Here is a 57671-nt window from a genome sequence, read left to right on the forward strand (position 1 = left end):
CGTCCCCGGTTTCTACAGAGCGATCGGACGGCAAGGGATACGGCGCAGGCGATGGCAGAGGTCTCGGCTAGTTTCCGCCGGCTTGTTTGCAGCACGCACTCACGCAAGCCGCGCCTTGCATCGCGCAGCGAAATAGCCGCGCCTCTGCCATTCTCCGCCTCATCGGCCCTTGCTTTTGCTTCGCGCGCTGGCCTGCGAACCCGTTCCAAAGCCTTCGAGTTCGTCGTATGGAAACTTGCGGATTCACTGCGCACTCGTTCTGCATCAGCTACGTCGACATGCTTTCTTGTCGGCCATGCTGCATGTCGAGCGCATACTTCTGCAGGAGAGATCAAGACGCGCAGTAGACGCTCCTTCCCTTTTCGGAGCATAGAGCGGCAAGGACGTTGCGGAACGTCGATCAATTATGGCGCGAGATCAGGATGAGAGCGAGTCTCACCTTGATCGCCGCCGCCCAGATCAAGCCACGCGCAGGCTGAGGTCGGAGGTGGGGCGTTCTCGCCGTTGCCCCGTCCGGTCTGCCAGTTTGATTTCGCACGGAGGCCGGTTGAACGCACTTTGCCGGGTCGTTCGCTCGGGGATTCTCCTCCCCTTACTTCTGTTTTGGATCCTCTTTCTCTCGCGAGCCCCGTCGCCTGCGTCGTCCAAGGCGGCCAGCCGCGCCTGCGCATCGGCCTCTCGATTTCCCCAGCCGAGAATGATCTCAATTCATTAAGTCAGCAGGGTCAGCGGGCGACGCGATAACGCATTCGCCTCGATACCGACCTAGGCGCCATTATCCGCGTGCCTCGAGCTTACAGGAGCGGTCATGATCGGTCCGCGGTCAACCGGCATAGAGCGCGGCTAAAGCATACGATGCCCTGCTCCGAACGGAATCAGCAACAACGTAGAGCGAACCGGAAGGCGGTGCGCAGAATCCCACGTCGAAGCCGCGACGGGCTGATGGATACCGAAGACGAGCTCGTTGCAAATGAACGATTTGCGCCTTGCCGGCACGAAAATTGCTGTCCTGAGCCTCGAGCGTGCTGGTCAGAGCGATGTACGGAGATCGACAATGCCTCTCGTGTCGAGCGTCATGGAATGTCCAATTCTATTCGAAAAACGTGAGTTCTCTCTCCGCCCCGCGGCCAGAAGCATCACCAGAGGGCCTTCAATCGCTCATCATGCCGAGATCTTGAAGCCCGGGAGGACGGGTGAGCTGACCACAGCAGGCAAGGATACAGGCTGCCAATTCGCACCCGCAAACTCGACAATGCGGTACGGCATGGTTTTCGTGAACTACCGGCCCGTGCACGCAACACGATGGAGAGCCAGATGAATCGGCCGACTGTTACGGAAGTCAATCTCCATGACTTACGAATCACCGATCCGCTCTTTGGAAAATACCAGCAATTGGTGAGGGAGGTGACGATTCCCCGTCAGTGGGAGGCGCTGAACGATCGTATTCCCGAACTCGCACCGAGCCATGCGATAGCAAACCTCCGGATCGCAGCAAACCGAGCAAGTGGCGAATTCTACGGCCGGGTTTTTCAGGACAGTGATGTGGCAAAATGGCTGGAAGCAGTCGCCTGGTCGTTGTGCACCACACCCGATCCGGAACTGGAGAAAACAGCCGATGACCTGATCGAGCTGATGGAGGCCGCCCAATGCGGCGACGGCTATCTGAACACTTATTTCATCGTGAAGGCGCCTGGGAAACGATGGACCAACTTAACCGAATGTCACGAGCTTTACTGCGCCGGCCACTTGATTGAAGCGGGCATCGCTTTCTTTCAAGCGACAGGTAAACGGCGCCTGCTGGACGTCGTTTGCAGGCTCGCTGACCACATCTGCTTGGTTTTTGGCCCGGAGCGCGATCGTTTACACGGCTATGATGGCCACCCGGAAATCGAACTTGCATTGACACGCCTCTATGAAGTGACGTTGGAGCCGCGATATCTCACGCTAGCTAACTATTTCGTGGAGCAACGCGGCACGGAGCCGCACTTCTATGACCTAGAATATGAGAAGCGATCCCGCGATCGGAAAGCACACGACAAGTCCTGGATGGTCAGACGCAAAGACTATGGCCAGGCGCACCTGCCGGTCACCGAACAGCGAACTGCAACAGGTCATGCGGTTCGGTTTGTATACCTCATGACTGGGGTTGCCCATCTGGCGCGTCTGCTCCAGAACGAGCAACAACGCCAAGCTTGCCTGCGGCTATGGCAAAACATGGCACAGCGGCAGATCTATATCACCGGCGGCATTGGTTCGCAAAGCGCGGGCGAAGCCTTCAGCAGCGACTACGATCTGCCGAACGATACTGCGTACGCCGAAAGCTGCGCGTCGATCGGCCTGATGATGTTTGCCCGCCGGATGCTGGAGATGGAGGCGGACAGTCACTATGCCGATGTGATGGAGCGTGCTCTCTATAACGCAGTTTTGGGCAGTATCGCCTTGGATGGACGGCATTTTTTCTATGCCAATCCACTCGAAGTTCATCCCAAAACGCTCAGGTCCAATTACAGCTACAGTCATATCTCGCCGGTACGACAGGGCTGGTTCGGCTGCGCCTGCTGTCCGCCGAACATCGCGCGCCTTTTCACATCAGTTGGTCATTACATCTACACGCCACGCTCCGAGGCGCTCTATGTCAATCTCTACATTGGCAACAGCGTGGCATTCGCGATTGGAGAGCATACGCTACGATTGCGCATGAGCGGGAACTATCCCTGGGAGGATCGGGTGGAGATTACCGTGGAATCGGAGCAGCCAATCACACACACGCTCGCGCTGCGCCTGCCGGAATGGTGCAGCGCGCCGGAGGTCAAGCTGAACGGCGAACCGGTCAATTGCGAGCCGCGCAACGGCTATTTGCACATTCACCGCACCTGGCGGCGCGGCGATTGCTGCAAATTGCAACTGCCCATGAAAGCACGCCGCGTATATGGTCATCCAGGACTTCGCCACTTGGCCGGCAAAGTGGCTATTCAGCGTGGCCCCCTGATTTATTGTCTGGAAGAAGCCGACAACGGGCCGGAGCTGCATAATGTTTGGCTGGATGCAGACAGCCGGTTTTCGCTCGTTGAAGGCAAGGATCTTTTTGCCGGCAAGATTTTGTTGCAGGCTGAGGGCTTTCGTTTGCGACACACGCTCTCTGAAGAAGCTCCGCTTTATCAATACGACAAAGTGCCTGGAAAGCGGCAACCGCAACGTTTGACATTCATTCCGTGGTTCAGCCGAGCCAACCGCAGCGAAGGCGAAATGCGCATCTGGATTAATGAGTGGTGACTGACGCCATGATCGGCCCTATTTGACAGCATCTCGGACGGAAAGAAAGGCACAAGCATCTGGAAGTACGTGAGCCAGGTCGAGGAAGGCGAGACGGCCAACGACCTCTACACGTTCGCTCATCCGTCCCCGGCATCGGCCCGGGCGCGCATCAGCTGCCGCGAGTCCGAGCAAGCCGCTCGCGAAGCGCGCCCTCCAGAGCGCCGTAGCGAGCGAGCGGCTTCCCGAAGCACAGATGCTCGATTTCAGCCCCAAACATACCCCGGCTCGTCGATCGGCCTCCCCCATTCTGGCAGATCGCTACCGTCCGATCCGCATCACCGGCCTCAATCGCTCTTGCCTGGCTGCTGTCCAAGGCCCCGACGCCGCGTCATTCCAAGCGCGACCAAGGTAGAGCAACTGAGAGCGAACGTCCGGAGTGCAGAAATTGTCCTCACTCGAGAAGAACTCGCTGCTCTTGAGCAAATCAACTAGGCGCGACACCCGAGCACCCTCCTTGCCGGAGCGCTGGACCTGCAGCCGGTGCATTCGTAGAAGAACCTGTACGCATCGGTAGGCGCCGTCTCTTCTTGCGCGGCGGCACAATACGGACAGGTGACGGTCGATTGAAGAAGCATGGATGAGTCTTAGGACGCGATGGTCGTTATTTCGTGACCGGCTTGGCCGTCGTAGCGGTCCAGGATGGCGCGCAAGTCATCCAACTCCAGGACAAGCTTACAAATCTTTTTGGCGGACGTCCCACCGAAATTATCTGCCATGAGGTCAACAACTACGGCTCGCGAGGAACTCTCAACCATCCCCACTGTCATTCGGCATGCAAAATTTGAACGCCGATTGACACCCACCTCTTCGTGGAAACGAAGCCAGCGTCCAGATACGTAACAGGACACGGAGTTATCATAGTAAAAAACGGCCTGACCACGCTCTGTCACATCAATTCCCGCTATTGGCCACCGCCAAGATTTCACCAGGCATTCGCGGGCGGGAGCTTGGGATCAAGCTCCTCCTGCTCCAGCCACTTGGCGTCATCACGCCTAAGGTAGGCGACGAGATCGGACATAGCAGACGGCATGGTGCCAGTCGGCAGCCTAGTACGATCAGCCGGCTGCTTGCTGCCTAGCCTATCGGCCAAGTCTACCGACATAAGATGAGGCTTCAGTTCCCGCGCTATCGCACGCTCTATGGTACGGAAGATCCAGGTCCCGTCGGGATCGATGTCTGACCAATGAAAGAATGGAATGTCCGCAGGGAGTGCCGTCGCAATCGTTTTTAGCGCGCTCTGGGTCGCAAGCGACGGATATCCACCCACATAGATGGTGACGCCGACGCAATGAGGATCCGCCTCCATGATGTGGCGACTGAAGCTCGCGAAATTCTCGACCGTGAGCACGTATTCTGGCCGCTCGCGAAACCGCAGACGCTCAGCCTCTGCAGGCGGTATACCGAAATACCTGGGCGCTGCGGCTGACAATTCGGCTACATCGAAATCGAGACGCCCTGACAACAGCATTGGGGGCGCGAACTTCTCAAGCCCCAAAGTCCGGAGGGCATCCCGCGGACGCGCGGCCGGCGGGACTTCGACCAGCCCGCTCAAGAGCCGTACAACCGGACCCTCGAGCCGTTCAAGGGCCTTACTATCGCCGGCGAAGCGCCGTGAAAAGGTTCGGTAGTCGAGGCCGACGTGACGTTGCTCAAAGATTGCCTTTGCCATGACAAAGGCCGGCCTTAGGCGATCTGCGTCGTCGAGCGAGAACCCTTGCCATTCCCGGCCGCGCGACCAAGCTGACCGAAGAGCGTCCAGCGACGTCTCGAATTGGACTGCCAGTTCGAGTCCCTCTAGCAGGCGGCCCGTCGCTGCCTCCATGAGCTCTCCGACCGGCCGCCGTCCGAGCAGTTCGTACAACAGCGGGGGGCTCTCTAGCCTAGCGTGCTTGATCTGCTCACTTTTGAGCCCCCGCTCCCTGGTTATGCGGATTCCGCCGCGTCGTTCCGCATCGCGGAGCTCCCTGACGAACTTGTCCATCTGAGCGACATCGATAAACCCGTCATAGTCAGGATAGGCGATCGGGCTTTCGGCGCCGCCTTCATAACGGTCTAGAAGATCCGACATCAGCAAGCGGGCGTCAGTGAATTGCCTTGGCATCCTATTCCGCGGCCATCTTCTTGAGCTCATCATCCGACATGCGATCGGGATCCATCGCTTGTAGCTCCTTGCGAGCACGCTCCTTGAGCTCGGCCACCGTGACCCGAGCGCTCTCACCAATTCGGTCTACCTCGACCACAGTATCGATATGCTCGAGAACTGCGATTCTCTTCTCATTGGGTGCCGCGATGATGATCTGGAGCCCAAGCTTCTTGTAAAAGCTCATCATTTGCCGTTGATTTTTGCCGTCCATCTTGGAAAACGCTTCGTCGAAAATCGCTACCGACATCCCTGATGGACGCCCTGCTCCGGACTTGCCGCTTCCGTAAACCGACGCGAGCGACGCTCCGATAGCTACATAAATCGGCACCTGTTGCTCGGCACCGGACCCGGTACCCCGCCGCGTCTCCCACCGGGTGGTCCGGCCGGTGACGATGTCCTGCATGTGGATCTCGAACGTGAAGAAGTTGCGATAGTCCTCGAAGAGACCGAAATCCTTATCTGGATCCTCAAGCAGCGCCTCGATCTCGCGCAAGGTATCGCGATGAGGAAAGTCTTCCGGGACCTCATTCCCCTTGAACAACATGTCGAGCGCCTCCGGTGACGTCTTGCTGATCTCAACGACCTTCAAAATCGGTTGAAACTCGGCCAGGCGCGCGTGGTGAAACGAATACCGCTCATTGTGGAACGGGTGATCGGCTAGACCAAAGTTCATCGCAGAGAGCTCGCGCTCCATTTTGCTGATGCGAGACGTTAAGGCGTTGATGAATTCGCCCCGCAACAAGGTCTTCGCTTTGTCGGCCGCTTCAGCAGCCTGTCGTTCATACCGGCGCAGCTCATTCTCTTCCATTTCCTGGATCAACGTCTCCATCCAGGGCCGCACCTCTTGCAGAGGCTCGCTCTCGGTGCCCACCTGCGACACGACACCGAACTCGTCAAAATAGTCTTTGAGCGCTTTTCGAACCCGTCGTTCAATCTTGAACCTATCATCGTCTGCCGCCGCCAGTGCTTTCGATGCCTCGGAGGCGATCATCCTATGCCTATCCAGGACCGCCCGCGTCGAAAGGTCGGCGAACCGAGACCCATAGGCCGCACGACCGGAAATACGGTTGTAGAGTTTTCGGTACTGCCCGTACGAAGCCCAAGCGATCTTTGCTCCCAGCTCCGAACCCGAAGTACCCTCTCCAGATTCGATGGTGTGCATAGCAATATCGGCCGCTCTTGTATGCTTGCGATGAGCTTCCTCCTGAAGGGCTCTCTGTCCTGCACGATGACGCTTCAATTCCAACTGGGCTTGCCGCTTTTGCTTCAACCCGCCATCACCAGCGCCGTCGAGCGCGGCGATCCGTTGCTCGAATTCGTTCCGCTCTCGGGCAGACTTCTCAAAGTCTTCGACGATTGCCTTGAAGGAAGGCAACTTGTCGTCGAATATCCTTCCGAGTTGGACGTATGCGGCGTCAGCCAGCTTGGCTGCACCATCAGACTTTGTATGCGCATCCGAAAGCTGCTCGGCCTTCTTCTTGAGGTCATGAAACGCTTGCGCCTGTGCCGCCTTGCCGATCTTGAAGTCCGACGGCTCGGCCGCACGATGCGTCCTTACTAAGCCATCGTCGTAGAGACCGTCCTTCATAATCGCCCGCCCCGGTTCATTGAACTGGGCGATCGTATCCGCCAGGCGCACCGTGCCATGCCTTCGGACTATAAATGCGATGGCATCCCGATCGTCGGACTTGAAAAGTGCTGGAAACGTTCCAGCACGCGGCCCTGGCCCGTTCGGGTCGAGCTTGTTCAGGCTTACCAGCGAAGCACGCCGAAAGTCCCGACGCCCTTCTTTGAAAAGAGCCGTGGCCCGAGCGATGTCTGGCCGATCTACGAGAACCGCCTCCCGGTCTCGGCCCAAGAGACCTTCCGCCGCGGCGGTCCAAGAGACATCCGACAGTTCAATGAGGTTACACAGCACGCGGGGCGACATCCCGGCCTGCCGCAATTTGAGACACAAGCGCTCCGTGTCTTCATGCAAATAGATCGAGCTTCCACCACCCGAATGTTGACGAATCCGATCCTCAAGCAACCGAGCTCGTTCCTTTTCGTCTTCGGCCTTCCGGATCAGATCGCGGCGCGCCTGATCCACCTTCATCATCAGCGTCCGATCCGCAGCAAGAAGTCGCGTTTCCGCATCCAGCAAGCTTCCGACGGGCAGCTCAATCGAAACGCCCGTCGCGGCTCGGGTCAGCCCGGAAATCAACGGAATGAACTCGTCGAAGCCAAACTCACTCATGGCACTCAGTGCCTGCAGGGAACGGACGGACTCTAGCCTTCTCTCGAACTCGATTGTCGCACGCTGTCCGGCCTGCAAGGAGGACGTCAGCGATTGAGCGAGGGAACTCCGGCCGCTCTTGGCATCATGCTCGGAGATTGCGATGTCCAGTCTTCTGATTTCGGTCTCGATCGCGCCCAAGCCTTGATCGATAGAATCCATCTCCGCCTTGGCCGCATCGCGCTTGGCCGCCTCCTCCGTGAACTTCCTGACTTCTGCCAGATAAGCGGTACGTGCTCCAAGCCAATTGGCGCGTTTCAATATCCATTGTTCCAGAGACTTGCGCTCGTGAGAGTCGGCTAGTTCGACAAGAATGGCTCTCAGTTCGATCAGCGCCTCCAGCTTTTCGCGCATGGTGCGGATCGTATCGTTGATTTTTCGGTAGGTCCGGATTGATTCGCGAAGCTCGCCCACTTTCATATTATTTTTTTCGAGAATGTAGTTGCGTACAAACTCGGTGGCGGTCTGATCGTGATCCAGAGTCATCGCGTTCACGACGGCCTTTTGAAGCGAATTTGCGTTCTGCTCTCCTACGACGGACGCGTGAGGAACCAGTTTTCGCATATATTCTCGGACATAATCGATCGCCTTGTCGCGGTGATTGACGAAATTCTCTTGCCCGACAGCTGAGACGATCCGGCCGCGAACATCGTCCCATTCTGCCGCAAATCGCTTGCCTTCCCTCACTTCGACGAAGTCCTGCGCCTTCAAAATCTTACCGGTAACAACGAAGCGACCGAGCACGGTCTCGTTGGTCTCCGACCGCCTGGCCTCTATCGCCATTCCGATGCTCACCGGAGGCCGTTTGCCTTCAGTGTCGACAAACCCGAGACAAATATAGGTGCGAGCTTGCTCTCTCTTGCGTTCGTCCTCGCCTAAGGCGCCGAGGCAGTAGTCCACAATGGTTCGCTTGGAGGCACTCCGGCTTTTTCCCTTGTCCCCCGCGACTGCGTTGAGCCGCTGAATGTTCTTGTTCCCGCCGGTCAGCACCACTTGGGCCATGTCGAGAATGGTCGACTTGCCAGACCTGTTCTCGCCAAACACGCCGGTATGGCCTGTTAAATCGAAATCCTCGACATCGAACAGGTGCCACTGGACCATGGACACGTGACGTAATTCCATCACGGCTCGTCTCCGTCCACCGCTTGTGACGCACTCACCTCTTGAGATCGAACGTACCGCTCGATCCGTTGCAGGGCATCCGAGCCGCTGATCAACTTAATCATCGGACGGATCGCTACCTCGAAGTCCTGCGCCTCGTTGTCGAACTCACCGACATCGACGAGGCTCCTTTGGGACGCCTCTTTCAAAATCTCTCGGAAACGGCTCAAAGAGATCGAGCTCGAGCCGTTCGGCTGAACCATGTCCTTGTAGCGATCGAATAGATTATTCAGCGTCGTGACGACTATCGCACGATCTTCGACCGCACCGACGTTCACCTCATCTTGCCAGTGGGCGGCTAACACCAGAATGACGACCGTCTCATCGAGCTTCATTCGCGGCAGCGGCACCTCTTCGCCAACAGCGGTGATGCCTGCCCACTGGGCCTCGGTGTCACGGTGCACGCGATACCCGCAACTATCAAAGAACTCGTCGATCACCGACCGGAAGCGACCATCCATGATGACGTTGAAGATCGCGCCGGTTCGCGGATCGCCGGCGAACAGGAACTGCCGCCTCAACAGGAAGTGCACCGCCTTCCTAAGGTCAGCTGCCTTTTCGGCGCCCAAACTGCGCTCGATCGCATCGAACTCACTGAGCATGGCGGCGCCCTCCAACGGTATGGCGCCGGACGATGAAATTGGAGCAGCGCAACCAATCACTATCATGAGGCGGCGAATCCGGAGCGAACTCGAGCTCGAAGTGAAGGCCAACCTCCGGCGGAATTTCGTTGGTCAAGGCAAACCTGCGTGCGGCATCAAATGCAAGGAAATCGTCAACCGTCTCGAGCGCCATAAAGCGCGCTTCTCTCGTCCCCGCGACAGGCACCTGGGACTCGAGAAAGCGTTGAACTTCCTTGGGACCGGGCGCAATTCTCTCGATGTATTGCCTGCGCAACTTCTTTCGAAGTTCGTAGAGAGGATCGTCGGGCCAACCGGCCAACGGCTTCAGTTCGATTGGTTTGCGCGGCACGCGGCTCGGGGCGTGATGGAACTCTGACCACGGCGACCGGAGCGGCTCGAGGCTCCATTCGACGGTAGCGTTGGAGTGGCGCCCTCGCGCGATGAGGTCGTCGAGGCGGCGCACCAGATCCCCTGCCCGCCCTACCAGGCCGTGGGTTCCTCGCTCCGCGTATTTAATGGTGTTGCGGACGCGCGCCTCCAGCTGGCGGCGGAAGGTCTCGATCCTCTCAAACATTTCGCCGATATGACCGAACGTGCTTTCGATCGCTAGCAGATCACCCTCAACGTCGAGGCTCGCCTCCGACATCGATGGCGAAACGCCCGCGGTCACGTACTCCTCTGACAGTACCTGCATCGTCGCGGGTGTATGAGCGATCCTTCTTGCCAGATCGACAATGGCGTCCCTGAACCGGTACGGGTGATTGAACGTCAGGATCGATTGAAAGTCGCGCAGCAGAAGTTGCTCGACGAACTCCTCGAAGAAGGCTTCGAGCCGATCACCGACCGTCTTGGATTCCATCACAGTCCGTCGGATTCTCTTCAGGTCCGAAAGGATAGCCCGAAGACTCTTGGTGAACTGATCGACCTGGTTGCGTGCTTCACGAAGAGCCAGGGCGACCTCACGTTGCTTCGGGTCAACAATCTGCGGATTGAGCTTTTCCACTGCCTCGAGGTTCACGCGGACAGTCACTATGAGCCCGCCAAACCTTTGTGAGACGTCCTTATTCAAGCTTGCCAGACGCTGGATCACCAACAGCGGTCCCATCGACATGTCGACAGTAACGCGAAGGCCGTACTCCTCCTCTTCGAGCCAGCCCCATGAGATAAGCCTCTGATACACTTGGCGGGCGATCAGCAGAGCCCGATCTGCCTGTTCCGTCTTCGTAGCTGCAGCACGTTTAATCCGCCTGCGTCCCGCAGAAATGACCTCCGGCAACGGATCGCCGAAGTCGTCGTTCTCGTTCCAAAGCGACGGATTGGCCCGCATGACGTCGTAGACGGCATGCGTGACTTCCTGCGGGGTCGGGAACGCGGGAGCGCCAGTGAAAAAACGTTCGTACAGATCCAGCAAAACGAGCGAATACAGGTGCTTGTGGCCCCGCGAAAAGGCCAAAAACGCATCGTCATGAAGGTATCTAAATAACAACGCTTCGCCCCCAAGCGGCCGGTTAGGCCTGAAGGCCCCACCTACCCAGCTAAACCCCGTTCCCTTTCCGTTCATGCTAGAACGACAAGCAGCGGTTGTCCATCGGCCTAAGACCAATCGCCCACGGCGTCCGGCGGAAGAAACCGCGCCTGATCGTCGCGGTTCAGCTCTGCAACCGCTTAGGGGCCAATGGAGGACGGCTATTTTCGCACACGGTTTGAGCAGCTTAACGGTGGATCCGCGCCTGTCATTGATAAGAATTTCGTGCTAGTGGTTCTCTATACTCTAGGAGATTCATTGAAAGTATTTTGCCATGCCCTGGCGAGCGATGGAGCCCGACCATCTTCCCGGAGTTCGCGGTATCGCAGATCGCGTCCACCTGAACTACCCTGAGGATGAGGCCGTTTTCTCCGAACGGCTGGAGCTGTACCCTGAGGGATGTTTCGTGCTCGAGCGCGCGCGGGACGGCTTGGCCGGCTACATCATCAGCCATCCTTGGCATTTCAAGAAGCCTCCCGCGCTGAATGTCCTTTTGGGCGCGGTCGCCGAGCCCGCTTCCACCTACTATATTCATGACATCGCGCTGCTGCCGGAGGCACGCAGCAATGGTTCGGCTTCCGAAGCCGTGCTCAAGCTGGTCAGGCACGCGAAAAAGGCGCGGTTTCCCAACCTCTCGCTGGTGGCGGTCAACAATTCAGTGAAGTTCTGGGAGGGACACGCTTTCCGAACGCTGGACGACGCGGATTTGAACGAGAAGCTCGCAAGCTATGATGCGCGGGCAAAGTATATGGTTCTTGAACTGACGTGATATCTCCGCAGCTAGTTTACGTGGGCCGAGCTCGCCGAGTTCACCGACCTGCGCTGGATCACCATCGAGACCCAGCCGCAGCACTATCCGTTCTAGGAAAGCTTGCAAGGGCCTAAGCCCACCAGAAAAGAGGTTAAGAGCTCTCAACCCCTCACGGTACGGGAAGCAACCCTCGGTGTGCTTCGCGCTTTCGGCGCCGGGGTTACCAAATAGGCTGAACTCGAGCGCCGTCCGGCCGCTTTGCGCAACACCTACTATGCGCGCCGCTTCGCCGACCCGCTGGAGCTATTTGCGCCCGCGCCCGAGATCGAGCTCCCGCAATCGGCTACATTGCCAAGCAGTAGCTTTCTCGGCTCCTTTGGCGACCCGGGCCTCGATCCGAGGCCGCATGACGATCCGGGCTGCCTCCTCGACGAGTTCGGCGTTGTTCGAAGCAAGCCCGCCCTTGGCAATATAGAGGTTGTCTTGCAGGCCCACCCGCACATGGCCGCTTGCTAGTTGATTGGCGACGCAACTCGCGGCCGTTGCTTTATAAATTTCAAGTGATCCGAGGGCCCTTATTGTCGCGAATGTCGGTCTTCTCACAGTGCAGGCTGGAGAGGTGCGCGCTCATATGGACTGCAAAATGGTGCAGAGCCCTGCCGGCCGGGCTTCTGTGAAACCGGTTACTGCGCAACTGCACAAACATAGAGCCGGGCAAAGCCTTCAGGGATACCCGGAACGGCCCTGAATTGGTTAATGATGCCCAGCTCCGGCAGGCCGAGCACGAGCTGTTTACTTGTCCATTGGACCTGCAGCTGACCAGTTTCAACGACACTGCCTGCTAGCGCGGCCTTAAGGTTTCAAATAAGGACTTGAAGGTTTACGACCGTCTGGTTTTCCAATCACGACATGACCGGCAGGCCAAATCGAAAAGTTGCGCCAGGCATTTGCTTGCGGTCGATTGATAAGCACCCTCCGTGAGCTTCCACGATCGAACGACAGATCGCGAGACCCATGCCAAGCCCGCTCGATTTGGTGGTGAAAAACGGATCTAAGATCCGTGCACCAACATCCTCACCGATCCCGACGCCGCAATCAGTTACGCTTAGCTCCACGCGCCCCATATCGTCCCTGGATGACTGAACCACCAGTTCGCGCGTCCTGTCATTAACTGCTTGCATGGCCTCGATCCCATTCATCACCAGATTTATGATCACCTGTTGCAGCTGAACTCGGTCTCCGAGGATCGTGGGAAGTGCCGGCGCCAACTCGGTTCGCAAAGTCACCTGGTGATTCACCAGCTCACGTGTCAGCAGCGCGATGGCCTCGTTGATGACGTCATTGATATCGAGCGGCACCATCTCGATATCACCCTTCTTCGCAAGTGTGCGGACCCTGCGGATGACCTCGCTTGCCCGTATAGCGTCATCGACGATCCACCCCAGCGATGTGCGCGCGGCGGACACATCGGGAGTTTCGCGCTCAATCCAGCCGAGGCAGGCATCGGCGTTGTTGACAATGGCCGCGAGCGGCTGGTTTACTTCGTGGGCGATGGAGGCTGTTAGTTCTCCCAGCGTTGTCACGCGCGTCACATGTGCAAGATCCGCCTGTGCCTTCCGCAGTTCTTGTTCGGCCTGATCTGCTCGTATGTTCGCGGTAATGTCGCTGCTGACGCCACGGTAACCGAGAAAGTTGCCGCTTACATCAAAAAACGGCTTGCCACTCGTCCGGACGTAGATCGCAGATCCGCTGCTGTTCACGGCGCGATAAATCAGATCGCGAAATGGAAGGTGTGCATCTAGCATGGCCCGATGCTGCTGCCATTTCTCGGGTTCTTCTTCGACGTCGCATGCAATGTCCCAGCGATGCAGGCCGAGATGCCCTGTGGCCAAGTCGCCCGCGGCGCTGGCGTGTTCTGAAATGAGGGTGACCACGTGGTCTGGCCCGGTCTCCCAGAGCCAGTCGGAAGCAGTTTCGGCATAGTCACGAAAGCGCTGCTCGCTCTCACGTAGCGCAGCAAGAGTGTTTTCCAACCGTTCCCTAGCTGCGTGTTGCTCGGTGACATCCATATGCGTTCCGATGAGTTCGACGGTCGAGCCGTCGCTTCCCACCACAGCGTGCGCAACTGAGTGTATGTGCCTTATCGTGCCATCGGGAAGACGGATCCGGAAATCGTATTCGAAATTCCCCTTTTTCTGTTCGATAGCCTGACGCTGCACTGCCTGCTGCAGCGGCAAGTCGTCTGGATGGATGCGCGCCCGGATGGCCTCAAGCGACACGGGCTCGTCCGGATCAAAGCCAAAGAGACGACTGACTTCGGCGGAGCGATATGCAAAGCAGCGACGATGACAGTCCCAAGACCAAGTGCCTGTGCGACTGAGCTTCTGCGCCTCGGCCAGATATGCTTCACTACGACGCAGTTGCTGTTCCGTCTGCTTTGCTGCCGTAATGTCCGTCGCCGCCCCGACAAATTCCATATCACCAGACGCGGTTCTCGTGGCACGTGCCAGCGCGTGAATGTGCTTTACCGACCCATCTGGCATTAGCAGTCGGTATTCGTGCTCGAAATCCTCGCCTCGAGAAGCTCGATCCAGGGTCTCTTGGACCGAAGCTCTATCTTCTGGATGGGTGCGATCAAGGACGTGCTGCGGCGTCGGTTTCACTTCCGGATCGTACTGGAAAATCCGAAAATTCTCCTTCGACCAAAAGACCTCACCAGCGAGGTTCCAGCCGAAGCTGCCGGTGCGGCTCAATTCCTGTGCCTGGGCCAAATGGGCTTCGCTCCGCTGCAGAGCAAGTTCGGTTCGCTTTTGCTCGGTGACATCTTCGCAGGCGATGAGGACGAGTGGCTTGTCGTTGGCCCCCAGCATGGCCTTGGCGCTTTCGCGCACCCACAGCACCGAGCCGTCTTTTCTGACCTTCTGGATGTCCCAGGTACGCAATTGGCCGATATCTGTAAGACACTCCCCGATGCATTTGCGGACGACCTCATGATCGTCTTCCAGAAAAACTTTCAGCACGGGCAGGCCAACTAGTTCTGCAGGCGTATAGCCGAGTTGAGTCGCGCCGAAAGTATTGACGTTAAGAACCGCACCAGCTTCATCGACCATGAAGTACATAGCCGGATTATGCTCAAAGATTGCGCGCCACAGCTTCTCGCGCTCATGCACATCGGCCGCGCTGTGCCGTAACTTGGCTGCCACCTCTCGCGCAGCTTCCATTTCGCGGCGGACTTTTCCGATCAGGTGCGTTCCGACAATTGAGGCAGTAAAGAAAGCGACAACCACCAAAAGGTCTTTGTGGTCATCGATCCGGAGACTGAACGTGGGCGGCGTGAACACGTAGGCTAAAGCAGCGACGGAGACGATGGAAAGCGCCAATGATGCGATGAAGCTGCCCATCAGCGAAAACAACAAGATCACCACCAGGCAAGCGAACGCCATGGCTGCGAACGGGCTATGAATGTACAAAGAAGCCTGCGTCACCACCGCTAGCGTAATACTACCGAAGACAAACTGCGTCGCTGAACGTCCCAACGTGGCGAGCTGGTTAAACATGCTTGCAGCCTTCTGGCGCATCTGGCTAGAGAGAGAAAGATTATCAATCAGACCAAAATACAGCAATTTATTCGACTCCAACAGGCGCTCCTGAGCGGTTTGGAGTCGGCTGCCGAACTGAGCACAGCCGAAGAATGGCGTATTACATACGTTGGTATAGTTGTCTTAAACACTAATATCGAACGCTCATATCGGAAATTAAACCTTGGTCTCGCGCTTTGGCGCTTTTCTCCTCGATGTCAAAAGCCGCCCAGCCCCGATTGCCGTGGAGCCGGCAGAGAGCTCGAATCCAGTTTCAATAGAGATCGTGCCCCGTGGCGTGGTTTAGCTGAGTTTCAGTCACCACGGTTCGCTGGCCGCTCGATGAAGTATTGAACTGACCTCTCTCATGTCTCCTTACCGCCCAAATCCGGTGAACGGCTCAGGGATCAACCAACAAGGCGCCCTCGCGCGAAGGCCGCTACCTCTTCGATCGAGGTCATGCCTTCATCGAGCATCGGCGCAAACAATTGCCAGGAGTGGCACATGCCGTCCCAGACCTTCAGCTCAGCAAAGACGCCGGCCTGACGGAGACGCTCAGCGAGTTGCACACTATCATCGCGCAGCAGCTCCCACGATCCGACGTGAATCAAGGTCGCCGGTAGCTTGGACAGGTCACCATTCAGCGGCGCAAGATAAGGCGACGTTGGAACGCTGCCGCCGAAATAGGCATGCTTGAACAGCTCGAGCAGTTGCGGAGTCAGCAGGGGGGCGTCGGTGGCGGAGAGGAACGACTCGCTCTGTCCGCTGAAGTCGAGCGCCGGCGACATCACAGCCAAGGCACTCGGAATGGGCAGCCCTTCGTCGCGGGCACGCATCGCAGTCGATATTGTGAGGTTCCCGCCCGCCGAGTCGCCGGACAGGCAAATTGCGGACGGCGCGAAGCCCTGCTCCAGCGCCCATTTGTATACGGCGAGCGCATCGTCATGGGCGGCGGGCGCTGGATGTTCGGGCGCGAGACGATAGTCCGCAGCAAGGACGGCAACGCCGGAGACACGCGCGAGATTAGCGGCGACGACCCGGTGCGAGCGTGACGAGCCAAAGAAAAAGCCGCCGCCGTGGAAATGGACAATCAAGCACTTGTCGTTCGAGTCAGGATAGTGGATCAGGTCGCCACCGACAGGACCCGACGATACCCGTTTGATAATGGCGCCGTCTGGGATCGGCGTCTGCGCATTGATTTCCTCGAACCATGCGCGCATGTCCGGCGGGCTGCCATTGCCTGGCGGCGGGAATTGCGCACTCGTCCGCAAAATCGCTGCGAGCTGCTGCTTGGACATGTTTCCTCCTTTGAAGATGAGCGGAATGCCGGTGGATCGGTCTGTTGCCATTTTTCCTGAAGGCGAATGAGGCGCCAGGCTCGGCATCTCGCCCGCCGGAAGTGATCTTTCGTTCAGTCCATTCGCACGATCGGTTTGATTACGGCGCCGCTCTCGGAATCGAAGATCGCAGAATTGATCTCATCGAGGGTGTAGAACTTGACGAGCTTGTCGAACGGGAAACGACCGCTTCGGTAGAGATCGATCAGCTCCGGGATGAAGACTGCAGGATCGGAGTCACCCTCGACGATACCGATCAGGCGGCGGCCACCGCTCATGAAATGCGTCTCGTTGAGCACGATCTCCGCATCCGGCCCAGACGCGCCGAGAATGCCGCAGGTGCCGCGCGGGCCAAGGCTCTCCACCGCGTTGCGGATCACCGCGGGCTGGCCGGTCGTGTCGAGCGCGAAATTCAGTCCCGAGCCGGTGATCTGCATGATCGCTTCGACCGGGTTGTTTTGGCGCGGATCGATCACATGGGTGGCCCCAAGTGATCTGGCGATCTCGAGCCTTGCCGTGTTGATATCTACCGCAATGATGGTGCTTGCACCTATGACGTTGGCCGCCATCAGCGCCGACAATCCGACCGATCCGGATCCGTACACCACGAAGGATTGCCCGGCGGTAACCTTCAGAGCGTTCATCACCGCACCAGCGCCGGTCTGCACGCCGCAAGCGAGCGGCCCGAGCAGTTCGAGCGGGACTTCGGACGTGACCTTCACCACATTGACCTCGTGGCAAAGCGCATGCGTTGCGAACGACGACTGGCCGAAGAAATTGCCATTTATTCGAGCGCCGCCCGCCGACAACGCGCTCGATCCATCCGCGCGCGTCGCGAAGAAGTTGCGCGGGAAGAATTCATGGCAGTAGCTTGCAGCGTGATCCTTGCAGCTCGGGCACCTGCCACAGGAATTGAAGGTCATTACGACGTGGTCGCCGGGCTGCACCTTGGTGATCGCATCCCCCACCGCTTCGACGACGCCAGCTCCTTCGTGACCGAGCACGACCGGCAACGGCGTCGGCAGCATGCCGTCGCGGACGACCAGGTCAGTGTGACAGACCCCCGTGGCTTTGACCTTGACGAGGATCTCGTCGGGGCGCGGGGGTTCGAGCTCAATTGTTTCAAGCTTGAGCGGCGCGCCCGTGTCGCGGGCCACGGCGGCACGAATCTTCATGCCTAATCTCCAAAAGTCAGGTGGTTTGAGGCGCAAGCTTCCGGCACGCAAGCGCCGGAAGCTGTGTGGTATCTGCGAACGGGCTCAAAACGGATACGGCGTCGCCTGAGGCTTCTCCGAGGTCCACGTCCACTGTGTGAACTCTTCCCAGATCGCCGGACCGCTGAGCCGGCTGCCATTGCCGGAACGGCCGCGCCCGCCGAACGGAGCGAAGGGCCCGCCGTTGACCGTCTGGTCGTTGATGTGGAGCTGGCCGACCTCAAGGCGATCGCCCACGGCGCGCGCCCGCGCGATCGAACCGGAAATCACGCCGGCCGCCAGGCCATAGTCGGAACGGTTGGCGAGCTCGACGGCTTCATCGTCGTTAGCGAAACTGACGAGGCAGGCAACGGGGCCAAAAATCTCCTCCTCGAATGCGCGCATACCTGGCTTCACGCCGGCCAGCACGGTCGCTTGGTAATATCGCCCCTCGTGGCCGCCGCCGGCCATCAGCCGCGCGCCTTTCGCCACCGCATCATCGACGATTGCTTGGATCTTCGCGACTTGTGCGTCGCTGATGATGGGGCCAAGCGCAACTTGGCTGGACGACGGATCGCCGGCGGGCAGATGTCGGGCCTTCGCGGCGATCTTCGTCGCCAGCGCATCGGCGATGTTTGCATGCGCGAGCACGAGGCCAGTCGACATGCAGATCTGTCCCTGATGCAGGAACGCACCCCAGGCAGCATTGGAGGCTGCGACGTCAACATCGGCATCGTCGAGAACGATCAGCGAATTCTTGCCGCCGAGTTCGAGTTGCACCTTCTTGAGATGACGACCTGCAACCTCGCCAACCTTGCTGCCGCCCTCGGCGGACCCTGTGAAGGAGATCATCGCGATGTTGGGATCGGCGCACATCGCCTCACCTGCCGCCGCCCCGCCGGGCACTACCTGCAGCACTCCCTTGGGCAGGCCCGCATCCTCGAAGACGCGCGCGATGATGATACCGCCTGATACCGCAGTGCGGGGATCAGGCTTGTGGACGACAGCGTTACCCACCGCGAGCGCTGCGGCGATGGCCCGGATGGAGAGCACCAGCGGGAAGTTGAATGGCGAGATCACGCCAACTACGCCATGAGGCACGCGCTTGGCCGTGTTGGATCGTCCATGCTCCACCGACGGCAGCAGGATGCCATTCGGCTCAACCGCAACCGCAGCCGCATGCCGCACGAACCCTGCACCGTGCTCGATCTCGATCGCAGCCTTGGGCTTGGTCGAACCGCTCTCGCGCATGATCCAGCCGATCAGCTCTTCGCCGTTCTGCTCGAGCAGATCGGCCGCTTTATTGAGGATTGCTGCGCGCTCCTGCGGCAGTCTCAAAGCCCATGCCAGCTGGGCCTGGCGCGCCTCGCGCGCGGCCTTCGCGATGTCCTTGGGATCGGCGATGCCGACCGAACCCAGCACCGCGCGCGTCGCCAGGTCATTGATGTCCATGACGCCGCCGTCGGTGACGCTCCACTCGCCCAAGAACGCCTTGCCGCGCCAGCGGTCGATGGCAATGAAATCGCGCGCCTGCATATTCATGGATCGTTTCTCCCCCCGCTTCGCGCGGAATAATTAATCGTGCGGCCGTTGCGACCGCGGCTTGCCGGGAGAAAGAGGGCAAGGGCCGCCCCGCGCGCGGCGGCCTATGGCGCGCCGCTCTGCTGGTAGGAGACCGTAAGCCGGTCCTCTTGCTTCGCTTCCTCCCGCGAACGGCTCAGCAATGAGCAAGGTCGATGCCAGCCAACCCAGGCGGCTCCAACGGATTAGCGAGTTCGTTTAATTTTCCAATTATACCAGGTACTTATCTCTCTTATCGCCCTACACGATTGCTCTTGGCCCAAGGGTCTTCCATCCTCGAAAATTATGAAATAATGAAAATCTGGTCGAGCCATTCACTATTTCATGAACACAAAGGCGCCTCATGAGGAGGGATGAAACCCGGATTTCACTGGCGGAAGCATCCCGCCGCGCAGCGCGGATTCTCACTCGCGGCGCCAGCAGCGAGCTCGAGACCGGCGCTGCGCCGACGTTCGATGATCTCGCCGAGTCGCTTCATTTCGCGCTCGGCGACGGTCGCATCTGGCTCAACGATCAGCGCATGGTGCTGATGCAGTCACAGGTGCTCGGGCGCCTGCGCACTGAGATCATCGACGCGTTCGGGGTCGAGACCGCGAAGGCGCTGTTCATGCGCGTGGGTTACATGCAAGGCATGCGCGACGCCGAGTTGGTCCAGAAGCGCTTTCCGAACGAGGATCTCACTCACGCGCTCGCGGCCGGGCCGCGCGTGCACACGCTGGAGGGCTTCGTCAAGGTGACGACGCAGCATTTCGAGTTTGACAGCGACAAGTGCACATATTTCGGTGAATTCCTGTGGGAGGACTCCACGGAAGCCGCCGAGCACCTTGCGAGCTATGGCCTCGCCAGCGAACCGGTCTGCTGGCTTCAGATCGGTTACCCCTCCGGCTACACCACCAAGCTGTGCGGCTGGCCCGTCATCTTCCGCGAGGTCGAATGCGTCGGCATGGGCGCGCCACGTTGCGTGGTAGTCGGCCAGCACGCCGAGGCATGGGGCGAAGACGCGCCGGAGCGCAACTATTTCGGCTTGGAATGGAAGAGCCGCTCGATGCACGCGATCGGAAAGGTCCCCGTCGCAGCAGACCAAAGCCCCGCCGCCGCACGCGATGACAGCACAGTCGCGGTCGGCGTCTCGGCGGCGTTCGTCCGCACCCGCCGTCAGCTCGAACGCGTCGCCACGACCGACGCCACCGTGCTCTTTGTTGGCGAATCGGGGGTCGGCAAGGAGCTGTTCTCCAGTCAGTTGCACGCCATGAGCCGGCGCAGCAGCGGTCCGTTCGTAGCGATCAACTGCGCGGCTATCCCGGAGCAGCTCGTCGAGTCAGAATTATTCGGCGTGGAGAAAGGCGCCTATACCGGAGCCATCGCCTCGCGCGCCGGCTATTTCGAACGCGCCTCTGGGGGCACGTTGTTTCTCGACGAGATCGCGTCGCTGACCTATTCGGCCCAGGGCAAGCTGCTGCGGGCGCTGCAGGAGCGCAAGATCGAACGAGTCGGCGGCACGAAGACTATCTCGCTCGACGTTCGTGTGGTGGCGGCATCCAACGTCGATCTGACCGCCGAGGTCGCGGCCGGCCGCTTCCGGCAGGATCTATATTTCCGGCTATGCGTGTTTCCGATTGCGATTCCGCCGCTGAGGGAGCGGCGCGACGACATCCCACTGTTGATGGCGCATTTTCTCGGTATTTATTGCACGCGCCACGGCCGGCAGCTTATCGGCTTCAGCCGTCGCGCCACTGAGGCGCTACTCAAATACGATTATCCGGGCAACATCCGCGAACTGCAGAACCTGGTTGAGCGCGGCGTCGTCTATGCCGACGACGGCAGCACCATAGACATCGGTCATCTGTTCAGCGCATCGGAGCTGCTGCCGCCATTCTCAATCCAGCTCACAAGTGAGGGACGACTGGGACGCACGCCGTTATTTGGAGTGGATCCACCTTCAGCCCAAGGCAACAACACCGTTTCGGTCAACGGAGGCGGATCGTTGCCGGACGGCTCGTTTGCAGAAATGGAGGCCGCCGCCTATCGCTCCGCGCTGGTCCAAGCAGACGGTAACGTATCGGCCGCCGCGCGCCTTTTGAAGATCAGCAGACCAAAACTCGACTATAGACTTCGCCGTCTTGGCATAAAGCCATAGCGTTCCATTCTTCCACTCGCATCAGTGGAACGCGCTTTTTTAGTTGGTATCGAATTGTGGTGTTCCTGTTTCGCGAAGCCGATCCCATTGAAGAACCTGGTTGTTCGCAATGATAATCCAGGAACTTTCAAAGGAGGCACATTAGCCTTGCTCCTCTCCTTTTCACTGCAGGCGATAGGCCATGATCGGCCTCTCCAAGAGCCAGGCATCACGACCGCGCGATGAGTTCGACGACAAGCTGAAGTCTCGAGCGACTACTCGAAGCGCGAGGCTAACCGTGGATTAACAGCTACCTACGTGAAGGTACGCCAGAATGGGCTTTTCACGGGTTCGGTCATTATAGCCGTCAGTTACCGCGACATAAATGTTGAGCGCGGCTCGTCCGCCGGGAAAGTACCGCGAGCTTTATGACTTTTACGAACCGAGCCGTGTAGCGTCTCGACCTCCTTTTTGGGCGCATGCTCGGCCCGAAAGGTACCCGAGATCGACGAGCTTTCATCGAGCCGTGAGTTCCCAAATGATCCGGACGTGCCCATCTGGAATCGAGGGTCGGAAAATATGCATATCTCTGACGCGCAGCTCACTCTCATCAATCAAATTAAGGACTCGGCCGACATCTCCCTGATCAGAGAAAAGCACATACATCACGCCGTTATCATTTAGGTGGAGGTGCGCACCCTTCAGCGCCGAGGCCATGACATTGTGCTCTTCATCGAAGCAAGAGCGCTCCAGGTCATCTTTCGCTTTACGATTCCAATAGGGGGCGGCAAAGAGAATGATGTCGAATTTTTCTCCAGACTGCAGCCCAGAATAGGTGTCGCTATAGCGCACCTCGGCTTTGTCCGAGTAGCCTAATCGCTCGATGTTTATCTTCGTCGTGAGAACGGCTTGCGGATTTATGTCGAGAGCCACGAGACAGCCTGCACCGGCACGGAGGGCTGCAAGCCCCAGCACACCTGATCCGCATCCCAGATCGAGGACTGTCGCACCAGGTTCGATGTGCCACTTCGACATCAAGGCGTCCGGACCGTGACTTAGGCGCGGTGACAGAACGCCAGGCAGGACGTGTAAGGGCAGGCCGCTTACTTCCACGTCGTGCGGGCGTTCGCATAATCGCAGTTCAGCTATCATTGCATCTACGTCCGTCGTTTGGCGCCGTACAGATACGGCGATCGGGGCATTCATCTAACTCTCCATCTCTTGGCGAAAACAACATCGCGAGTCGTCGGACCCGATCCGGCTATCAGTCCGGTCTGGGCGAACTGCTCCAGCGGCCCGCAGGCAAGCTGGGAAACCGGGTAGGCGGACTCATGGTGCTCTCCCTCAACCGACTGGCAACGATAGCGCGGCTGTTCCCGAGCCTGTTCTCTCGCACATGGACACACGGCTTTAGCCAGCATCTGTCTTACACGTCTGAATGCACTGCCATACTCGGTGTTGCTACCTCCCAATAGCAATGACCGTGCCAAGAACGCCAACCGCAGCAAGCTCATGATGACGCTTTGCGGCATGCCGGCACTGGCTCGCCGGGCACCGTGATTTGCCTAGTCCAGTGGTAGCTATGCCGAGGGCCATACATGGAATCGTCTTCTTGCCCGCACGACACAGCCCGAAGTCCTCTCCCGGCGTAACGTTGGCCGACGTCCGGTGGTCAAAGGCTCGGCGCCATATCTCTCCCCAGCAAGATGGATTTTACCGTAGACATGCGCTCATTCTTAGCGGGAAGATGCGGTTGGACCGCCAATTGTTCACCAAGTTTCGTCCACAGCATGCCATCGCACCACACATGCTCAACGCCTCCCCACTGGCAAGCCGCTGCGACATTCGGGAGAACCCACGCCCACGGTGGTTAGCACTCGTGTTGCAAAGCAGTGGAATACCGGTCAGTTTTTCATATTCGACGAGAAGCTTGGCGACTTTGTGCTGAGACGTTCTGGAAATGGTCTGCAATCGCGCCGTTCCGTCCAGATGTACAACGGCGGGTACCTTGTCCCGCCACTCTGCTCGTGTCTGATGATCGAAGAGCATGTAAGGATCCGACGTTCCAGGACTGAAAATGTCCGGGGCACGATCTTCCAAGCATATCGGAGCCACCGGCCGGAAGTGTTCGCGAAGTTTGATGTCGTTGAGATGATCCTTCATTCGCGGCGACGTCGCGGCTGCGAGAATGCTTCTGCTGCCCAGTGCTCGAGGCCCAAGCTCGGCGCGGTCGGCAAGGAAAATGACCGGCTTGTTGCCGGCGAGAATGGCCGCAAGTTCACTCATGCTACACGGCGCTGCGTCCCATTCGGGCGGCACGTCGCTCGGCTTCAGGGCCGGACCACTATAGACTGACCATCGTAGCGGCACGAAGCCTTTGTCCGCCGCCATAGCACAGCAAGCGGCACCGATTGCTGATCCACTGTCATTCGGAAAGGGCGGCACCCAGACAGCATCGAAGAGGCCGGCAGCACGTAGTGCACTGTTCCATTTGATATTGAGAGCACAGCCACCTGTTATACACAAGTTGCGAGCCGGCAAATGCGAATGCCGCTGCAAAGCAAGCGCCATTTCGCGCACGAGCAGACGTTCATGGAAAGAATGAAACGATGCAAGCACATCTTCGCAAGCCTTGGACTTTAACCGCAGCGCGCTGGCATCGACGTACTCATGCACAGCTTCAAGCGCTGACTCCGGAGTGTCAGGACGGGTAAGCGCCGTATTGGTCCCAAAGTGTTCCTCGTAGAGTTCCTGAAACACCGTGACGATGTTTTCATCAACCGAGCCGAGCGCGATGTAGGCCATCAACTTGCCGGCAACGCCGAGGTCCCAATTGGTGCGGCTCGCCTGCTTATATGGTCCGAAGTGATAGCCCGCGGCAGCATAGGCGTGGCCAATCATTGGGAACAGGCATTCGACGAACCGGGCTCCGCGGCGTTCTACATAATAAAGACGTGGAAAGGTGCCACCGTCCCACACAAGACAGAACGCGGGTTGCCCGGCTTCCGCAAAGGGGCTGGTGCAGTATGCGGCGGCCACATGGCCCGTGACATGCGGATAGCTTTTGTAAGGGAAGGACCTGCCGTCCAGCATCAGGCCAGTGCCGTCACGCGACGTTAGCAGGCCATCGGCGCGACTTTCAATATACGGCGCACCTTTGAGATTGAGTGGCGTCGCCCCACTGAGGACCTGCAACTGCGACTCTCCCTCTCCCCACCAGCCGTCAAGGACGAAGTGATCAACATCCGACACATCCAGCCCCTGCTCCGCCAAGGCCACGACAACTGCATCGAGATTGTCAATGGCTTGATATCGCGGATTGTTGTTTCGCTTCTCCTGCTCGACACAAAAGACAAGCTGTCCGTCCTCGATAAGAGCGATTGATCCGTCATGCGTCAGCTTGATACCGCAGATGCGCATAGTGTCTCCATGTTTGGACCCTAACGATTCGATTGATTTGAAGATCGACTTTGATGCTGAAAGCGGGCGAGCAAGCAGACGCGCTCGACACGATCAAGCCTTCGTTTAGCGCTTTGCTGAACCGCCTCTACACCAGCGGTGTCACGCCAGGCCTCCCGCGGAATCCATTACGCGCCGACCGTGTAACGGATGCCCACCCGGCGTGATCGCTCGCACTAGTTTTTGGGTGACCAGTACGCATCTGAGCCATGTCAACCAGGTAAGAGAGGCCTTCGGCCATCGAGTTCGCCCCCCCTGCCTGGTCGCGGTCGGATTTCGGATCACGACTTATCTTTACCTCACATGCTCGGTGGCAGCCTTGTGATAGCCGACCGGCGACGTCATCGTCGCTTGGCTGATTAAAACTCAAAGGCCGCGTCCCATTCTGTCGTCCTCGCCGGTAGCTGCTGCACGATTTGGGCCAGTGCGAGCTAGAGGAATATCTCGGGATTTTTTGGCCGAATGTCGCGTGTGCAGACACGCTGGCGATTTGCTGACATTTGGCACGCCTGGTTTCGGACAGAAGTTCAGACTGCGCTTGCCTGATCATGTTGAGCTCCCGAAAGCTGCCCAGCGGGCGAGGCCCGGCGTATGGACCGGCTTCTGGTAATGCCTCGCTCGGTGCCGACTGCGAGTTGTTGCAAGATGTGCTGTGCTGATGGGCTAGTCGGCCGCCGATAACGGCCTGCTTTTGCGGTATGGCCTGATGAACAGTCCCCTGTGCGCCAGCGCCGTGTCACGGCACGCAGACGTTGGGAGCTATTGAGCGATGTCGATCCCTGTTGCAGCTTGAAACTGGGGATCAAACCTTTTTTGAAGCGACCACTGCTGCCCCTCTACCGATCTCAGACCACTCTTGTGGGGACAGACTCCCTGCGCAGACGAGTCCCCTCTTACCGCCCTGACCGCCTAGGGCTTTGCCAGTGAACTCCTCAACATCGCCCGGTTGCGATCCGGCCGGGCAAGATTGGAGCACCGATAACGTCGGCCGGACGCTTTTCGCTGTTTTGCCCTCTTGGGATTCAATCCTTCATCATCCCTATGTCGGATCGCAGACTTTCCCTTAACCCATCGCGAATATCGTCCTCAAGCTCGCCGACCGTTTCTTGATCTCAGGAGCGCAAAGCCCTGACCAGAGGCATCAACCACGCAGGGTCCAAAACTGCTCAATATGGCAGTCAAATCTCTTGTCATCTGCAAGCGGCTCATGCTGGACGTTCTTGGACGCTTACTCTTCGTGCAACGGTTAGCGCTGCGCGAGATTGGCGACCATCGCCTGCTCCCGCAGTGCTTCCAGCGCGATCTGCGCCGTTAGGGCCGATTCGCACTTCCGTCTCGTCCTCTCGCGTCGTTCCTCGCTCCGGCTGTTGCGACGGAACGGCCCGAAATTCCTAGTCAACTGGTTCGAAATCCGGGGCTGCTTGACCGGGCACTCGCGGGTGCAATGGCCCACCACCGCCAATGATACGGAAGCCGGCGACCCTGACGCCAGATCGCTGGACGCCATCGTTACCGTTTCGGTGCCCCCGGTAATCCCTCGCTTGCGATCCGATACGGCCAATTAAGAGCTGCCCCCCTAAGCTCGTACCGCACCGCATCCACCAGCATTGCCGCGCCCTGTGCGAGAACATCGAGATCAATTCTATAGTTCTCGGCAGTTTTCGAAGCGTTGTCGATATTCCGGATCTGACTTGCAAAGCTGGCAGGCGCTTTGACCAAGAATTTCCGCGTGATGAGGCCTGTTGCAATGAAATTCGGCGCGAAAGGGATGAAGTTCAGCTGATATATGCAGGCGAGGATTGTACACTTGCCACCCATCATCCAGGTGATGAATTCGGTCTTTCACCTGTGAATCAATTACAATCGAATGTCGCCGAATACCGTGCAAATCGAACGAGCGAACGCAGCACGATCCGACGGTGCACCGGGTGTTCGACTGCACGCGAACGCGATCCGAAACTGACTTGAACGACCCGGACTTCACGCACGGTAAATTAACGCACATTTTGGGGAGCACGATCGATTATTTCAAATGCGCAAAGGTGAAGAGGAAGCCGGGGTAATCCAACGTAGTCTACATTTTTCTCGACCGAACTGCGCATCACGCGTGGGGAACGGCGCAGAATGATTGGTGCGCTTGGATTGCTGAATCGGCCCGCGATTGTAATCGATCATCACGGCATGGTGCTCGACGTCAATGAAGGCGCTTTGAAGCTTTTCGATGATGACCTCTGGATCAAAGGAAAACGTCTGTTCGCGGCCGACCCACAATCGCGAATGAAACTGGAGCGACTGGTCAACCATATCCGTCTCGCATTGAGTAAGCCGGGTCGTACAAGCCTTCAAACCGTGATTACCAGGCGCCAGGGCCTTCCGGTCGTCGTTGACGCCTTTGTGCCAGGGTTGGAAGATGAGAACCTGTTGCCGGATGTGGGCGCTCTTCTGCTCCTCACCGACCTGAACGAAAACCATCAGGTGTCGCAGAGCTCAGTGATGGAGATTTTCGGAACGACACCAGCTCAGGCTCGTCTCGCATCGCTCCTGGTCGAGGGAAAAACGCTGGAGGAGATTGCTTGTGATATGAGGATTTCGCCGGGGACGGCCCGCAATCATCTCAAGGCTGTTTTCCTGCGAACCGGGACAAGGCGGCAAGCCGAATTGGTATCTCTGTTGTCGCGCCTGCGATAATTTTGCTGGATCCGGCCTGCCGGATTTGACGTTTTCGATTTTGACGCTCGCGCTGGTTCTTTTCCAGATCACTGCAGCTGCGCTCAATCCCTCACCTTGGCAGATAGGGCGATGTTGCCCAAGCCGAAATCCGCATGGGCTGATCAACAGGATGAGCGGGACCGGCTCCTCGGCGTCATGACCAGTTGCCGGAGCTTACGTTGATCCGGCAAGGCCATGCTTGTACGGTGATGATTGTGAAATCGAGAAGCGCTCGCGATGTTGCGAGAGATGGCGAGGTGAGCACCTCTTCAAACACCAAGGCTATTTTTCCCGGCGCCGGTCTGCTCGAAGCAACTAGAAGCTATGCCATCCTATTTGACCGCCAGAAATCCCTCGAAACAGACATGCTTGTAGATGGTCATGGTATCTACAAAACCTGCCCGATGCAGCATATCGAGATTGCCCTTGGTGGAAAACGGCTCAAGTACGCCTTTCAGACTATTTGCTTTTCCCAAGACTTCTTCCGGAGAGTAACCGTTGTCCAATTTGTAGTCGATATAGATCGCGCTCGCGATATCCTGAAACCGTGCATCTGGTGCTCTGACTTTCTCGAAAAACAGGAATGCTCCGCCCCAATTGAGCGACTTATAGATCAGATCGATCAGGTTCTGCCGGTGCCGGGGCGGAACGAACTGAATCGTATAATAGGAGACGATAAAATCGCTGGCTTCGTAATCTACCTCGCACGCATTTGCGAGGAGGTACTCAACGTTCGGCGCTTTGCCCTGAGCGCTGCGCGCGTACTCAATCATGGCACGTTCGTTATCGATTCCGATCCAGCGCGTTCCATGTGAATGCCGCTTCGCCAATTGCCGTAGCAGCGTTCCGGTTGAAGTACCGATTTCATAAGCCACGGAATCACTCTTGACGAAAAAGTCACTCACCTGTTCGATCAGCCTATGGCCGGCTTCGTAGTTGGGAACAGACCTTGCGACGTGGCGATCAAAATATTGAGGGGTATCCCCACCGAAGCTCCAGCCGGCCCGTTCGGCCCGTATGCCGTCTCCCGTAGGCCCTCTTTCCCGTGCAGTCGTCTGCTCCAAGCTGTCCATGATAACCCTTTTGGCGTTTTCGGTTATGCAAGCTGCAGCTTGCGTTCTCGTGTCGGTTTTGTGGTCAATGCGCTTTTGACCGCCGGACTGAAGAAAAGGGACAAGACTTCATCTTCAAACAGCTGACCCAGTGATGAAAGTCTCAGTCCAGGCTGGCCGCTAGCCTCGAGATAGGATTCCAATGCGCCGGCATTTTTCAGCTCATTGACAAGCGCGTCGTAATATCGCGAAAGCTGGGGATGAGCGGCGCGGAGCGACCGCAGGCTTTCGTCCTCGATGCGTCCGATCCGAAGCCCTGTCGAATAGGACCCGGCCAGCACCTCCTCTTCGTCGATGCAGCGTCCGGTGGCGATCGGAACGCTGCCCGTCAAAACGGCATCAACATAAGTCGGAATGCTTGGGTCGTTGCGAAACACGTACCCGAGGTCGCCTGTCTTCCGCACTTCGACCCCGACGTGGGAATAGGCTCCCGCGCCCACTCCGAGAAGATCGCTCGAGGCCGAGGTCCGGATCTTCTTGAACGGATCGGTAAATTCATGGGCTCGTACAAAGCGATTGCCGTCGGTCTGCTGATAGCCGAGCGTTGCCATTTCCTGCCAGATAAGCATCCGGCCAAGAAGCGTGGCGAACTCGTCCTCGAACGCCGCTCGCTTTGTTTCTGTCTTATACCAGTGCCCTTGAGGACGATCTCCAAATCGTCCGTGATACCAAGTGAGGTGTGGCGGACGAATCTCGGCAATTGCTTCGAGGTTGTCCCATACTTCCGAACTGGATCCCTTATAGAGCCCCTGGACCAAGTCGAGATTCCAGTTTTCAAAAATTCGCGTTGCAATTGCGCATGCGCGGATGGGAATGTCGCGTTTGTAGCCGCGGGCCGCATATTTGAGTACGTCGTCATCGAACGATTGCACTCCAAAGCTCAGGCGCGTGACGCCCTGAGCCTTGAGAGACCACAGCTTGTGCTCCCCCTCAGGCGCGGCGATCGTCAGGGGACTACCTTCGATGCAAAACTCTGCCCCGGGTCGCAAGTCATACTCGTTTCGAATAGTACGTATCAAACCGTGCAACGCCGTCTCATCGAGAACGAGCGGTGTGCCTCCGCCGATGTAGACCGATGACACGACGGTTCCAGCCCGAGCAAGCCGTGCGCCCCAAAAAGCGAGTTCACTATGCAACGCCGTCAGATAACGAGCAACTTTAGTGTCGTCCTCGACAGAGGTTTTTGGCCGGCCGGTATAGTGATCGACCGTGTAGTGACAGAATGTACAGCGCGTTTCACAGAATGCTACGTGAACATACAGGCTCGTTTCTCCGCTCCACGCAATCTTATCCACCAGGGTCGTTGGATCGAGCGGTGTCAATGAATCGATGGGCGGGTAGATCGCCACTGAGTGCGATCCGCCCAGCACCGCACGACTTATGCCGATGCCGGCGGCATGAAGTGCCGGTAGCGAAGCTGGAATTCCGAGCCGTCGCAGCGAAGAGCGTGCTTTCTCAAAAGCGGATTCTCGCGATCTCATTGTCGGGCCTCACGCTGTCGAGCCTGCCACTTGAATAGATCACTGCCGTTGCGCGATGATCGTCAGATAAACGTCGGCGCGCGAATCTGGACTGTCGTCGAATCTGTAGATCACGTCGAAGGGATTTATCAGCCGAGGCATATACTGCTTGCGCCAAAGGCTTGCATGCTCGCCCACGAGCGACGGAACGATTTGCCCCCAAATGCGCTCCGCGATGATGGTCAGGTCCGGATGTACACAGGCTTTGCGAATCCAATCATAGATTTCGTTATACTGGACCCACGGCTGGGCGAGCGAGGCAAGATGAAGCTGCACGAGACGATGGGTGATCGCGATGCGCCCTCCTGGGCGAACGACCCGCGCCATTTCTTTGACCATGCTCGGTCCTAGTCCAAGCTCCCAGATGCCTCCGGTCCATTCATTGATGGCAGCGTCAACTGACGCATCGGGCAGAGCGAGACGCTGCGCAAGGCCAGGACGAAAATGGAGGTTCGTGTAGTTTCGTTCGGAGGCGAATCGGCGCGCCAAATCGCTCAGGCAGCGAAACATCTCGACCGAAATAACGAGTCCGTCTTTGCCAACCGCTGGCGACAATCGCCGTGCAACACGACCCAAGCCGCCGCACACGTCGACGACGATGCTCCCTGGCTTGAGCAGCAGCAACTCCGGGTGATTTGGGATCAGATCCTCTTGCGCGCGGACCAGTTTGTCCTCGACTTCTGGTACTTGGCTCCAGCTGTTGTCGTTCTCGCACGCCTTCAACAATGGCAAACGCCATCGCAAATAGGCCGCTCGAAACCGCTTGGCAAAATCAGACAGCCCGACGGGAGGCGTAGAAGACGCCGCATGGCCCAGCAGCACTTCATCGCTTGGCAAATCAAGGATCAGGACATCGCCCAGCGTGTTCTCGATCGCCCGGACAGCGTTGAAAATGGCGACAAAATCATCTTCGCCGGCGTCGCTCACTGGCCAGAGAGCTTCCGGATTCAGCCGTAAGCACAGACCTGAGATGAAGGCCGAGGCCGCCCAGGTCAGAACGCGGACCCGCTCGGGCTCATTCAGGATCGATAGGTCTGGCGTCATGATGAGATGGACGGCGACGCAATCGCTGACCATCTCCTCCAGCCCCGCAATCGGGTGGTTCGGCACGGGCCAAGAGATACTATCAAGGTAGACCGAGGCGCCGAGACGGACAAGCGAGCGACGGAGTTCACGATCGCATGGCAGGTGTCGCGTTTGCACCACGGTCTGGTGCATTCGAATGATACCGGTCTGACGAAGGCGGGCCAGTTCGCCCAAAATTGAGTTATGATCCGCCAGCTGCGCGCAACACAGCAGCAGCTCCGGCGGATGTATTTCATCGTTAAGGCGCGTGGAGATCTGCTCGATTGAACTCTCGGCATCCAGGTCGATCACGATGGAGCGGCGCAAGGTTGAGGTGCGCGCCCTTTCCGCGATAGATCTCAGATGCTCGAGCTGTTCTGCCGACGGCCTCGCTTGCGAGGTAACGTGCATAAAGCCGTGCTGGCGCAGCGAAGCCAGCATCTTGTCGACGATGTGCTGATCGTCGAATTGAGCGCGCAGAGCCGTGAGATTAACGGGCTCGTTGATGAGCGTAGTGACAAAATCCAATAAGCCATCGCCGGGTGGTACGACCATGCCGGTTTCGAAGTAGCGGTGACTGAGCAATCGATGTTCGGCAATCTCGACGTCCAGAACCTCGACAGCCGGATCGAGCATGACAAAATCATCGTGCGGCAGTCCGCCGGAAAGGCTATCCGCACTGGGACTCTGAAGGCGCTCAAGCAGTTTCATGAGGCGCAGAGCCGCAAATCCGGTGGCAAGAAAGATCGAGATCGTCCTTTTGCCTTCCCTGTCCCATAGACATTTGTCGCAGATCCGATTCGCCTACGATGACGCCGAGCGACGCCAAACTATCGATCAGCGAGAGCACATTAGCGTAGGGAACATCGTTCAGAGCCGTCGACAACTCCACCAAGCTCTTCGGGAAGCGAAGAACGTCAAAGAGGCGGGCGGCCCGCTGCGAAAGTTCCGCATATTCGTGGCCAGCTTCGGCAGCCGGAAGATAAATCAGCCAATGTCGCTCAGAGGCTTCAAGGTCCTGGCCGGGGTCGAAGTCGAACGGGCTTTCAATCCATGGGGTGAGGTCGCAGGATGACGAAATCATCGTTGCCGCCGGATGGGCGACGAAGCGGGTTGACCGCAAATTCCTCGGTCTCGTCCCTGCCGAGAAGGCCTCCGCCGCGCCATTCGGCCATGTCGGGGGAGCGTATTCACCAAGCCGCCGGGCAAGCGCAATCGCCGCCGCGTCGATCGCCAGCACGTCTTGACGCGCGCGGGCGAAGAACTCCGGACGACCGGTCAAATATGCGACAAAAGCCGCCGCGGTCCGCCAGAAGTAGGGCCCGTTGTCAGCGTAACCGGACGACTGCACGAACTCTGCCGCAACTGCCTCGATATCGAGTCCACTCGCGTACAGCAGACGGCGGGTGAGCGGGACAAGGTCCAGCGCACCAAGAGCATTCCTGACCAATCCGCGACGAAACATGCCAATGTTGGATTCGGTCGGCGCGGGTGTGCCCGCATAGTCGGCCAGTATTGCTAGCTCAGTCGCCGTGCAGCCATGGAGATCTTGAGCCCTTGGGTTGGGATCCATGACCCAATTCGCAAGGCGATCGTCCGTCAGTACGCGGCGCCAGGTATCCCAAACCAACTGTGCGTCCATCAGGCCGCCTCGCTGCGGGTGGTGCGCCTGCTCGCCCGGCCGTAGGCGCGATCCCATGCCACACGTCCCCGCTCGAGGTCCGAGAGGATTAGATCGGTGGTACGGCCGGTATCAGCCATTTCCCCATTGCAATAGAGGGATTGGGTTTCATATTCGAGGATGACGGCGCCAGGACGGGCGCGCGACAAAACATCGTCGAGCAGATCCCAAACGGCGTCCGCAACCTGGGTGTCATGAAGGTCGTGATACTGACCGTTGATCCAACGCCCTCCCGCCATGTGAATGGTGATGATACGGTCGAGCGGTATAGTGCTCAGAAATCGATCAATGGAATAGCCTTTCGCGCGGTGGTTCTGCTCGTTCGCATACAGATTGTGCAAATCCAGGTGCAAGTAGGTGCCTGATAGCTCAAGCATTCGCGCAAGGAATTCCTCTTCGGGCAGATCGCTGCCAGGGCACACGCGATAGTACGCCGCATTTTCGTGCGCGAGCGGAACGCCGTAAAGATCTTGAAGCGCGCGCGCCCTTGCCGCCACACGAACAGCCTCAGCCCGCGAGAACTGTAACGGACTGCTCCAAACATCGGACCAGGAGGCGTCGCCATAAAAACAGTGGTTCGCAACTGAGCAAACATTTAGTTTCTGAGAGAGCGGAACGTGCCGCCGCACGGCCGCCGTGTTCGTCAGATCGTCGAAGCCGAAGTCACCGCCGTAGTTCGAATGTCCGAGGAGCGGATATTTATCCGCGATATCGCGCATAAGATCGACGGCGCGGGGAGAAATAAGCCCCGGCCCATCAAGGGGACTCATGATCGAGTCGAGCAATATTTCCAGCGCATCAAGCGGCTGGTCCAGAAACGGAAACCAACCAATCAATTCAGGATTGAACTGAAGCCCAACGCCCAAGCGGGGAACGCTCATTTCCGAGGTCTCCAATAGCCTTGGCACCACGCCGACGGCGATGCGCCAAGGCCAAGCCGGATCAGTGTCCGTCAGTTACGGATGTTCTGCCGCGCACTTCGCCGCAGTTGCGGCGCACCTCGCTGCGGTCGCAGCGCACCGCGCCGCGGTTGCGGAGCATCGCGCTGCGGCGGCTTTTGCCTGTGCTTGCGCTGCAGTCGCCGCACATTTGGCAGCCGTAGCGGCGCATTGCGCAGCCGTCGCCGCACATTTAGCGGCCGCTGCCGCCGCTTCTTTCACCGAAAGTTTTTTAACGTCCATGAATTCTCTCCACGTTGGAATAAAAGTTCTGCCAAAAATCGCTTCTCGGCAGGACTCGGCTCAATCACTAGTAGAACTACCCCATCCAGACACGGGAGCCAGTCCCATTTGAGATAGGAAAAGTATTATTTTGCCAGGACGGCCACAAAAGCAGAATATGACTTCGAGTAACCCCGCCACAGAAGGATACTCGGAAAACATCAGGTCCGGCAAAAGTGAGTCAGGCAGACTCTCCCTAGGGTCCACTGATAGCTGACATTCGTGCATGACACAGTCAGAGCTTCTCTCGTGACGCTTTTGGAGGGGACAACCGATGATGCAAGTTCCGGGCGAGCTTCCGCACAAGCGCCGTTCTCGCCCAACATCGCTGCCCAGCTCACACCGTCCCTATTGATGCCTTCATGATCGTGCGACAGAGTCCAGCAGTTGCAGCGGACAGTTAGCCAAGTTGAGGCACCACCTAGCCGGTTGCGCCAGCGAAACCGGCTCGCGTTGCTTGAGCATATTCACGGAGTCGATTTAACGGGTAGCGATTGCGCACTGCTGCTCGCGGGCGATAATAACCGGCATCAGATCCCAGCTCACTATCCTTCGGCTCGCCTGCGATACAGCCTGGCATGAGCCGATCGGTGGAGGTGAAGCGATGGCAAATGCATGCTTGATGCCAAGCAGGAAGGTGACTCCTATCGTCGCCTCGGCGTGATCACTGGGGGAGCGCCGCCGGCAGCGGTGGACGGGCGAGAAGAAAGCAAGGGTCGCTGCGGAGAGCTTTGAGAATAGCGCGAAGATCTCCGAGGCAGCGCGGCTCAATGGCGTTTCCCGCGGGCTCTCACGGCGTGGCGACGCCAGGTGCGGCTGCGGTGCCCGGCAAGGCACCGAACTTCGTGCTAACCCAAATTGGCTCCAGCGGTGGCGGCACAGCCGGCAGATCCGAGCGTATTTCGACGGCAAAGGACGCCTTGTGCGATCGCTGCTCGGCCAGCAAACCCTCCGAGGTGATCGAGACCGAGGTGAGTGGAGCGGTCATCCGCTTCGAGCTAGGCGTGAAGCTGGGACGCTTTCGACCGTGCTGTGGACGTTTAGGGCGTTCTGTGGTTGCGCTACGGCCCGACCTGAAGGGGGTGCTGGCGGCACAGCCGGTGGGAAACTTTCGCAACCCAGTGCTACTTCAAGCGCGTCACCCTTCGTGGGGAAGAGTTGTTGGACGTTTTCAAGAGCGACTCATTATTACGGCTGCCCCACCCAGGCGACATAAGGGCTGAGCGGATTCGGATCGACATCGGATCTGTCGTCGGACATTCGGGTGCTGCTTCCTTCACTGGTTAAAGATCTTGTGTACCTGAGCTCCCAATCGAGCGCACTCATCGACACCGGCGCGGCCGCAATCGCGGCGACATCGCCGTTGAGCATGGGAAGGCAGGCGGCGTCGGGATGGTGCTCCGCGCGAACCTGCAGCCACCATTCCTGGTAGGTGCCTGCGCAAGGTTGTCGGAGATACAAGGCCGCATGGCTGATGGTAGCAACACCAGACCAGCCTTTGTGTCTGCCCATTGTCCTCGCCAGCTCCATCCCAAAGACCGCAAAAATCACACCACGCAGACATGATGCCACTTATTTCAAGAGGTGATCAGCCTCATGCGCAGCGTTTGCGATTTTGTCGGCTATTTACGAGGCGAGCGTCGGCTCTACTGGGACATGACGGACGAGACGCGCGCCTTCGCGAAGCGTTACAAAGCGGCGTTCGATGGTAGGATCTCGAACGAGGCGCAGGCGAGCACGTACAGTGCCGCCGCACTATCTCAAGGCAATTGCTGCGATACAGACCGATGAAGGTGAGGCGGTGGCGCCACAGATGAAGAACACCTCGATCAATAATTTTGAACTGAAGAATGTTAGAATGCGCCCTGATGGCCAGGTGATGCGGCCACTCCACGCCGCGCGCATAAAGGCGCCGATCGAATCGAATTATCAACGACTACTACGAGATAACGGAGACTATTCCTGCCGAAAATGCGTGGGGGGCAGCCGCGAACAGTTCCTGCGATCTCCTGAAGATTCAGTAAGGGGATCGGCGGCCCGTCGACCTGCCTTTAGATCTCTCGCGTCGCCTTGACGATATGAAGTCAGCGCAGCTCGAGACGCGCTGCAAGCCAGGGAGGCTGGTAACAGTCGTCCTGTCTGGTGAAGGTCAGTAAGTTGGCTGCCTACATCATGGGGCCGTTCTAATCTGTGATCTTGTTGGGATCGCGTTGGCGCTGCTCTTGGTGCAGCGTCCCGGACCTCGCTTTCAGCCATGGCAGCATTGACGACAAGTGGTGAAAGGAGACCCCCGCGGACATTAAATCTGATTGGTGCGCAAGGTGACCAGCACATCATCCGCTGCCGCTTAGTAGATTGCTACCGCAGCAGTCGCTCATCTCGGGCGTCATCGACATCTTGCTTCCTGAACTCTGCCGATTCGCTCATCGGACGCGCTATCGATACGGCCCTGAACAAGCCCGATCTAATCTTAGCGAATTGCCTTCAGGTAGCACAATCCTCCATCACCTGTGTCCAGCACTGCTTTTACTGGCCGGTGTCAAACAGATTAGCCAATTGGAACGCCGTGAATGAGCAGCCCACCACTCTTCCTACCGCTCCTTTGCGGAACACTCGCGACGGTGAGCTGGAGCATCGGCAACGTTCTGTCCAAGGCCGCGCTCTGCTGCATCGAGCCGCTCTCGCTGTTAACAGGGCAGCTGGCTGTAAGTGCCGCAAGCCTGACCGTATTATCAATCTGGTCAGGCGCGCCGCCTCGCTTGAGCGATTGGCGTGCTGGCCTCCCGGGCATCCTGCAGCCGGCGCTTGCGTCTGGTCTGTCGATCTTCGGGCTATCGATGCTGCCGGCCTCGGTGGAGGCGATGCTGTTCGCAGTTGAACCGCCATTGATCATATTTCTTGCGTGGTTCATCCTTGGCGAGCTCCCTAACCGTGCTATCATCTTCCTCTGCTTGTTGGCTGTTGCCGGGGTCGGCTTTTTGAGCTGGACCTCTGACCCTGATCCTTCCGCTGCTCGGGGATTGGGCGTCGCTCTCGTTCTCGCCGGCGTGCTATTCGCCTCACTGTACAGCATAGTGGTCCGTGTGATGTCGAAAAGCGTAGATACATTGCGCCTTACAACGGCGAGCCAGATCGTCGCGTTTGCGCTGGTCGCATTTGCGTGGATTGGCTTTCGCCCATTGCCGACGCTCTCTGTGAGCATCGGCGATGTTGTTCCGGTGGTCGGATCAGGATTGTTGCTCCTTTCGATCCCCTTTCTACTCTACGGGATTGCGCTGCAGCGAATGAGCGCGACCGCCGCCGCACTGTTGCTACCGCTCGTTCCCGTGTTTACAGCCATTTTCGCCTCCATCTTCCTTCAGGAAACCTTGACCGCAACACAGTGGCTCGGGGCCGCCGCCGTTCTTGTATCGGCGCTTGGAACCCCCATGGCCTTGCGTTCCCAGCCGCATGGATCGGAAGTATCATCCCACTCCCCTGACGGGAGAAGCCTTGAATAAGGTGCGGGGGCATGCCCGCTAGCGCAGCAACACTGTCTCCGCGTTCAGCCCGTCCGCGCCAAGCGCTCGTCAAAAAGGGCCGATAGGCTGGCCACTTCCCATCTTCGTTGTGGTGTTCGCGACCTGTCGACTGGGACCGTGCGTCACCGGCCACCAGCAGCTTGGTCTGCTGGCTTCGCCGGCAGCGGTCCGGTTGCGCTCGGACGCGATCAGGCGACCGGCTCGGTTGCTTCATCCGGCGTGGTAGGCGTGTTCTGGATGCTGCTCTCCGCCGTCGCGATCGCCTTCTACTACGTCTGGAGCGTCGATTACGCGCGAGTGGGATACCGCCGCTGTCGCGGCCTGGAGTACGCTCTTCGGGTTTGTCGCGATGATGCCATGGTCTGCCTGGGAGCTGTCGTAAAGCGAGGTCCATCTCAGCGTCGGGGCGATAGCTGCGGCGGCCTCGGGCTGGCGGTCAGTGTCGCAGGGTTGTGTTCTACATCCTGAGAACGGTGTCGGCTCCCGTCGCGGCGAGCGTTCAATACCTTCAGCCTGTGTTCGGCATCGCGGCGGCCGTTATGATGTTCGGTGATACACTCTTGCTCTTCGGCGCTGGCGTCGTCCTGATCATCATCGGTCTCGCCCCTGCAGCGGCCACCCGGCGCAAGGCCTGAGGAAGCTGCGCCGTACGAATGAGCCTCGTCGTTCTCAAGCTGATCCTGCCGGCCCTTCTCATCCTCGCCGCCTCACTGGCCCGGTGCCGTTGGGGAGATGCCAAGCGGCTGGCTGGTCGGGTTGCCGCTGATGTCAGGCCGGGTCGCTGCGTTCCTGGCCGTCGAGTACGGCGCGGATTTCGCCGCGGCTGCCATCAACGGCTCGTTGATCGGCACTGCCCCTCAGGCCTGCTTCAGCCTTGGCTACGCGCTTCTTGCCCGGAAAGGCTGGGTGGCCCGCCGTGTTGGGCGTCGCCGCAGCCTATGCGGTCGCCGACTTCCTGCTCCAGCCTCTGCCGCTGGCGCATTGGGGATTTTTCCTGGTGGCTCTGGTCACGCTCACCGCAGCGGTTACCCTCATTCCACATTGCACGGCAATCCGCAGCGCCGTCCCCCATCATCTGGTGGGATTTGCCTGCGTGCATGCTGATAGGGACGACCATCGTTCTTACTTTGACCGCGGCCGCCCCTTTGCCGGCGCGAAAGCGGCCGGCGTGTTGGCAAGCTTTCCCGTGTTCGGAACCATCCTGCCGATTTTCGCTAGCTGCATCCGCGGAGCCGCGATGGCGACGCAGGTGTTGCGCGGCATGGTCCTGGCCCTCTACGGATTCGCTACCTTCTTCGTCCTTGGTCTTCTGCTGACGACGGTCGGCGCCCTTCCCGCGCTCCTTGCGGCCATTGCCAGCACGCTTTTGGCTCAGACAAGCGCGCTGCGCCTGGTCCAGTGGGGTCGGATACTAAAGACGGTTTGAGATGGGTTAGGTGGCCCCATTCTTTCGCCAAAGTCGCCTTGGGGCCCCTTCGCGCCAGATTGCGTTCAAGGTGGTGAAGTAAGCGACGACGAAAAGTGCAGCTACACGCCGGCCACGGAACAGGCCAACTCGGACTGGTCCTCGCCACAATCACATGGCCGCGCCGAGCATTTGTACAACGTCAGTGTTCGGAATTTATGCCAAAGCAGTTGATGAACAGTTATGAGGTTGCGCGGAGCCGGTATCTAGCATCAAGTTGAATGAGCGCTATCCAACTTCGGCAAACATTGGCTCGGGAATGGCCTGGCATCTGCTGCAACTGGCCAAACAGCGGTCGAGAGCCGCAAGAGGAGGATAGCGGCTGGTCCTGATGATGGTGGCAGATGAGAGGAAACATGTCGCCGGAGGCGCTCGAACTAAATCATCCGTTTTTCGTGGCCCGCAACCTACGAACGTAATACCCTTGTAGCGCAACGGCTGACCTAATCTCGTCGCTTACTTTGAGAATTCTTTTTCTGCTCTTGCGCCACTTATTCGCGGAGTAAGTGCCGGGTATCGCGGAGCCTGTGCCTAGAACGAGGACGTCGCCTTTCCCATTGCGATAGACATCAAACATTTTTCGCCCCGCCAATCCTGTCGAAGGAAATACGAACACTGCTTCAGTCATTCTGATCGACCAGCTTACTATCTAGAACGGCTGCGCTGGTTGCAAATGTGCAACGGCTCCGAGACTTCTGCTTCAGCCGCCGAGCTGGCGGAGCCGCCCCGGCCTCCCCTGGGGCCGTTTCCGCCCTAGGCAGGTGAGCTTCCGCGCCCCAATGACGCTGGACCGCTTGAACCGCAACATCTACCTGGTCTTAATGCTTAGCTGTCGCGACGGTGCGGCCTCGGCCGATCCGCATTCCCGTTCAATGACACACACCCAAACTTCGTGTCCGATCAAAGACGAGGCCGCGAAGCTCAGGCGTCACTTCAACTTGATCTAAACGCCATCAGGGCAGAATGCTTTCGCCAACGCCTAAGCCGTCGATTTGACGGTCAGGTTTCTGTCCAAGATCGGCCGGGAATGAGGAGAACAAAAAATTAAGCTGTATGTGAACTCCACTGTCACATTGAACCCGCCATATTCATTGTATTCAACACGGATGAGCTGAGCCACCGGCCACCGCCATCAAAACGAAGCATCGTTATCAAGCCCATCAGGAGGACTGGGGCAGGCCGGCCAGACACTATTAGAATCGTCTCGAGGATTTTGCGCATGACACATCCAGCCTCTCAAACCAAGTTGTACGCTGTTCTGAGAGGTGCTCTGGAGGATGCTGTCCGGATGGTGCCCGAAGCGAAGCGAACGTCTTCGTTGAAGGCTTGTCTCGCCGAGAAGATTCTAACTCTGGCCGCGCGGGGCGAGAAGAACCCAACGATCCTAACTCGTCTAGCGGTGCTGAAAGTGCAGGAATCCTGTCAGAGCTGTTGCGGATGCGAAAGGTGGTGATCGCACTGCCTAGGACGAGGGCTGAGCATCGTCAGTCAAACTTGTAGAGGCGTGCCGCAACGTGCCGCATTGCTCCATGCTGCGGTTCGTCGATCGGTCGACTTCATCAGGGGCTTCAGCTGGCTCGGCGATAAGAACGGCAGCACAGTGGCTCGATGTTCCAAGTGATATCTGGATGCAGCTCATCGCGACGGGCTTGTTATGAAGTCGCGCAGCATCCCGGTCTTCGGCGGAGCAGACCTATGCCGCGGATAGTCAGTTCGAGGTTGTCGTCGAACTGTTCCCGCGCCGAGCGCTTCACGCATCAGGCAGAAAAAGACGAGTGGGATCTCAGTGCCCAACCTCGTAAGATGCTCTACATCATCGGCGGGCTGGCCTGCGGTCTCTGACCACCGTGTGCGTGCTGAACGCTCTGTTGGCACGGCTTGCAGCGTGGTCCGGCCGCCATAGGCCTCGTAGTTGGCTCCGTTCGTCACCCTGACCATGCCGCAGCATCCGGTGTGTTGTGCCATCGTTATCCGCCACATAGATGCGTTCCATTCAACAACCAATTTTGCCGACGACTCATAGTCAAGCTGATCTTAGAGGCAGCATTTCACGAAGTGTCGTGTGACGATGGTCCTCTCACTTTGGTCGGTTGCTGATGAATTCGACTGGGCAGCCACGTGGTTTTATAGGACGTCCATTCCGTGGTTCAGCTCCGGGCATGTGGCCGCAAAATAGCATTCGGCTCACAATGGCTAACGCGGATCGATCAAGGCCCTGTCTTATGACTATACTTTGCCTGAAACTCCGCAAGAGCGCTTCTCGCCCACTTCCATTCACAGCGCCTCATGAATGCGCCGTAAATGAACGAGCCGCAAAATGCTTACCGCGTTGGGAGGTCTCCACGGCTGACCTATCGCGCGGCTCCGCCTGCGTTCATCGCAGCTTCAGGAGCCCCGCAAGCCTTGAAGGTAATGCACCCAGCCCCTCAAAGGACTTGAATCGCACCTAACGTGAGATTGTAGGTTTTCCGACACGTCGCGCCAATAACGGCTGAGAATGGTTCGCCAGAGAATGGTGGATGATCGACATGCTCTCCTTCGTCGGTCTTCGCCTCTACGGTCTACGCCGAGCGGGAGCTGTTCAGATTCGCCGGACCTCTTGATCGACCGTGATGCGCTCAGGTCTTAGTAGATAGAGAAGAGGCGCTGAAATGCGGATTCTCCTGGTTGATCATCATGGGACTTTGCGCGCACCGTAAAGGGCGCTCTACTGAATTGCGGATTCGTCAGTTGATGTGACACGCACCCTGGATGAGGCGAAAGCCGCTCTGGATTGCGCCAAATACGACATTCTCCTGCTCGATTCAGTTCTTACCGACGGAGACAGCTTGGATTGGCTGAAGAAGTTGAGACGCGAGGGACGTCCAATCCCTGCCATGATGATGAGCCACTTCAACTATCTCGGCCGCCGGATTGCGATTTTCAATGCCGGCGCGGACGATTTCCTGCCCAAACCTGTGTCTATCGATGAACTCATTGCGCGCATGCGAGCCATTCTGCGGCGGTCAACGCAAATGACGGCGCCCGTGGTCATATTCGGCAATCTACATTTCGATCCGATCGCCCGGCGGGTCTCCGTTGGTGGCCGGCTATTAAGGATCGCGCGTCGCGAAGTGTGCATTCTTGAACACCTGCTCAGCCGCGCTGGCCGCACCGTGCTGCGAGCGTCACTGGAGGACGGGCTTTATGCGTTTGACGAAGAAGTCTCGACCAACGCACTAGAAGTCGGCATTTATCGACTACGCACCCATTTGAACCAATCGGGTGCGACGTTAATCATCAAGACCGTGCGCGGCATCGGTTATACTCTTGAACTGAATAGCGCAGCTATCGGGTGCCTAGCCTCGAACGTGCAAGCAACTATTTACTTGAGCTGTTAATTGCGCTGCCGGCAGCCATGGACGATCGACTGCCGCCGGCCCCTATCGTCTGTCCGTCCTGATCTTTCCTGCGTCCTAAGCGCGCTTGCTCTGCTGTTCCCACTTACTGCCTCCGCCTAGACAAAGCGCGATGCAAGAGCAGCGCCGCCGCCTGCGGCCGCGGACGGCATCAGTGGATGGCCGACTCTTTCCTATCAGGGCAGGTCAATTCATCTCACTGCACAGGCGGCGAGCATCTTTCTTGCTGGTCCGACGATCGCAGATCACCAGGTGCCATCGAACACGACGATCTTCGTTTTCGGCAAGAGCGGACCCAGCCTGTTCGCCTTGAACGACAATGGGCAGGCTCTTGCCGAGATGCGCGTTGTCGTAACGCAACCGATCGAGAATCTGCGCCTATACTCAAAGCTAAGGTCGGCGAGTCGTATTGCGATCTGTGCAGATCTCGGGGGAGATGGTCAGGTTCGGAGAGATTGAAGTGCTGAGACTATTAAGCAGGGCTTCAACGCTCAATTCGCAACGTCTCTAACCCCTCTCGGCATTGCTATAGCTCGCCCCTGGCCGACCTGATAAAGGCCTCCCGCGAAACCATCGGGATGGCGCCGCCACGGGTCGGATCTGCGTAGGCACCTCCTGCTGAAGCATAATCCTTGCCTGTACGTCGCTCGAGCACGACGCCGATCGCCTCAACGCTTGGGATGTCCGATTCAGACAGCTCGGGCCTCGGTAACTTTCGCGCAAGTGCTCTCTCCACGTAGGGTGCCAGTTCTTCCTCTTTACGGCGGACGCGCCGGTCTTCCTTTTCTTTCAGTGCAGGCATGACCTCTGTGGCGAACAGCTCGAGTGCTTCGCAGATATGTTCGTGCTTATTCATGCCGCACTGCTGGATAAAGATCATCTGATCGATGCCGATATCCGCATATCCCATAAGATGCTCGCGAACATTCTGAGGGCGTCCGATGCTGCCAGAGCCTGGCGTGTCCTTCATGTCTGCCTTGATTGTTTGGAATCGCCGCCACAGATCCGTGCGTCCGGGACGGTGTTCACCATACACCGCGTAATGCGCGATCGAATAGCCGAAGAACCTGAAGCCATCAAGCCCACGACGCATGGCTTCTTCGGCGTTGTCATGAACCATCATCCCGTTGAGCGCGGCGATATTGGCATTAACCGAATGACCAATGGGAACGCACTCTTCCGACTTGATGATATTGTAATACTCATCGCGCCAGACTTTGGCTTGGGAAGCCTCGACAAAGCCAAAAACCAGAGCCCCCAGCCCGTGACGTGCCGCGCGCAAGATGCTCTCGCGTCGTGAACACGCCATCCAGATCGGTGGATGCGGCTTCTGAACTGGTTTGGGCACGACATTGCGGACCGGCATTCTGAAAAATTGGCCGTCATATCCGGGGTATGGCTGCATCGTCATCATATTGACGGTCTGTTCGACACCTTCCCGCCACATATCGCTCTTCGCTTCCGGCTCTATTCCAAACCCATGCATCTCGATTAGAGAGGCAGATTCTCCGGTTCCCCAATCGACGCGCCCCCCAGAGATTACATCGAGCGTCGCGAGGCGTTCGGCGACCCGCGCCGGGTGATTGTAATTTGGCGGCGAAAGGCAAACGCCATGGCCGAGGCGTATGTTCTTTGTGCGTTGAGACACGGCACCCAGAAAGACTTCCGGTGCCGACGAGTGGGAGTACTCCTCCAGGAAATGATGTTCGACCTGCCACACGTGATCGAAGCCAAGCCGGTCAGCGAGTGCGATCTGCTCCAGCGCGTTGCAGAACAGGTCCTGCTCGCTGCCGTCTTTCCACGGACGTGGCAATTGATGCTCATAAAATAGTCCCAGCTTCATATTTTTTTTCCGTGTTGGTTCGCCCAGCCAGATAGACCAGCTTCCCCATTGCCGCTCGAACGCGATACCAAATGACCGCAGTCGCCGGACCTATCCATGACCTCGCGGGAACACTGAGATCGAGCATCGCCTCCAACACTGCACATTGGTCGATCCGATTTTGTCCCGCTGACGACGTCTCATCCAAGCCCTCGGCGGCCACTGCACTGCCACTAGTGCCGCGAACCATCCTTCCATCTTCCAGCAACTGCCGTGCCACATCGCGCTATGCTGACCCTTTCGGAATGGAAACACCTCCCTTGCATCGCCCAAACGCAATACTAGCTCGTCATCGTTCGGTTTCGCGAGATAGGTGTCTTAAGCAGAACAGATCAAGTCCGACATGCTGGATTGTCAAAGACCCTGCCCCACTGCGGCATAAATACACGAACCGGGCGCCACCCGACGTTAGTCTTGAAGAGGGGAAACTTGCGGCTGCGATGCTGACTGCTCGAATCGAGATAGCGTGTGTACTCGATTGAGAAGTAGTACATCCCAGCTATTGGCCACCTCCACCCGCCCCCGATCGTACTCTCGTTCCGGTCTTCCGGTGCAGTTCGGGGGACAAGCGGAAACCGCAGTCAAGCAGACGTATCACCTAAACTGGCGACAGCCGGCAAATTCCCACCTCGTGACTCGCCTCCTTGACACCCTGCCTGTAGTCGCCAGTCATTCAGTACTGTGATGCCGGTCTGAATTCTGCTCATCCGCGAGCATCGCCGTGATTTGCTTGCAAATTGGTGGGCCGGGATCGCCAGTGAGCATGTAGACTCATCTGCGCTTCTTCCGATCCGGCCTGAGCCGGCTTTTGCCAGCAACATCGCAATCTTCAGCGCATATAGGAGTTCCGCAAGAATGCTTCCACCAACTAGTATCGGCTGCAGGAGCGGCAGCGCGCTACGTCGTCAGCGACAACATCATGCTCGGCGCCCCGTGTTAAACGCACCGATGTACGCAAGCTGACGAAGGCGGCGAAGGCTGCACGCTTCCCGGTCGCGACCACGCAAGGCCTGCGAGTAAGCCTCGCTCCAGCCGCGCCCCGCCAAGCGAAGAGAGCGGGGCGCCTTCGGCGTTACAAGCCGCTCGCTAGCACGGTTCCTCTCATGCCGATCGGCACGACGGGAGCACAAGTTACGCATCCGATTGGTTGAGCCTCGTCTCATCGGAGCGCTAAAAACTGACCCGGCCGTGCGGACTCACCAGCAACCGGCGAACTGAAAAATAACCGAGGAGGGGCAACGCGAAAATGCAAACGGTTTCGGAGGATACATGCCGGCGATGTAGAACTTTGTTGCGCTCAAGCGGCACAATCGAGGCCCGTTCGCCGTCTGGGCTGCGGGATCAACGGATGACGGGAGCGGAATGAACCACGCGGTTCAAGTAGCGCGCGGCGGCAATGTCCCGCGCCACTCACGGCTCTCCAGGATTATACCGAAACCGCGAGCCCGATGCGGGCCTCGCGTCGTCGGTTGCGCTTGACCTGCCACTGCGTATTTCCTCCAGAAGGAGTTAGAGTCCGGCCCGAAGAAGGACGGACAGATGAAGCGAGCAAGGTTCACGGAAGAGCAGATTATCGCGCTGTTGAAGGAGCATGAGGCCGGGGCGAAGACAGCCGACCTGGCTCGCAAGCACGGTGTTTCCGAGGCGACGATCTACAATTGGAAGGCCAGATTCGGCGGCATGGACGTTTCCGAGGCGAAGCGGCTGAGGGCCCTGGAGGAGGAGAACGCGAAGCTGAAGAAGCTTCTGGCGGAGCAGATGCTCGACGCGGCCGCCCTTCGCGAGCTGCTTTCAAAAAAATGGTAGGGCCCGCCGCCAAGCGCGCTGCGGTCGCGCATCTGCAGGCCGTCATGAGCCTGTCGGAACGGCGGGCCTGCTCGATCATCGGGGCGGATCGGAAGATGATCCGCTATCGCTCCAGCCGCCCGCCGGACGCAGTTCTGCGTGGCCGATTGCGCGATCTCGCCAGCGAGCGGCGACGTTTTGGCTACCGCCGGCTGTTCGTCCTGCTGCGGCGGGAGGGCGAGCCATCGGGGATCAACCGGATCTACCGGCTTTATCGCGAGGAAGGGCTCACCGTCCGCAAGCGGCGGGCTCGCCGCAAGGCCGTGGGGACCCGTGCCCCGATCCTGGTCGAGGCGAGGCCGAACGCGCGCTGGTCGCTGGACTTCGTCCACGACCAGTTCGCCAATGGCCGACGCTTTCGCATCCTCAACATCGTCGACGACGTCACCAAGGAATGCCTGGGCGCGATTCCGGAGACGTCGATCTCGGGTCGGCGCGTGGCCCGCGAACTGACGACAATCGTCGAGCGACGCGGCAAGCCAGGAATGATCGTGTCCGACCATGGCACCGAGTTCACCTGCAACGCCATGCTCTCTTGGTGCAAGGACGCAGCCATCGATTGGCACTTCATCGCACCGGGAAAGCCGATGCAGAACGGCTTCGCCGAGAGTTTCAATGGCCGGATGCGCGACGAGTTGCTCAACGAGACCCTGTTCTTTGATCTCGATGACGCCCGCGCCAAGATCGCCAATTGGGTCGCCGACTACAATCTCCAGCGTCCTCACTCGTCGCTGAACTACCTCACCCCGGCAGCCTACGCCGCCCACCTCACCGCAACGGACGATCGGCTGCGCAACCCCGACCAGCTCCGCCGATCGTCCGTTGCTCCACCCGCGCCACTTGGCGTACAAAACCCCGAGACTCTAACTGCCGCTGGATGAAAATTCAGGGGCAGGTCACGCTTTACAAGGCCAAGTGCTGCCAAGTCCTAAACGAGCGCATGCTCATGGCTTTTGTCGCAAAGGCGCGACAGCCATCGACCTAACGCTGCACTTGGGAGCGGTCGAGATCACTTAAATCCGGCCTCGATATTCCCGCGGTCGGGGTTAGCTCAGGGGGCAGCTAGCGCTCGTGCCACCTGGCCCGTCCAAGGGGCGATGCAGGTTTGTAGCGCTGTTGCATCACCACGCTTAGTTCCAAATCGCGAATCATTGTGTAGTTTCGTCGGATCCATTGATGGAGCTCCGTGGACCAATCCTTCTCATCGCGCAGATATCCGGTGAAGGAAAAACCCAGTCGGTCTATGTAGACTCTTAGAAATGCCGGCAAAGCTGGGATTCTGAGCACATGCTCGCCAAGCATGGCTTCAGGTAATTCGCCGCGCAGCACGAATTCATTGTGGACGGTGACCAGCGCTCCTGGCGGAATCTGTTGCCGCAACATCTCATAATTACGCCAGGAGATGCGGTCACTGCCCGCGACGAATAGGACAATCGGCGCAACATACCGGCGCACCGTCTCTTTCATGAAGCCGATTTCATGGCACATCTTGAAGAATTCATCGAACGCATGGAAGCCGAGGTCAATCACCTTGGCGACGCGATCGTGAACGATAAGTGGATCCATCAGCTGCATCTTGCCGTAAGTATCTATCACATCTGCGGTCTCCGTGATTTTGGGTAGGTAATCGAGCAAAGACGGCTCCTTCAGACTGACGTCGAAGGAGGCCGCCGTGCCGTTCTTCAGCAGCAAGAACTCGCTCACTAGGCGAGCGATAAGTGTTTTACCGACCTGCGGGCAAGGAGAACAGATGATGTAGACGGGCGTTGCTAACATCGCCAGCATTCGATCGAGAGTTTCATGCGGGCTCACCTCTTTGCCTGCGAAGCAAGCGCTTATTTCTCCCCGCTGCGGGTTGCCGATTTGGCGCCAGCCAGTTCGGTCAAGTTGATGCGATCGTATTCGCTCCAGACGTTCGCGAGCCAGTGTCGTACATAGCCGCGCAGCACGAAGGAGTAGTTAGCCGCTTCATCCTGCCGACCCTTGTTTGCGACAAAGTCCACGAATGGGACCGAAGCGACTTCGACCTGCTCATAGGCCATCGCGTTGAGCTTCGGTATGGTCAACTCGGTCGCGAATTTGATGCGGTGGAAATACGAATTATAGGTCGATTGGTCCCACTGGAAGAACTGAGTGTCGTTGATGAAGTTCTTGACCAAAAAATATTTCGTGCCGGCCATGAAAGTTGCGGTCTCGGCGATCTCATCCAGCGAAGCTATGGAGGGGCCCAAGATATGAAATACGGCAAAGGTGATTTGGCCGGATCGCGCGGCATCCAAGAAGCCGATGTCGCGCAAGGAGGCCAGTGCTGAGGACAACAAGCCTGCACGAGCGTCAATGATTGTGACGCAGAGCCCTGAGTTCAGGGTGTCGAAGATCTTCATCTGGTCCGCAGTCGTCGTCATATCGACGATCTCCGTGATCTCAGGGAAAAAGCGCTTCAAGGTTCCACGCGGCGCCTCCGTGTCGAACGCACGTGTCTGCACGCTGTTTTTGCTGAAGTAGTCCAGAAGCGTGCGTGATACTGTCGTCTTTCCTACTCCCCCCTTGTCCGCGCCGACTACAATCACAACTGGCTTCACCATGGAATTCCCCTAAGACACTCGCTTTCGCCGACGCGACATGCGCCAGCGATAAGCGTCTGCTTTGGGGGCGAACATGGCAGAACGAGGGACAATCGAATTTTGAGATGGTGCCGACCTGAAACATTGGACAGCTATATTTGATGGCGGGCAGAACGTGCCGCGCGATGACGATGAAGACGAGACGACTCTGAAGTCGCTGACGCTTTTGCGGGAGTGGTTGGAAGCGTCGCAAAGGCCGAGGTGAGCGACCACAGCACCATGACAAGGAGTTTGATAATGTCCACGCTGGTTCGAATCTAGGCTGGCATTGAACCAACCTGAATCTCACGTAGCGTCAGGTTGTTGGCTTGGATACGCGATGATCAAGCGCACAGCACGCCGTCCTATGCGAAATTGACAAATCGAGATGGAATGTCGCGGTTGTTGGTGTACAGATGTCACAGTGACGGCCTGCCATTTGCGCAAAAGTCGGTCGGACGTATGCTGCAATGCTTCGTGGAGCACGCTGAGACGTCACGCTCGACCTGGTTTGGCAAGCAGAAGCTGGCGATGCGCGGAACACTCCCTTTGCGGCCCAGCAAGGGGGAGGTCGGACCGCGCCGAGAGAGCGCTGATTGGGAAAGTCGAGAAGTTTGGAGTTATCAGCACGTCCTTGCCCTGCGAGCGGCAGATCACCTTTACTGTCGGCATCAGCCGATCGACAGTTAGCGTCTGCATCGGGCGATCCTGATCGACCTAGGGGCCCGTGATGGGTAGACGACGAGCGACTTCGAACGCAGGCTGTTCACGGCGCCGAGTAATATGCGCGGATCGAATGTCACCAAGAGATTCCATGTGCGGACCACGGCGGCGAGTTCTTGCGGGTGCGCGCAGGATCGCTGTGCATCCTCGTGAAAGGAGTAGGCTCATAGAAGTGAGAGGGGCTCTGCAGCCGCGGCAGCGCCACTCCCAAAATTGAATTCTTGCCCGACAACACACGGGTGTCTCCGCTCCTGGATATGGAATCGGTCGTGCGCAACCCTCTTGAACTTTCAAAGGAATATAAACGCCCCTTGTAGCGCACTTAGCTATCAGGACTGGACGAACCTATTTAGCGATCTCTACCAGCTCGGGATCATTGCCCGTGCAGGGCTGCCGCATTGACGTTGGACGCCGGCTCGGTGGTCGGCAGGCTCGGCCAATCCCTGGTCGTCGGATAGGCATCCCGGATCCGGCTTCCGACGTCGATAGAACACGTCACGACACGTCACGACACGTCATCAGCAGTTTACTTAAGATCGTCTCCTCTAACCTCACCTGACCGACTTTTCTCTCACTTTTCCTCTAACGCTCACGCAGGGCTGTTTACGCTCGCAGCGCGAGCGCTGTGAAGATCTCTGGCAAAGCTTCATCAGGCCTTCACCCGCGCTGACGAGACCTAGAGCGCTAAGTCCCATGCCGGTGAACATGAGCTTTCTGCTAGGTCTAATCAAAACGCGCGCTTTTTCGGGAAAGTGGGACGATCAACAGGAGGCGAGCGAGAGTAAGCGTTATACAGTCGAGCGCTCTCATGCCGTTTGCGAAAACGCCAGCTACCCACGGCGTAACCTGCGCCAAAACCAGAGAGAGCGACGAGAGCGGCGACAACAAGTTCTTCCATCATGATATTTTCCGCGGATCGCAAATACGGTGAGTTGGCAGCATGAGGCCGACAATGTCTCAGTATCGACCTGCGAACCGCCGATTTGTACAACCTTACGCTACGTGCGATTCAAGCTTCCGCGTGCCGTTTTTGCAAAAAAATCTTGGGCGGCGTCATGGTTCGTGAGGAAAGCCGATAGCAGCATACGAGCGTTTGCTCGGATCAGCTCGTTCGGCACGTGTAAAGACGCACGGGCAGGCTGCGGCCTTCGTCAGGTACCTCGCGTGAGTGCCCTTCGCTGCTAAACTTGCGACGGCGGCCGATGCTGGTATTCCCTTCAGCACCGCTCAATTCCCGAGAATCACGAAAAACATCGACGGTTTTGGCGAGTGAAGATTATCTAAGACATCAACTATGATTGCCGGCAGACAGCTTGGATTTGCAGGAATTCCGCAATGCACATGCCAACGACGCAGCTAAACTCCGTGATAGACGACAACTCCTGGCGCACACGTCGTGCTAACACGATTATTGGTAATTGAAAGCCTCGCCCGAACTGAACCATCTGCGATGTTCCTCGAGGCCATTGGCAGCGATATTGCACGCTCCCAAGCACGAAGACAATTGTCATCGTATGACGGAGCGATGCCTAGTAGCGCGTCGAGATGGACAATTTTTTAAAGGTGAGTTGTAAACTAGGTCGGCATGCGGGATGACTTCGATTGATGATAGACTGAGTGAGATCAGATCGGTTCGGAACGGCATTTGGCGTTGTCGTCAGTCGCTTCTTACGGGATTGCCTGATGCGGATCGCAAGGCTATTGAGAAGCGTCTTCTTGAACAGCGTTCTGCATTTGAGCGCCTTTTGGAGACCACATTTCCTTTGACGTTCCGATTCTGACGAGGATTGGAAGCGTATGCGGGTGTTGAACTGCCCAAATTCAGGACCAGAACGTACGCTCCGATCACGATGACAATGGGCCGCGCTCGCACTCATCCGTGATGAGGGCCACGTCCGGCACTCGGATGGTGAGGCCTCCCGCTTCCCCGACCGATCTTTTCCAATTTATTCAGCGCGATCCAGGCTCTATCGCCGTGTCATAGCTTGTTGTCGTACCACGCCTAAGTTGCAGCTTGGACGCTCCCTCCCGACCCGCGACGGTGGACGGCGATCTTTTGAATGCGCCTTGTCTTGAGACTACTTTTCCATTTGCCGCAACCGGCATCGCGTGGCGGCATGCCCTGCGCAGGCTTTTATGATTGTCGCTGAGACAAAACACAACGACGTCTTCATCTCCTGGCCCGTTAAAACGATCACAGAAGCGGAGTACGTCTGGTCTGCAGGACATCAACATCTCTTCCGTCCTCCGATCTCGCGCCTGGGCGTATTCCGTACAAAGAGCTGTTGTTGTCGCAAGCACAACAAGCCATGCTGCATAGTGACGTGCTCTGAGTGCCCAGCAAGTGCGCTGCATTCGATTCACCGTATCTCCTTATACTGTGTCCATCATTGTCTTCCGCCACAATGAGCGACATCACCTGTTAACGCCGACGTATTCAAAACATAAAGGGCAGGGAAACGCACTCTTGCGTATCGATACCACCTCTGAGTCGTATTCGGATCAACCTGCCACCGCGAATAGCATGCTCCCAGCCGAGCCAAGGCATCTCGAGGCCAAGTGGAAGCAGCCAGACAGCGAAAGAGCGCAGAACGACACGATCATTGCCGCGACATCTGGCAAACGGATCTTGTACATAGCTAGAGACATTCCGCCAAAAGCAGACAATCTCACGATCAGTTACGCCCAACACCTCTGTCGGCCAGGTCGATCGCAGATCGTGAAAACACTGAGAGCTCCATCTAAACCGAACCGCACGAACTCGAACAATTCGGACCCTTTGCAGATCACAGCACGCCGGAACATCGGAGATCGAACTTAGCCGGACCGAAGTCGGCGCTGATGTGACAAAAGGCGGTTCTGTTGCGGACCCGCGGCCGGCTCGAATTGGCAAGCGCTACCCCGTGCAAAACGTGACGATTTCATAACCGGCTTTTGCGGAGCAAGCTTTAGAAAGGTGAGGCATCCGCAATCTTAACTCTCTTCATGGAACCGGATCGTCACCTGACCACAGCATCGTACAACCTGACGCTACGTATGATTCAAGCCCTATGAGCGCTAGGCATTTATATCCGATGATTGGCTGCGACGACACCGCACGCTGCCATTCCAAGCAGCTTATGCCGGATTCTGGGCTGGATCATTGGCCGAGCAAGTCGCGACACAGTATCCCCCGATTGGCACGCAGATTGCTGAGATAAGAAGCAACGCGCTGCCGCGAAATGAGCCGTCGTAGCGAACCGCGCTCCGAGTTTCTGATGAGGCTTCCCCCATTGGTTCTGGTTAATACAACGCTGATGATGCTGATGTTCGCAAATTCGGAACTGATGAACATCAATTTTGCTGCCGGCGCGAGGTCCCTACTACTCGCCCAAAAGAATGTTGCATCCTTCAATGAGAGAGCCGGACACGAGGCTGTAGCGAGATTTGGTGCGCCCCGAGGGTATTACACCTTACCTGCGCAAGCCATGCCATTCATGCGTGCCTCTACCGTTGATCTCCTTCCCATCAGACTGATGGAGGGTACAGCGTATCCGGAACGCCGTTTCACCTGTGCGATCGGCGACCGCGTCCGGAATTCCACCGCCACGCTCCCCCACCAGGCGGGGACGCCCACCATAAAACTGTCGGTCTGCGGCCCTAATGGCCCGGTGGAGATGTGGCGCTCGACCGTAATAAGCTGGTTTGCCGGCGGAATGGTGGCTCTCGCGGTTGCGGTCATCCTCCTCGTAATCTTGATCGAGACGTTAAGCGCGAGGATAAGGAAGTGAGAATGGCACAATCGAGTCGTGTCGAGCTCGCGCGCCAGCGGTTATCTCGCGAGCATCCGATAGTCCGCGATTGCGCATACCGGCCAAAGATATGACGGCTGCCTTTGTAGCCCGCTGCATCGCTCGCAGTGAGCATCTGCCGACTGGCTTCTGTGCCATCCATGACGAGGTGCGGCCGGGAGACCACGCTCCACCCGCCGCATCTGCCTTCTATCTTCCATGTGGCGCTCCTTAAACCCGGCGTGCGTTACCGACTGCACAACAGCAAGTCAGCATTCGCGCGCGAGCCACAGCACGCAAGTTCAATCCTGAATGTCTTTCGGACGAGCATGAGAGCTTGTTTGCGCATACGACGCAGCCGAGGTCAGCGGTGCTCATGCTCGAGACTAGAGGCTCTCAAGCGCCGGTGCTGCCACGCATCGCACGCCGCTCCTTTGATGAGCTCGGGCTCACCCACGGGCGGATGTGTTCGCCGAGATCCGGCATGTCCTTGGGACTGCGGGTTTCAAAACCGCCACTACAAGCGATGGCAGCTTCCACCAGCAGCAGATGGCGGACAAACAAGCACCACTGGGTGAAACGAACAACAACAGGATCGGCCCATGATCGGCAACATTGCTAAGATCGCTCCGAGCCGCATAGCGGCTGTTGTCTATCGGCCGAGCGACGACGTCGATACGCTGCTCGCCAACTTCGCCCATGATCTCGCGCGTCGAGGCGTACGCATCGGCGGCATCGTTCAGCGAAACGTGAGGAACGCAAACGGCACGACCACCATGCTCGCAGTCGACGTTGCGACAGGCACTAAGATTTCGGTCTCCCAGACACTCGGCGGCGGAGCTGTGTCCTGCACACTCGATACTGGTGGGCTTGCTGAAGCGGCGGCCGTTGTGTCGCGCGCGATTAGGGGCAATGTCGATCTAATCGTGATCAACAAGTTCTCCAGGCAGGAAGCATCTGGCCAGGGCCTACGCGCCGAATTTGCTGACGCGATTTCCCGTGGCCTTCCCCTTCTCACCGCCGTTCCCGAGAGGCGCTTTTCCGACTGGCGCAATTTCAACGGGGATTTCGGCACAACGCTAGCCTGCGAGTGGTCCGTCATCGCGAACTGGTGGCAGGCCATCGGCGGGCTTTAACCCAGTTGCTTCTCGAGATGATCATACCGGAGCGCTTGATCATCGCCTGAGCGGGTACTGCAGACCCAAGCCCAAGATCATCACCGGCTCGTTCGTCATCTATGCGACAACCTAAGTCGCCGTGTCCACTCCGCTCCACCTTATGAGCCGTCGTAAGGCGATCTTGTTCAGTATCTATCCAAAATCGCTTCTCAGATGCCTGCAGCCAAGCGTCGGTTGTTACCCATCCAACAAACCGCACTTGGGAACGAATGGCATATAGCTTGCTTCGCTAATGGCATTACGATCTACGCTGGGCGATCTTGGGAGGATACAGCATGCTTGGAATTGGAAGTAAGTTGCCATCATTCGAGATTACAGGTGTGAAGCCCGGCTTTCACGCGCAGGAGGAAGAAGGGCAGAGCGCGTTCGAGACACTGACTGAAGATAGCTTCCCGGGGAAATGGAAGATCATCTTCTTCTACCCCAAAGATTTTACGTTTGTCTGCCCCACTGAGATCGCCGAGTTTGCCCGGCTGTCCAACGATTTCAGCGAGCGCGACGCGATTGTACTAGGTGGCTCGACCGATAACGAGTTCTGCAAGCTTGCCTGGCGCCGGGCGCACGAGAGCCTTAACAATCTGCCAATTTGGCAGTTTGCCGACACCAAGGGAACGCTGATCGATGGCCTCGGCGTGCGCTCGCCTGAGGGCGTCGCCTATCGCTACAGTTTTATAGCTGACCCCGACAACATCATCCAACACGTCTATGCGACCAATCTCAACGTTGGTCGCAACCCAAAGGATACGCTGCGCGTCCTCGACGCGCTGCAGACCGACGAACTCTGTCCTTGCAACCGCGAGATCGGCGGCGAAACGCTTACGATTAGTTGAGGCGTATGTCACCACTCGAACAACTGAGCGAGCAACTTCCCGATTTCGCCAAGGACATCAGGCTGAACCTGGCGGCGATGATGGCCGATGATAAGCTGTCGCCACAAAGCAAGTATGGGCTATTGCTGGCGAGCGCAGTTGCCACGCGCAACCGCGATGTGATCACCGCGATGGAATCGGCTGCGGCCTCCATCATGGGGCCACCGGCAATCGCAGCGGCAAAATCTGCGGCCTGCATAATGGCGATGAACAACGTCTACTATCGCTTTGTTCACCTCGTCTCCAACGCGGAATACAAGTCGATGCCCGCGAGGCTGCGCATGAACGTGATCGGCAATTCCGGCGTGGACAAGGTCGATTTCGAGCTGTGGTCGCTTGGGGTCTCAGCCATAAATGGCTGCGGCGCCTGCATAGATGCTCACGAGAAGGCACTGCGGGAGGCGAGCGTTGGCTCCGACGCGATCCACACCGCAGTGCGTTTTGCTGCGATTGTGCAGTCAGTTGCGCTGGCGCTCGAGGCGGGGGTGCAGATGAACGGGTAGGAATTCAACAGCATCAGGCTGGACCAACGGCTGGATATCGTTCCTCAAAGCACACAAGCGATCCAGCAACGACCCGGCGACTTGGCGCAGTCACGCTGCAATTCGAGGAAATCTGGACGGTACAAGGTGGAGCACGGCGAGCCTCTTTCCCTCGCCCTCGCTTGCGGGGAGAGGGAAGAGCGGCGACATCGCGAGTACATAGTTGAACGAGGATCGAGTGATACAAGCCAAAACATCTTCCCAGCCCCCCGTCGCTCTACGCCGGCCGCACTCCTTCGCGCGGCACGGCATCACCGTGACCGACGATTATGCCTGGCTGAAGGATGCGAACTGGCAGGAGGTGCTGCGCGATCCCGGAGTGATCGACCCTGACATCCGCAAATATCTCGACGAGGAGAACGCCTATACCGAGAGCCTGCTCGGCCACACGGCACCCTTGCAGAAGACGCTGGTGCGCGAGATGCGCGGGCGGATCAAGGAGGACGATTCCAGCGTGCCCTCGCGCGATGGCCCCTTCGCCTATTTCCGCAGGTTTCGCGAGGGCGGGCAGCACGAGCTGTTCGGGCGCATGCCGCGCGACGGCGGCGAGGGCCATATCGTGCTCGATGGCGACGCGCTCGCCAAGGACCACAAATATTTCAAGTTCGGCGGCAGCCGGCACTCGTACGATCACAAGCTGCAGGCCTGGAGCGCCGACACCAAGGGCTCGGAATATTTTTCGATCCGCGTGCGCGACTGGGCTACGGGCAAAGATTTCGACGATCTCGTCGAGGAGACTGACGGTGGCGTGGTCTGGGCCGCGGACTGCAAGAGCTTCTTCTATGTGAAGCTCGACGGCAATCATCGGCCGATGCAGGTGTGGCGGCACAGGCTCGGCACCAGGCAGGCCGACGACACGCTGGTCTACGAGGAGCAGGATGCCGGCTGGTTCACCCACCTGTACGAGAGCACCAGCGGCCGCTTCTGCGTGATCGCCGGCGGCGATCACGAGACGTCGGAGCAACGGCTGATCGACCTCGCCAATCCCGAGGCGCCGCCGCGCCTGGTCGCTACGCGCGAGGAGGGCGTGCAATATTCGCTCGCCGATCGCGGCGACGAGCTGTTCATCCTCACCAATGCCGACGACACCATCGACTTCAAGATCGTCGCCGCGCCGCTTCACGCGCCCGAGCGCAAGAACTGGCGCGATCTGATTCCGTATCGGCCCGGCATCTACATCATCGACCTCGATCTCTATGCCGGCCATCTGGTGCGGCTCGAGCGCGCCAATGCGCTGCCGTCGGTCGTGATCCGCGACCTCGCTGGCGGGGAGGAGCATGCCATCGCTTTCGACGAGGCCGCCTACTCGCTCGACACGATGGGCTCCTACGAGTTCGAGACGACCAATCTGCGCTTTTCCTATTCGTCGATGACGACGCCCTCGGAAGTCTACGACTACGACATGGTCAAGCGTACGCGCACCTTGCGCAAGCGGCAGGAGATCCCGTCAGGCCATAACCCGGCCGACTACGTCACGACGCGCATCACGGCGAAATCGCATGACGGCGCCG

The 57671-nt window shown here is 58.2% G+C and carries 36 protein-coding genes and 2 pseudogenes (1 of these 38 cut by a window edge); 16 read left to right on the plus strand and 22 right to left on the minus strand.

The window, feature by feature from the left end; genetic code table 11:
* Positions 1-1314: 1314 nt before the first annotated feature.
* Positions 1315-3273, plus strand: a complete 1959-nt coding sequence (locus tag N2602_RS34055; protein ID WP_260380825.1) for a glycoside hydrolase family 127 protein — start codon at positions 1315-1317, stop codon at positions 3271-3273.
* A 964-nt stretch (positions 3274-4237) separates the two neighbouring features.
* Here N2602_RS34055 and N2602_RS34060 read toward each other — a convergent pair.
* From N2602_RS34060 to N2602_RS34075, 4 genes are all read right to left on the minus strand, one after another.
* Positions 4238-5296 (minus strand): Wadjet anti-phage system protein JetD domain-containing protein, encoded by a 1059-nt coding sequence (locus tag N2602_RS34060; protein WP_244941554.1) that lies wholly within the window; start codon positions 5294-5296, stop codon positions 4238-4240.
* Positions 5297-5417: 121 nt separating this feature from the next.
* Complete coding sequence (locus N2602_RS34065; protein WP_260383776.1) at positions 5418-8855, minus strand: SbcC/MukB-like Walker B domain-containing protein; 3438 nt, start codon at positions 8853-8855, stop codon at positions 5418-5420.
* The gene (locus N2602_RS34070; RefSeq protein WP_128266691.1) at positions 8855-9496 is read right to left on the minus strand and encodes a DUF4194 domain-containing protein; all 642 of its coding nucleotides are present in this window, start codon (positions 9494-9496) and stop codon (positions 8855-8857) included. The genes N2602_RS34065 and N2602_RS34070 overlap by 1 nt, the downstream gene beginning before the upstream one ends.
* Positions 9486-10970, minus strand: coding sequence for a Wadjet anti-phage system protein JetA family protein (locus tag N2602_RS34075; protein ID WP_260380826.1), 1485 nt, complete (start codon positions 10968-10970; stop codon positions 9486-9488). Before N2602_RS34075 ends, N2602_RS34070 begins: the two co-directional genes overlap by 11 nt.
* A 361-nt stretch (positions 10971-11331) precedes the next feature.
* Here N2602_RS34075 and N2602_RS34080 point away from each other — a divergent pair, with 361 nt between their 5' ends.
* On the plus strand, positions 11332-11811 hold the full coding sequence (locus N2602_RS34080) for a GNAT family N-acetyltransferase (RefSeq protein WP_260380827.1): 480 nt from the start codon (positions 11332-11334) through the stop codon (positions 11809-11811).
* Positions 11812-12096: 285 nt separating this feature from the next.
* Here the strand turns inward: N2602_RS34080 and N2602_RS39120 are convergent, their stop codons facing one another.
* The 5 genes from N2602_RS39120 to N2602_RS34105 form a co-directional block, all read right to left on the minus strand.
* Positions 12097-12396, minus strand: a complete 300-nt coding sequence (locus tag N2602_RS39120) for a 3-keto-5-aminohexanoate cleavage protein (RefSeq protein ID WP_128266804.1) — start codon at positions 12394-12396, stop codon at positions 12097-12099.
* A gap of 299 nt (positions 12397-12695) precedes the next feature.
* On the minus strand, positions 12696-15350 hold the full coding sequence (locus N2602_RS34090; protein WP_128266806.1) for a PAS domain S-box protein: 2655 nt from the start codon (positions 15348-15350) through the stop codon (positions 12696-12698).
* A 428-nt stretch (positions 15351-15778) separates the two neighbouring features.
* Entirely contained in the window at positions 15779-16669 is an 891-nt protein-coding gene (locus N2602_RS34095; protein ID WP_260380828.1) for an alpha/beta hydrolase, read from the minus strand.
* Positions 16670-16782: 113 nt separating this feature from the next.
* Positions 16783-17883 (minus strand): NAD(P)-dependent alcohol dehydrogenase, encoded by a 1101-nt coding sequence (locus N2602_RS34100; RefSeq protein WP_260380829.1) that lies wholly within the window; start codon positions 17881-17883, stop codon positions 16783-16785.
* A gap of 84 nt (positions 17884-17967) precedes the next feature.
* Entirely contained in the window at positions 17968-19443 is a 1476-nt protein-coding gene (locus N2602_RS34105; RefSeq protein WP_260380830.1) for a benzaldehyde dehydrogenase, read from the minus strand.
* A 382-nt stretch (positions 19444-19825) separates the two neighbouring features.
* On the opposite strand from N2602_RS34105, the gene N2602_RS34110 reads away from it, so the two are divergent.
* On the plus strand, positions 19826-21619 hold the full coding sequence (locus tag N2602_RS34110) for a sigma-54-dependent Fis family transcriptional regulator (protein WP_260380831.1): 1794 nt from the start codon (positions 19826-19828) through the stop codon (positions 21617-21619).
* Positions 21620-22114: 495 nt separating this feature from the next.
* On the opposite strand, the gene N2602_RS34115 is transcribed toward N2602_RS34110, so the two are convergent.
* Both N2602_RS34115 and nodU read right to left on the minus strand, forming a co-directional pair.
* Positions 22115-22804 carry a methyltransferase gene (locus N2602_RS34115; protein ID WP_260380832.1) on the minus strand — a complete coding sequence of 230 codons (690 nt, stop codon included), beginning with the start codon at positions 22802-22804 and terminating at the stop codon, positions 22115-22117.
* A 466-nt stretch (positions 22805-23270) separates the two neighbouring features.
* Positions 23271-25018 (minus strand): annotated as a pseudogene (gene nodU / locus N2602_RS34120) (nodulation protein NodU).
* Between the two features lie 2163 nt (positions 25019-27181).
* On the opposite strand from nodU, the gene N2602_RS34125 reads away from it, so the two are divergent.
* Positions 27182-27745: a helix-turn-helix transcriptional regulator gene (locus N2602_RS34125; protein ID WP_260380833.1), complete on the plus strand. Its 564-nt coding sequence runs from the start codon at positions 27182-27184 to the stop codon at positions 27743-27745.
* A gap of 353 nt (positions 27746-28098) precedes the next feature.
* Here the strand turns inward: N2602_RS34125 and N2602_RS34130 are convergent, their stop codons facing one another.
* From N2602_RS34130 to N2602_RS34155, 6 genes are all read right to left on the minus strand, one after another.
* Positions 28099-28839, minus strand: a complete 741-nt coding sequence (locus tag N2602_RS34130; protein ID WP_157287898.1) for a methyltransferase domain-containing protein — start codon at positions 28837-28839, stop codon at positions 28099-28101.
* A gap of 23 nt (positions 28840-28862) precedes the next feature.
* Complete coding sequence (locus N2602_RS34135) at positions 28863-30227, minus strand: radical SAM protein (RefSeq protein ID WP_260380834.1); 1365 nt, start codon at positions 30225-30227, stop codon at positions 28863-28865.
* Between the two features lie 171 nt (positions 30228-30398).
* On the minus strand, positions 30399-32174 hold the full coding sequence (locus tag N2602_RS34140; RefSeq protein ID WP_260380835.1) for a class I SAM-dependent methyltransferase: 1776 nt from the start codon (positions 32172-32174) through the stop codon (positions 30399-30401).
* Positions 32161-33105: a hypothetical protein gene (locus N2602_RS34145; protein WP_260380836.1), complete on the minus strand. Its 945-nt coding sequence runs from the start codon at positions 33103-33105 to the stop codon at positions 32161-32163. The genes N2602_RS34140 and N2602_RS34145 overlap by 14 nt, the downstream gene beginning before the upstream one ends.
* Entirely contained in the window at positions 33105-34025 is a 921-nt protein-coding gene (locus N2602_RS34150; protein ID WP_260380837.1) for a DUF692 domain-containing protein, read from the minus strand. Before N2602_RS34150 ends, N2602_RS34145 begins: the two co-directional genes overlap by 1 nt.
* A gap of 819 nt (positions 34026-34844) precedes the next feature.
* The gene (locus N2602_RS34155; protein ID WP_260380838.1) at positions 34845-35135 is read right to left on the minus strand and encodes a hypothetical protein; all 291 of its coding nucleotides are present in this window, start codon (positions 35133-35135) and stop codon (positions 34845-34847) included.
* Between N2602_RS34155 and N2602_RS39125 the strand changes: the two genes are divergently transcribed.
* Positions 35032-35580: a transposase gene (locus tag N2602_RS39125; protein ID WP_409241941.1), complete on the plus strand. Its 549-nt coding sequence runs from the start codon at positions 35032-35034 to the stop codon at positions 35578-35580. The genes N2602_RS34155 and N2602_RS39125 overlap by 104 nt on opposite strands.
* Here the strand turns inward: N2602_RS39125 and N2602_RS34160 are convergent.
* Positions 35553-35876, minus strand: a complete 324-nt coding sequence (locus N2602_RS34160; protein WP_260380839.1) for a hypothetical protein — start codon at positions 35874-35876, stop codon at positions 35553-35555. The two genes, N2602_RS39125 and N2602_RS34160, sit on opposite strands and share 28 nt — an antisense overlap.
* Positions 35877-36934: 1058 nt before the next feature.
* Here N2602_RS34160 and N2602_RS34165 point away from each other — a divergent pair.
* The 3 genes from N2602_RS34165 (at position 36935) to N2602_RS34175 (ending at position 39311) form a co-directional block, all read left to right on the plus strand.
* The gene (locus tag N2602_RS34165; protein WP_260380840.1) at positions 36935-37864 is read left to right on the plus strand and encodes a DMT family transporter; all 930 of its coding nucleotides are present in this window, start codon (positions 36935-36937) and stop codon (positions 37862-37864) included.
* A gap of 473 nt (positions 37865-38337) precedes the next feature.
* On the plus strand, positions 38338-38520 hold the full coding sequence (locus tag N2602_RS34170; protein WP_260380841.1) for a hypothetical protein: 183 nt from the start codon (positions 38338-38340) through the stop codon (positions 38518-38520).
* A 281-nt stretch (positions 38521-38801) separates the two neighbouring features.
* A complete protein-coding gene (locus N2602_RS34175) occupies positions 38802-39311 on the plus strand; it encodes a hypothetical protein (protein ID WP_260380842.1) in 510 nt (169 codons plus the stop codon).
* A gap of 421 nt (positions 39312-39732) precedes the next feature.
* Here N2602_RS34175 and N2602_RS34180 read toward each other — a convergent pair whose 3' ends face one another.
* On the minus strand, positions 39733-39927 hold the full coding sequence (locus N2602_RS34180; protein ID WP_260383777.1) for a hypothetical protein: 195 nt from the start codon (positions 39925-39927) through the stop codon (positions 39733-39735).
* Between the two features lie 2074 nt (positions 39928-42001).
* Between N2602_RS34180 and N2602_RS34185 the strand changes: the two are divergent.
* Positions 42002-42730: pseudogene (locus N2602_RS34185) on the plus strand (response regulator transcription factor).
* Positions 42731-42985: 255 nt separating this feature from the next.
* Complete coding sequence (locus N2602_RS34190) at positions 42986-43207, plus strand: hypothetical protein (protein ID WP_260383778.1); 222 nt, start codon at positions 42986-42988, stop codon at positions 43205-43207.
* Between the two features lie 67 nt (positions 43208-43274).
* On the opposite strand, the gene N2602_RS34195 is transcribed toward N2602_RS34190, so the two are convergent.
* Positions 43275-44591 (minus strand): LLM class flavin-dependent oxidoreductase, encoded by a 1317-nt coding sequence (locus N2602_RS34195; protein ID WP_260380844.1) that lies wholly within the window; start codon positions 44589-44591, stop codon positions 43275-43277.
* A 1578-nt stretch (positions 44592-46169) separates the two neighbouring features.
* Between N2602_RS34195 and N2602_RS34200 the strand changes: the two genes are divergently transcribed.
* Positions 46170-47356, plus strand: a protein-coding gene (locus tag N2602_RS34200; RefSeq protein WP_260380845.1) for an IS3 family transposase whose coding sequence is annotated in 2 segments (ribosomal slippage) — positions 46170-46422 and positions 46422-47356 — 1188 coding nt in all. Because the reading frame shifts where the segments join, the coding sequence is not laid out codon by codon here.
* 181 nt (positions 47357-47537) lie between these two features.
* Here N2602_RS34200 and N2602_RS34205 read toward each other — a convergent pair.
* Both N2602_RS34205 and N2602_RS34210 read right to left on the minus strand, forming a co-directional pair.
* Positions 47538-48251 (minus strand): hypothetical protein, encoded by a 714-nt coding sequence (locus N2602_RS34205; protein ID WP_260383779.1) that lies wholly within the window; start codon positions 48249-48251, stop codon positions 47538-47540.
* Between the two features lie 59 nt (positions 48252-48310).
* The gene (locus tag N2602_RS34210) at positions 48311-49060 is read right to left on the minus strand and encodes a hypothetical protein (protein ID WP_260380846.1); all 750 of its coding nucleotides are present in this window, start codon (positions 49058-49060) and stop codon (positions 48311-48313) included.
* A gap of 3998 nt (positions 49061-53058) precedes the next feature.
* Between N2602_RS34210 and N2602_RS34215 the strand changes: the two genes are divergently transcribed.
* The 5 genes from N2602_RS34215 to N2602_RS34235 all read left to right on the plus strand — a co-directional run.
* A complete protein-coding gene (locus N2602_RS34215) occupies positions 53059-53571 on the plus strand; it encodes a hypothetical protein (protein ID WP_260380847.1) in 513 nt (170 codons plus the stop codon).
* A 602-nt stretch (positions 53572-54173) separates the two neighbouring features.
* Positions 54174-54707: a DUF2478 domain-containing protein gene (locus N2602_RS34220; RefSeq protein ID WP_260380848.1), complete on the plus strand. Its 534-nt coding sequence runs from the start codon at positions 54174-54176 to the stop codon at positions 54705-54707.
* 317 nt (positions 54708-55024) lie between these two features.
* Entirely contained in the window at positions 55025-55579 is a 555-nt protein-coding gene (locus N2602_RS34225) for a peroxiredoxin (RefSeq protein ID WP_260380849.1), read from the plus strand.
* A gap of 5 nt (positions 55580-55584) precedes the next feature.
* The gene (locus N2602_RS34230; RefSeq protein WP_260380850.1) at positions 55585-56121 is read left to right on the plus strand and encodes a carboxymuconolactone decarboxylase family protein; all 537 of its coding nucleotides are present in this window, start codon (positions 55585-55587) and stop codon (positions 56119-56121) included.
* 217 nt (positions 56122-56338) lie between these two features.
* Positions 56339-57671: the 5' portion of a S9 family peptidase gene (locus tag N2602_RS34235; RefSeq protein WP_260380851.1), read on the plus strand. Its footprint extends 761 nt past the window's final position; 1333 of the gene's 2094 nt are visible here — the first part of the coding sequence; the start codon lies at positions 56339-56341; the stop codon falls past the right edge of the window.

Origin of the sequence: Bradyrhizobium sp. NC92, from assembly GCF_025200865.1 — a bacterium.
GTDB lineage: Bacteria > Pseudomonadota > Alphaproteobacteria > Rhizobiales > Xanthobacteraceae > Bradyrhizobium.

Bases quoted from the DNA above. Each gene is read 5' to 3' on its own strand.
- N2602_RS34055 (WP_260380825.1), top strand. From the start codon at position 1,315: ATGAATCGGCCGACTGTTACGGAAGTCAATCTCCATGACTTACGAATC.
- N2602_RS34060 (WP_244941554.1), bottom strand. From the start codon at position 5,296: ATGGACAAGTTCGTCAGGGAGCTCCGCGATGCGGAACGACGCGGCGGA.
- N2602_RS34065 (WP_260383776.1), bottom strand. From the start codon at position 8,855: ATGGAATTACGTCACGTGTCCATGGTCCAGTGGCACCTGTTCGATGTC.
- N2602_RS34070 (WP_128266691.1), bottom strand. From the start codon at position 9,496: ATGCTCAGTGAGTTCGATGCGATCGAGCGCAGTTTGGGCGCCGAAAAG.
- N2602_RS34080 (WP_260380827.1), top strand. From the start codon at position 11,332: ATGGAGCCCGACCATCTTCCCGGAGTTCGCGGTATCGCAGATCGCGTC.
- N2602_RS34090 (WP_128266806.1), bottom strand. From the start codon at position 15,350: ATGTTTAACCAGCTCGCCACGTTGGGACGTTCAGCGACGCAGTTTGTC.
- N2602_RS34095 (WP_260380828.1), bottom strand. From the start codon at position 16,669: ATGTCCAAGCAGCAGCTCGCAGCGATTTTGCGGACGAGTGCGCAATTC.
- N2602_RS34100 (WP_260380829.1), bottom strand. From the start codon at position 17,883: ATGAAGATTCGTGCCGCCGTGGCCCGCGACACGGGCGCGCCGCTCAAG.
- N2602_RS34105 (WP_260380830.1), bottom strand. From the start codon at position 19,443: ATGAATATGCAGGCGCGCGATTTCATTGCCATCGACCGCTGGCGCGGC.
- N2602_RS34110 (WP_260380831.1), top strand. From the start codon at position 19,826: ATGAGGAGGGATGAAACCCGGATTTCACTGGCGGAAGCATCCCGCCGC.
- N2602_RS34115 (WP_260380832.1), bottom strand. From the start codon at position 22,804: ATGAATGCCCCGATCGCCGTATCTGTACGGCGCCAAACGACGGACGTA.
- N2602_RS34125 (WP_260380833.1), top strand. From the start codon at position 27,182: ATGATTGGTGCGCTTGGATTGCTGAATCGGCCCGCGATTGTAATCGAT.
- N2602_RS34130 (WP_157287898.1), bottom strand. From the start codon at position 28,839: ATGGACAGCTTGGAGCAGACGACTGCACGGGAAAGAGGGCCTACGGGA.
- N2602_RS34140 (WP_260380835.1), bottom strand. From the start codon at position 32,174: ATGAAACTGCTTGAGCGCCTTCAGAGTCCCAGTGCGGATAGCCTTTCC.
- N2602_RS34145 (WP_260380836.1), bottom strand. From the start codon at position 33,105: ATGGACGCACAGTTGGTTTGGGATACCTGGCGCCGCGTACTGACGGAC.
- N2602_RS34150 (WP_260380837.1), bottom strand. From the start codon at position 34,025: ATGAGCGTTCCCCGCTTGGGCGTTGGGCTTCAGTTCAATCCTGAATTG.
- N2602_RS34160 (WP_260380839.1), bottom strand. From the start codon at position 35,876: ATGGGCAGACACAAAGGCTGGTCTGGTGTTGCTACCATCAGCCATGCG.
- N2602_RS34165 (WP_260380840.1), top strand. From the start codon at position 36,935: ATGAGCAGCCCACCACTCTTCCTACCGCTCCTTTGCGGAACACTCGCG.
- N2602_RS34180 (WP_260383777.1), bottom strand. From the start codon at position 39,927: ATGTTTGATGTCTATCGCAATGGGAAAGGCGACGTCCTCGTTCTAGGC.
- N2602_RS34195 (WP_260380844.1), bottom strand. From the start codon at position 44,591: ATGAAGCTGGGACTATTTTATGAGCATCAATTGCCACGTCCGTGGAAA.
- N2602_RS34205 (WP_260383779.1), bottom strand. From the start codon at position 48,251: ATGTTAGCAACGCCCGTCTACATCATCTGTTCTCCTTGCCCGCAGGTC.
- N2602_RS34210 (WP_260380846.1), bottom strand. From the start codon at position 49,060: ATGGTGAAGCCAGTTGTGATTGTAGTCGGCGCGGACAAGGGGGGAGTA.
- N2602_RS34215 (WP_260380847.1), top strand. From the start codon at position 53,059: ATGAGGCTTCCCCCATTGGTTCTGGTTAATACAACGCTGATGATGCTG.
- N2602_RS34220 (WP_260380848.1), top strand. From the start codon at position 54,174: ATGATCGGCAACATTGCTAAGATCGCTCCGAGCCGCATAGCGGCTGTT.
- N2602_RS34225 (WP_260380849.1), top strand. From the start codon at position 55,025: ATGCTTGGAATTGGAAGTAAGTTGCCATCATTCGAGATTACAGGTGTG.
- N2602_RS34230 (WP_260380850.1), top strand. From the start codon at position 55,585: ATGTCACCACTCGAACAACTGAGCGAGCAACTTCCCGATTTCGCCAAG.